The organism is Trinickia sp. HAY1-2D, from assembly GCF_056754935.1.
The window spans coordinates 685082-742502 of the sequence record NZ_JBPGWX010000001.1; the positions used below are offsets into that span (position 1 = coordinate 685082).

Below are 57421 nucleotides of genomic sequence, written 5' to 3' on the forward strand. Positions count from 1 at the left end.
GTAGCCGATCAGCCCGATGATGACGATGCCGACAATGACCACACTGACTTGCAACGCTTGCCCCGCGAACTGCACGAGCCAGCCCAAGCCACTGCTGGCGGCGATCAGTTCGGCCGCGACGAGGCAGGTCCAGGCGACGCCGATCCCGACGCGCATGGCCGTGAAGATCTCCGGCAACGCCGAAGGCAGCACGATTCTTCGGAAGATTTGCGCGTTGGTCGCCCCGAGCGTGCGCGCGACCGCGATGCGCAGCGGCGGCGTGCTTTTGACGCCGGACATGGTGCCGATGATGATGACGGGAATCGTGCCGACGAGGATCAGAATGGCCTTCGGCAACTCGCCGATGCCGAACCAGACGACGAGCAGCGGGATGTAGGCGAGCGGCGGCACGGGCCGCACGAATTGCAGCAACGGATCGATGATGTCGTTCACGATCTTGTTGCGCGACATCAAGAGGCCCACGGGCACGCCGATCGCTACCGCGCCGACGAAACCGATGACGATGCGAAAGCAACTGATCAAAATGTCGCCGACGAGCGACTGCCCGCCGTAACCGTCGCGCACGATGTCGACGAAAGCGCGCCAGACCGCCACCGGCGAAGGCAGGGCGAAGGCGGGAAACACACCCGCCATCGACACTACCTGCCACAGCAGGACCGCTATCGCCAGCACGACGGCCGTCAGTCCATACGATTTCATGCTCGCATGAGCGAGGCGAAGCTTGATGCGCGGCTCGCGCGGCGGCCCGGCGGGCCGTTTGATCGTCTTGCCGTGTTCGGGTAGTGCTCTCGCTCTCACTGCCGTCTCCTTCGGTTCTACATCGGGCGCCCACGGCGCGTGCAGCAATCCGGCACGCAACCTCGCTGCAGCAAGCGCATCGGCGTCTCGATGCGCGTACGACCAAACAGGAGATCGCTCGCCCGTTTAGTCAAGCATTGTCAAACAATAAGCGCGCCGGTAGTGCCAGGCGAAGGGATCCGATGGGTCCAGCGCACGAGCGCGCCGCCTGTCCATGATCGCTCTACTCTGGCCCAAGCGAAACTGGAAATCTGGCGCTACCGGCCCCCCCGCGCGCCCATTAACGTGTCAATAAACCATGCCGCGGCTTGCCTTCCAGCGAGGCGCGGCCCGCTCATTGTTCAGGAGACATGCATGACAGCGACGCCTCTCGCCCCTTGCGCCGTGACGGCCGACACGCTCGCCGCGTTTTCGGACGCCTTTAACCGCCACGACGCCGACGCGCTGATGGGATTCATGACCGAGGACTGCGTCTTCGACGCCGCGGCAGGCCCCGACGTGCACGGGGCCCGCTTCGTCGGCCGCGACGCCGTGCGCGCCGCATTCGAAGCGGTATTCAGTGCTTTCCCCGATGCGCATTGGGGCCACGGCCGGCATTACATAGCCGGCGAGCGCGGCGTGTCCGAATGGGTGTTTACCGGCACGCACAAGGACGGCTGGCGCATCGAAGCCGAAGGGTGCGACTTGTTCGAATTCCGCGATGGGCTGATCGCGGTCAAACGGGCCTTCCGTAAAGAACGCCCGAAGCAGCCCGCATGAGCCGCAGGGCGCGCGTTGCCGCATGCATCGCGGGCCCTTTTGAAACGAATCATTTCATTCCATTCCAAATTCGTCGTCGGCAGACAGAACGGCTTGACCCCACTGGAACGCTGAATAGCATCGAAACCAAGCGTTTTGTTAACCGAGGACCGGAGACACTGATGAGCGACCAATCCACTTCCCAACGCGCGACGGCCAGCGGCCCGCAAGAGATGACTCCTTCCGAAGCGTTCGTCGAAACGCTCGCGGCCAATGGCGTGACCGACATGTTCGGCATCATGGGCTCGGCGTTCATGGACGCGATGGATATCTTCGCGCCGGCCGGCATCCGCCTGATCCCCGTCGTGCACGAGCAGGGCGCAGGCCATATGGCCGACGGCTATGCGCGCGTATCGGGCCGCCACGGCGTCGTGATCGGCCAAAACGGCCCCGGCATCAGCAATTGCGTGACCGCGATCGCGGCCGCCTATTGGGCGCACAGCCCCGTCGTGATCGTCACGCCCGAAGCGGGAACAATGGGCATTGGCCTGGGCGGCTTCCAAGAAGCGAATCAGTTGCCGATGTTTCAGGAATTCACGAAGTACCAGGGCCATGTCACGCATCCGGCGCGCATGGCCGAATTCACCGCGCGCTGCTTCGATCGCGCGCAGGCCGAGATGGGACCGACCCAGCTCAACATCCCACGCGACTACTTCTACGGCAAGGTCAAGGTCGAGATCCCGCAGCCGCGCAAGCTCGATCGCGGCCCCGGCGGCGACGAAAGCTTGAACGAGGCGGCCGATCTGATCGCGCAAGCCAAGTTTCCGGTCATCATCTCAGGCGGCGGCGTGGTCATGGCCGATGCGGTCGAGGCTTGCAAGGCGCTGGCCGAGCGCTTGGGCGCGCCGGTCGTCAACAGCTATCTGCACAACAACTCGTTCCCGGCGAACCATCCGCTCTGGTGCGGTCCGCTCGGTTATCAGGGCTCGAAAGCGGCCATGAAGCTGCTCGCGCGCGCGGATGTGGTGATCGCGCTCGGCTCGCGCCTCGGCCCGTTCGGCACCCTGCCCCAGCACGGCATGGACTATTGGCCGAAAGAGGCGAAGATCATTCAGATCGACGCAGACCACAAGATGCTCGGCCTCGTGAAGAAGATTTCGGTAGGCATTTGCGGCGACGCGAAGGCCTCGGCGCTCGCACTCACGCAAAGGCTGGCCAATCGCGAACTCGCGTGCGATGCCACGCGCAGCGAACGCGCGGATCAAATCGCCGCCGAGAAAGCGGCGTGGGAAAAAGAACTCGACGGCTGGACGCACGAGCTCGACGCCTACAGCCTCGACATGATCGAGGAGCAAAAGCACGAGCGCACGTTCAACGGCGGGCACTATCTGCACCCAAGGCAAGTGCTGCGCGAGCTCGAGAAAGCGATGCCCGAGGACGTCATGGTGTCGACCGACATCGGCAACATCAATTCGGTCGCGAACAGCTACCTGCGCTTCAACAAGCCGCGCAGCTTCTTTGCGGCCATGAGCTGGGGCAATTGCGGCTATGCCTTCCCGACGATCATCGGCGCCAAAGTGGCGGCGCCGCACCGCCCTGCCGTGTCGTACGCGGGAGACGGCGCGTGGGGCATGAGCCTGATGGAGACGATGACCTGCGTGCGCCATGGCATTCCCGTGACGGCCGTGGTTTTCCACAACCGGCAATGGGGCGCGGAGAAGAAGAATCAGGTCGATTTCTATAACCGCCGCTTCGTGGCGGGCGAGCTCGACAATCAAAGCTTCGCCGCCATTGCACGTGCAATGGGGGCGGAAGGCATCGTCGTCGATCAGTTGGAGGATGTCGGGCCGGCGCTCAAACGCGCGATCGACATGCAGATGAACGAAGGCAAGACGACGATCATCGAGATCATGTGCACGCGCGAACTGGGCGATCCCTTCCGTCGCGATGCCTTGTCCAAGCCGGTTCGCCTGCTCGACAAGTACAAGGACTACGTCTGATCCGCCACGACTATGAAAGCCCTCAACCGCATCATCGAAGCGGCGCGCGCGTCACCCATGCGCATCGTGCTGTGCGAGGCCGATGATCCACGCGTGCTGGCCGCCGCGGTGCGCGCCAGCCGCGAAGGCATCGCGCGCGTCATGCTGGTCGGCGATCCCGGCCGCATCCGCGCGGCCGCCGAGCGCGAAGCGCTCGCGCTCGGCGACATCGCACTTATCGATCCGGCCGCTTCTGAATGGCACACGCCGTTCGTCGACACCCTCGTCGCGCTCCGCGGCGGCAAGGGCATGACGCCGGAGCTGGCGCAACGGGAAGTGCTCAAGCCGCTCGTCTTCTCGGCGCTGATGGTGCGGCACGGTTACGCCGACGGCTCGGTGGCGGGCGCGGTCAACACGACGGCCGACGTCGTGCGCACGGCGATTCAATTGATCGGCCTCGAGCCGTCGTTCAAGCTCGTGTCGAGTTTCTTCCTGATGATGCTGTGCGAGCCGTTTCATCGCTACAAGGGCGGGCTCGTGTTCTCCGATTGCGCGCTCGTCGTCGATCCCGACGCCGAGCAACTCGCGCAGATCGCCATGGCCGCCGCCGATAGCGCGCGCAGCTTGCTGATGGAAGAGCCGCGCGTGGCGATGCTGTCGTTCTCAACGAGCGGCAGTGCGCATCACGCACACGTCGACAAGGTGATCGAGGCGACGCAACGCGTGAAATCGGTGCGTCCGGGCCTGGCCATCGACGGCGACGTCCAGCTCGACGCGGCGATCGTCGCCGAAATCGCCGAGCGCAAGATCGAGCACTCGCAGGTGGGCGGTCACGCGAACGTGCTCGTTTTCCCCAATCTCGACGCCGGCAATATCGGCTACAAGCTCGCCGAACGCATCGGCGGCGCCAAGGCGATCGGCCCGCTGCTACAGGGGCTGAATTATCCCGCCAACGATCTGTCGCGCGGGTGCAGCAGCGAGGACATCTATTACGTCATCGCCGTCACCGCCGTGCAAGCGCAAGCCGCGCACACACGCCGCGCCCATCCCTCTCAGGAACCCCACGCCGCGTGAGGGCGTCGCCGCGTCGCCGACGGTGACGTCGGCTGCGGCTCTGGCTACGGCTAGGTCTATGACGGCTAGCGCCTCGCTCCGATCCAGCGAGCCACGCCGACGAGCCGCTTCGTATCGAGCGGCTCGGCTGGGTCCAACGTTGCGCACTGCCGGAAGTAAGCGCTCAAGTCCCGCCCGATGCCCAGCCCGACCACGTCCACGTCACGCAGCGTTTGATGGTGCAAAAGCACCTCCTTCAGATGCGCATCGAGATAGGTCGCGTCGTTGGCCTGCGCAGTCGCTGCATCCATCGGGCTGCCGTCCGAGATGACGACGAGGATCCGCCGCGCGACCGGCAGCGCGGCCAGCCGCGAGCATGCCCACTCGACGGCCTCGCCGTCCACGCCCTCGCGAAAAAGATCGGCCTTGAACAGTGCGGCGATGTCGGTGCGCGCACGCCGCCAACTATCGTTCGCGCGCTTGAACACCATATGGCAAAGCTCGTTCAGGCGTCCCGGATGCGACGGCCGTGCAGACGCGAGCCACTGGAGCCGCGCGCGCCCGCCATTCCATGCGCCCGTCGTGAAACCGAGCACTTCGGTTGGAAGCCCCGCTTGCTCGCTCGCGCGCGCAAGGCTATCGACCAGCACGGCAATCGTTTCGATCTGCGCCTTCATCGACGCCGAGCAGTCGATCAGAAAAGCGATTGCACAATCGCCGTGCGGACGCATCCGTTCTTGCATGAACACGCGCCGCTCGGCGGGCGAGCTGACGATCTGTGCCAAACGACGTCCGTCGATGCGTCCGTCTTCCTCGCCGAACGACCACCCGTCCCTGCGCGGGACGGCGAGCGCTGCCTGCAACTCGCGCGCAATGCGTGCGCTGTTGATGCCGCTTTCAGCAATGCGCTCGTCCAGCTTCGCGCGGTAGTCGCGCAGCAGCGGCCGCCGGGCCAGCGCTGCTGCGCGCACCTCGCGGTCGAACTGCGTCGTGTATGCCCGGTAACCCTGCGCGGACCGATCCAGGCTTCGGCTTGAGCCCGGCGCCGCGCTTTCAGCACCGGCCTCGTGCGATTCGTCGAAGTCCACCCAGAGGGAGAACGCGGTCAACGCATCGTCGGGTTTTCGCTCGTCATCGCCGCTATCGCCGAACCTGGCGCGCGCATGCGCGAGCATCGATGCGATCCGATGCGCCAATTCGCGCGCGTGCCGTGCATAGGCGCGTTGTTCGAAACGATGGCGGCGCAACCCCGCCAGGTCCGTGCCGATCTGTGTGACGATTCCGGCACGCGTACCCTCGATGAGATCCTCCGTTTCGCCGAGCACGGGCCAACCCGTCACGCGCGACCATGCAATTTGCACGACCGTGTAGACGAGGATGCCGAGGTGATCGTCGGCAAGGCCCGCCCTGAAATAGCCGCGCGACCATGACTCGAAGCGATCGCGCAGATTGCGCGCAAGCCCGTGCATGCCCGGCGCAGGCTGGGCCTCGCAGCGAATCTGCTCGAAAATCTCGAACAGCAAACGCTCGATGTAGGGCGTCGGCGATAAGGACCGGTGCAACGCCGCATCCGAATGCACGAGTCGCATCGCCGCGCAATCGGCTGCGCCGCGCAGCAAAGCGAAGTCGTCCTGCGTCGCGTCGCTGCGCAGATGCGGCGCATGCAAAGGCAACGGCCGCACCTGCCGGCACAACCGTCCGCTTCGATAATGCAAAGCGGCATCGCCGGTCAGCGCGCGGGCCACCGCCGCGCACAAGCGTTCGCGGCGCACCGCGGCGCACACGGCATCAGGCGCGGACGTCGTCATGTCGGCTTCAAGGCGCCGCCGCCCGCTTCGGCTTCGTGCCCTGCCTCGCCCAGTTCAACGCCGAAGCAGCGCTGATAGTATTCGCTGACGATCGGACGTTCCGATTCGTCGCATTTATTCAGGAAGGTGAGGCGAAATGCGAGTTCGGTGTCCTTGAAAATCTGGCAGTTCTCCGCCCAGTTGATCACCGTGCGCGGCGACATCAGTGTCGACAGATCGCCCGCGGCGAAACCTCGGCGCGTGAGCGCCGCCATCGCGACCATCTGCTCGACGCCCGCCCGCCCGGCCGGATCGTCCATCTCCGGCACACGAGCCAGCACGATGTCGGCCTCCTGCTCGGGCGGCAGATAGCTCAGCTTCGCGACGACGTTCCAACGGTCCATCTGCGCGTGGTTGAGCATCTGCGTGCCGTGGTAAAGCCCGTTCAGGTTGCCGAGGCCGACGGTATTGGACGTGGCGAAAAGCCGAAAGTACGGATGCGGGCGAATCACGCGATTCTGATCGAGCAGCGTGAGACTGCCATCGCGCTCGAGGATGCGCTGAATCACGAACATGACGTCGGGCCGGCCCGCGTCGTATTCGTCGAAGATCAACGCAACGGGCCGCTGCAGCGCCCACGGCACGATCCCTTCCTGGAACTCGGTGATCTGCCGGTCCTCGCGCACGACGATGGCGTCCTTGCCCACCAGGTCCAACCGGCTGATATGACCATCCAGATTCACACGCACACACGGCCAGTTCAGCCGCGCAGCGACTTGTTCGATATGGGTCGATTTACCGGTGCCGTGCAGGCCCTGCACCATCACGCGCCGATTGCGCATGAAGCCGGCAAGGATCGCAAGCGTGACGTCCGGATTGAACCGGTAGGCCGGATCGACATCGGGCACGTGATCGTCGCGCTCGGCGAACATGGGCGCCATCAAACCCGTGTCGATGCCGAAGCACTCGCGCACCGATACTCTTCCATCGGGCCTGTCCTGCATGAAATCCATCGTCACCGCTTTCTCCTTTGCCTCGCCGCCGAGCCGTTCGCGCCTCGAACCACATCGTATCGTCCGCCCCCGGGCCGCCCATAGCGCCAGTGACGCCGTTTCAGTGGGTACAGCGCCGTGCGGCGCGCAGCGCCCGTCGCTTTTGATCCCGAATCGATACTTTCCGTTTCAGTTTGGTCCGCGCAGCGGGGATAGGTCTTGCGCCGTCCTTCGCCATCCGCGACAGTGAGGCGACCCCTGCGCGGCACGCATTTGCGCCGCCTCGCAGGCGCTGTCAGGAGACCTTTTCATGGAACCGGAAGTCGACTATGTCATCGTCGGCGCGGGATCGGCGGGATGTGTATTGGCCAACCGCCTGAGCGCCGATCCGCGCAACAGCGTCCTGTTGCTCGAAGCCGGGGGCGCCGACACCAATCCGTGGATCCACGTGCCGGTGGGCTATTTCAAGACCATGCACGACCCCGAGCTCGACTGGTGCTACCGCACCGAGCCCGACTCCAATGTCGCCGGCCGCAGCATCGATTGGCCGCGCGGCAAAGTGCTCGGCGGGTCCAGCTCGCTCAACGGCCTGCTCTATGTGCGCGGGCAGCGCGAGGATTACGATCGCTGGGCCGAACTGGGCAACCGCGGCTGGAGCTACGCCGAGGTGCTGCCCTACTTCAAGAAATCCGAAGATCAGGAACGCGGTGCGAACGCCTATCACGGCGTGGGCGGGCCGTTGAAAGTGTCCGATCTCCGATTGCGCCGGCCCATCGCCGATCACTTCATCGCTGCCGCGCAGGAAATCGGCATCCCTTTCAATCCCGACTACAACGGTGCGACGCAAGAAGGCGTCGGTTACTTCCAGCAGACGGCCCACAAAGGGTTTCGATGTAGCACCGCAAAAGGCTTTCTGAAACCGGCGCGCGGGCGCCGCAATTTGCGCGTTCTCACGCATGCCCAGGCCTGCTGCGTGCGCTTTGCGGGCAAGCGCGCGATCGGCGTCGAATACTTGCAAGGCGGCGAGCGCAAGTTCGTGTGCGCACGCGCCGAAGTGATTCTCGCCTCCGGCGCGATCGGTTCGCCGCAGCTTCTGCAGCACTCGGGCGTCGGCCCGGCGAGCGTGCTGCAACGCGCCGGCGTGCCGGTGCTGTTCGATCTGCCCGGTGTCGGCCGGAACCTGCAAGATCATCTGCAAGTTCGGCTCGTGTACCGCACGCGCGAGCGCACGCTCAACGACGAAGTCAATCACCCGCTGCGCAAAGCGTGGATCGGCATGCAGTACGCGCTGTGGCGCACCGGCCCGCTGACGCTTGCCGCGAGCCAGGTCGCCATCTTTACGCGTTCGCGCCCCGACGTCGATCGGCCCGACATCCAATTTCACATGCAGCCGCTCAGCGCCGATAAGCCCGGACAAGGCGCGCATCGGTTCTCCGCCTTTACGGCGTCGGTGTGCCAACTGCGGCCGTTCAGCCGCGGCCATATCGAGATCGTCTCGCCCGATCCGCTGCGCTATCCGCTGATCCACGCCAATTATTTGTCCGACGAACGCGATCACCCGGTCGTCGTCGGCGGGATCAAAGTCGCTCGGCGCATCGCTGCCGCGCCATCGCTCGCGCCGCAAATCCTGTCCGAATTCACCCCGGGTGCGCACTACCGCAGCGATGCCGAATTGCTCGATGCAGCCCGAGAATTCAGTCAGTCCATCTACCATCCCGCGTGCACCTGCAAGATGGGCAACAACGCGCTCGCCGTCGTGGACGAGCGCCTGCGCGTGCGCGGAGTCGCCCGCTTGCGCGTCGTCGATGCGTCGATCATGCCGGAGCTCGTGTCGGGCAACACCAACGCGCCGGTCATCATGATCGCCGAGAAGGCAGCCGACATGATCCTCGAAGACCGCGCGATGCAAGCGGTCTCGCAGCTCGAACCGGCCGCCGCCGGCGTGTGACGGGTCCGCGCCCACTCAGCGCCACCACCGCAGCGGCCGGCGCAGCGAATGGCGTTCGAGCCGCACGGACGGCGCGGCGTCGAGAAAGGCGAATGCGCGGCGCGCTGCCGGCCCCTCCTCACGCTCGCGTTCCTCGTCGGCTTCCACGGTACGCGCCGTGTCGATGAACAAGGCGGCGACCAGACCCAATGCGAGCAAACCGGCCGAGACCATGAACGGCGCGTTGTAGCTGCCGGTGTGTTCGATCAGATACCCGAACGCAACGGGAGAAATCATTCCCGCGATGCCGAACCCCGTGTTCATCATCCCGCCCGCAGTCCCGGCATACTTGCCGGCGATGTCGAGCGGCAGCGTCCACAGCACCGGATTCGTGATTTCCAGAAAGAAGAACGAGCCGGTGAGCAGCCATACCGCCGTCAGCGGATCGGCGACCGAAATCATCGGCAAGAGAAATGCGAGCGAACCGCCCATGCCCACGACGAGCACGGAGCAACGCGCAAGGCGCAGCCGCCCCGTGCTTTTGTAGATGCGATCCGACACCACGCCGCCCAACGTGTCGCCCACCACCCCGGCGAGCAGCGGCAATGCCGTGAAGAGCGCGAGATGCTTCAGATCGAAGCCTCGCGATTCCTTCAGGTACGACGGCAGCCACGTCAAATAGACCCACAACAGCCAGCCATAACAAAAGTCGACGAACGTGACGAGCCACATACGCCGGATCAGCTTGCGCCACGGCGTAGGCGCACGCTTGGCTCGCTCGCAATCGCCGCTTCGGTAGCCGATCTCCGCGGTTTCCTCCTGCGTGATGCGACGATTCTGCTCGGGCGTGTTCGTGAATACGAACAAATAGAGCACGGTCCAAGCGAGGCTCGCGACGCCCAGCAAGATGAACGCATCGCGCCAGCCTCCCGCGACGACGACGGCGAGCACGAGCGGCGGCGTCACGGCCCCGCCCAGCCGAGCGAAGCTGTGCGTGATCCCTTGTGCGAAGCCCCGCTCGCGCACGGGCATCCAGTAGGTGAAGGCACGCGTCGCAGAGGGGAATGCCCCTCCTTCGCCGATCCCGAGCAGGAAGCGAAGCACGACGAGCGTCGCGACACTGCCGGCGAATCCCGTCGCCAGCGTGGCCGCGCCCCAAATCAGCGAGAGCACGGTGAGGACGACTTTCGGGCCAAATTTGTCCGACAAGCATCCGCCGATGATCTGCATTGCCGCGTACGGGTAAGCGAATGCCGAGAAAACGAGGCCGAGTTGCACGGTGGTCAGGCCCATTTCGTGGCGGATCAGCGGCCCTGCGACCGCGATGTTCACGCGGTCGATGTACGAGATGAAGTACATGAGGCACATGACCGCCAAAATGATGTGGCGCGTCTTCACGCGCTGCGCACGTTGTTTCATGTCGATGTCTCCTACCGTGTCTTTCTTGGGAAATTCGGTGTCTTTATCGGGCCGGGCGCGAGCGCTGCCGGCGCCGCTGTCGGGCCGCCCCTGCGCGTTCGCAACCCGCGCTAGGTGCCCGTCAGTCGGGCGGCGGCACGACGAGCTTCAGGCGCTGCACCTTGCCGGACGGGCCGCGCGGCAGTTCGCTGACGAAATGGAATTCCTTCGGCGTCTTGTACCGTCCCAGTTCCCGCAGGCAGTGCGCGCGCAACTCCTCGGCGTCGGGCGCGCCGTTCCAATGCGCCTCGCGGGCGACCACGAACGCGACGATCTCCTGCCCGTAAGCCGGATCGGGCACGCCCACCGCGGCCGCGTCGAACACGCCCGGGTGGCGCAGTAGCGCTTCGTCGATTTCGCGCGGCGCGATGTTCTCGCCGCCTTTGATGATCAGTTCCTTCGCGCGGCCGTTGATGTAGAAATAGCCGTCGTCGTCGCGGTACCCGAGATCGCCCGTACGCAGCCAGCCGTCCGCCGTGAAGGCCTTGGCGGTTTCGTCCGGCCGCTTGTAGTAGCCCTGCATGATTTGCTCGCCGCGCAGCACGATTTCACCGGCCTCGTATGGCGCGCATTCGCGGCCCTCTCGATCGATCACCTTGGCCTGCGCTCCCGAGGGCAGTCCGATGCTGCCGATGCGCCGCAATGCCGGCTCATACGGGTTGCTGAAGACCGGCGCGGCCGTTTCGGTCATCCCCATCGTTTCGATGATGCCGATGCCAAAGCGCGCCTCGAACGCGCGATGATGGTCGGCGGGAAGCGCCGCCGACGCCGTGCGGCAAAACCTGAGCGCCGAGAGGTCGCACCCTTCCGGTTGTTCCCCGCTCAGCAAATACGCGACGATCGTCGGCACGAGGTTGATCCAGGTGCAGCGCGAGCGCGAAACATCCTGCCAGAACGTGCGCGCCGAAAAACGCGGTGTCATCACGACCGAGCCACCGTGGTAAAGCGGCGCGAGCAGCGTCACGACGAGGCCATTGATGTGATAAAGCGGCAACGATGCGAGCACGCGGTCGCCCATGCCGAGCCGGTGCTCGGCGCTGATGTTGCGGGCATTGGCCAGTAGATTGCCGTGGCTCAGCAGCACGCCTTTGGGCGCGCCGGTCGTGCCGGACGTGTACATCAACAACGCGATGTCGTTCGGCTCGACGCAAGCTTGCACGGGATCTTCGTCCACGGGTTCTTCCTCGGCTCCCGCCGCCGCGGTTTCGGCCAGCGCGAGACGGCGCGCCGCCAGCGCCGGCAATTCGAGCGCATCGGGCGCCGTACGGACGAGCGTAATGTTTCGCCTAGGCGCTTGCTCGGAAAGCGCCGAGCAAGCGCCCGCGATCGCCTCGGCCGTCTCGTCGCAGACGAAAATCATCCGGGTATCCGAGTGCTCGACGATGTAGCGCAACTGCGAAGCCTGACACAGCAGGTTCAGAGGATGAACGACGAGCCCGCTATACATCGCCCCGAGCAGCAGCGTAGCCGTCTGCATGCCGTTGCCCATGAACACGGATACGACGTCGCCCCGCCGCAGTCCCGCCGCCCGAAAGCCTGCCTCGAGCGCGCGGCACTGCGCACGCAGCACGGAGAAGGTGATCGCCGTTGCCTCATCGGTACGCGCGTCATCGTTTGCGGAGGCGGTCAACAGAAACGGCTCGTCTGGAGATTGCATCGCGCGCATATCGATCAAGGCGCGCAGCGTCGTAGGCGTTTTCATCGGCCGACGCTCCTGAAGTATTCGCCGAGCAGCGCGTCGACTTCGGGCACGCGCTCCTCGATCGGATACGCCACCCGCGTCACGTTCAGGTAATAGCGGTAATCGAGGTTGCCCGAAAAATTGTTGCGTCCCCAGGTGCCGCATCCCATCGACAGCGAGAAGGGCAGCCCGTTGTTGAAGTTGCCGCCCGTTGCGAGGCAATGCGCTTGATTGACGATCACACGCGCAACGGGCAGGTGCTCGCCCAATTGGACTGCGTGATCGAGGTGCGCGGTATGCAAGCCCACCGAGTGGCCCGCGCCCATATAGGCGTAGAGCTCGCGCACGATGCTGGCCGCCGCCTCGAAATCGCTTGCACGATAGAGCGCAAGCACAGGCGCGAGCTTTTCGCCCGAAAACGGGTGCTCGACCCCGAAGCCGCTTTCCTCGACCATCAAAAACGCCGGCTCGCGCGCTGCGATCTCGTCGAGCCCGGCCGTTTGCGCGATACGCGCCGCCGGCTTTGCGGTGCAGTGTTCCGAGAGCTTGCCGTCGCGCCACATCGCCGCTTGCAGCCGGGCTTTTTGTGCCGCATCGAGCAATACGCCCCCGCATCGTTGCAGCGCACCGAGCATCGCGTCATAGATCGCATCCTCGATAACGACGCTGTTTTCGGAAGAGCAGCTCGTCGCGTTGTCGAACGTCTTGGACAGCGCGATCTTGCGCGCCGCATCGTCGAGAACGGCCGAGCGTTCGACGATCGACGCGACATTGCCCGCGCCAACGCCGAAAGCCGGTGTCCCGCTCGCGTAGGCCATGCGTACGTTCGCTTGCGAGCCCGTGGCGACGACGAGGTCCGCTCGGGCCATCAACTCGGCGCTGGCCGCTTTGCTGACGGGGGCCGGTAGCAGTTGCACGAGCGCCCGGTCGAGCCCGGCTTTGTCAAACTGCTGATGAATGAACTCGACGAGCAGCGCGCACGACGTATACCCCTTGGGCGATGGCGATACGATCACTGCGTTGCCGCATTTGAGCGCGTTGACGATCTTGTTCGCGGGCGTGGCCGCAGGGTTGGTGGATGGCGTCACCGCAGCCACTACGCCGACCGCCCGCGCGATCTCGACGATACCGCGCTCGGCGTCGCGTGCGATCACGCCGCAAGTGGGCTTGCCGTGCAAATCGCGCAGCAGCCCCAGCGTCTTGCGGAAGTTCTTTTGAACTTTGTCCTCGACATTGCCGAGGCCGGTGTCGCGCACCGCGAGCTCGGCGAGGCGGCGATTGCGGCCCGGCTCCATGATCGCCCAGGCCGCCGCGGCCGCAGCCGTATCGAGCGCCGTTTGGCCAGCGTGTTCGAAGACGCGCTGCGCCTCGCGTGCGCGGGCGACGAGCGCACCCACCTCGCTCCTCACGTCGTCCGCAGCCGGCGAGCTTGCCGTTTCGGCCGTTGTAGCCCTCACATTCATACACGCTCCCATTGCGATAAAGATTGGCGGTACAGCCAATCTAAGCGGCGGCGAGAGCGCACGAGTCCCGTTTCCTGACCATTCGTCGACTGCGCCCGCTCGCGGAGGAAAAAACGCGAATTTCGGGACTTCCCCCAGTCCCGAAAACCGCAAGATCCGATACACAATGAAGGCGGCGCGGCGAGCCCGCCTGATGCCTGATGGGGAGAGAGCATGTCGGGATCGAATCAGTCGAATGCGGCGGCGGTGCGAGCGTTTCGTGTGCTCGAAACGTTGGCGGCGGCTGGCCGCCCCTTATCGATGATGGATCTTGCAACCACGCTCGACCTGCCGAAACAGACGATGCACCGCATCCTCGTACAGTTGACCGATGCGTGGCTCGTCACGCGCGGTGCGGGCGACAAACGCTACGAGTGTTCGCCGCGCGTGCGCATGCTGGCCGTAAACGTGCTCATGCATGCCGGCCCGGCTGCCGCGCGCCATGTATTGCTCGAGCAACTCGTGGCGAAGATCGGCGAGACATGCAACTTGACGATGCTGTCGGGCAACGACGTCGTCTATATCGACCGCGTGGAAACGGAGTGGCCGTTGCGCATGCATTTGCAGCCGGGGTCGCACGTGCCGCTGCATTGTTCCGCCAGCGGCAAGCTCTTGATCAGTTTTCTGCCGAAGGATCGGCGCGAACGCGTGATCGACACCCTACCGCTACGGCCCTATTCCGAGCGCACGATCACGAGCCGCGACGTGCTGCGCAAGGAGCTTGCGTTGACGCGCCGGCGCCGGTTGGCGGTCAACGACCAGGAGCACCTTCAGGGGCTCATCGCCATCGCGGTGCCTGTCATGCTCGACCGTCACCGCGCCTGCGCCGCCATCGCGGTGCAGGCGCCGGTCGGGCGGCTCACGCTACAGGATTTGCTAGCCTTCGAACCGGATTTGCGGCACGCCGCCGAAGAAACCGCCAAGACGTTCCGTGATTGACGCGACGGCGATCGAGTCCGTGCCGCGGCGGCGCATTGGGCTCACGCCGCCATTACAAGGCCGACGACTCAGTGCTTGATCGCCTGTATCGCGACTCACCGCTCGCGGAACGCCTCGGCCTTCGCGCGATTGCCGCAGGTCCGCATATCGCACCAACGCCGCCCGGCGCCGCGGCCACGATCGACGAAGAACCAGGTGCAGCGGCCACACTGGCGTACCCGGCCCAAGTCTTCGCTGCGCATCAGGTGCTCGAAAGCGAGCGCAACCGAATCGATCCAGCGCCATGCCGTCTGCACGTCGGGCCGCCATACGAATCGGCCGTCGAAAGTCGTGAACGTGCTGCGACCGATCGCGTCCCGGATCGCCGCGGCAAGCCCGTCCAAGGCTCGCCGATCGCCAACCCCGCTCGTCACATGGACGATCGCCGCGTACGCGTCTTCACGGAAACGATGGAGCGCTGTCAGCTGCTCCGCGCCCTCCCATTCCGGCTGCTGACGGAAACGCGTCAGGTCAGCCGGCGCGAGTAGTCCTGCAGCCGCAGCCCAAGTGTGCACGTCGTGCCATTGCACGAGCTTCTCTTCCATGCGCGTCTTGCCCTTGTCGGCCACCGTATTGAGAAAATCCAACGCAGGGTGACCACCGACCAGGTCGGCGTCGCTCCATCGATGCCCTTGAGGCGAATGTTGATTCGAAGTAACCATTAATTTCGATTTGACGGTTGCGCCTGCACCCGACGACGAGTAACCTATTATACGCATATAACAGGTTACGGAGAGGTGCAACGATGCTCGAACTCACCAACCGCTTCAACTTCGAAGGCCATCGGATCGCGTGGGGCAAGCTGGGCGACGGCCCGCCCCTTGTGCTCGTACATGGCACGCCGTTCTCGTCGCAGGTGTGGCGCCGGATAGCGCCGTGGCTCTCGCTGACGCGCCGCGTTTTCTTCTACGATCTGCTCGGGTACGGCCAATCCGACATGCCGGACGCGGACGTGTCGCTGGGCATGCAGAACAGGCTGTTTGCCGCGATGCTGCGCGAATGGGGCATCGAGCGCCCGCAGGTGCTCGCCCACGATTATGGCGGCGCGACAGTGCTGCGCGCGCATTTCCTCGATGGCATCGACTACGCCGAGCTGACGCTCGTGAACCCTGTCGGGATCACGCCGCAAGGTTCCCCGTTCGTGCAGCACGTGGCGCAGTACCAAGCCGCATTCACCGGGCTGCCGCCCTATGCGCATCGCGCCCTCGTCTCGGCGTATATCAGTAATGCGGTTGCACGCCCGATGAGCGAGGAAGCGTTGGCAATCCATCGGTCGCCGTGGCTGACGGCGACCGGCCAGGCCGCCTTCTATCGGCAGATCGCTCAGATGGACCAGCGCTATGTCGCCGAGGCCGAGGCGCGCTATGCGCCGCCGGATTTCCCGGTCCGTATCGTCTGGGGTGAGAGCGACGCCTGGATTCCGCTCGAACAGGGGCAGGCGCTCGCGGACCGGATCGCGCACGGCATGCTGATCACGGTGCCGGGTGCCGGGCATCTCGTCCAGGAGGATGCGCCCGAAGCGATCGTCTGCGCAGTGCTCGGCGGAGCCGGCCGTTGAACGTCACCTGTTCGCGCTTCATCACGCGCGTTGCTCGTTGCTTGCGCCGCCATTACGTCTCGAAGGGGTTTGGCTCTCGGGCACCGCTACTCGCGAAATCATCCGCGCATGATTCATAATCTCCCTGCGACCGGTCCTATCTCCAGCAGCAGGGGACAAGGACCGAGATCGTCCATGGGGTCTTCGAGCGGGTCCAGAACAGTCTATTGACATGCAACACACGATAACCAACTTCGAGCTTTTAGGCCGACTCGTTTTTGCAGCGCTGCTTGGCAGCGCCATTGGCTTCGAGCGCGAGCGGATGAACTGGGCCGCCGGATTGCGCACACACATGCTCGTGTGTGTGGGCTCGTCGTTGATCATGTTGGTCTCGGCGTTCGGATTCGCGGATGTGTTGGGCGAAAAGAACGTCGTACTCGATCCGTCACGGATCGCCGCCCAGGTCGTATCGGGCATCGGTTTCCTCGGAGCCGGTTCGATTCTTCTGCGCGGGGAGATCGTGCGTGGACTCACGACGGCCGCGAGCCTGTGGTCCGTCGCAGGCGTCGGCCTGGCGGTCGGTGGTGGGATGTACACTGCCGCTATCGGCGCCACCATCATCATCCTGGTCATTCTTGCCGGGGTGAAACCGCTCGAACGTCGTTTTATTTCGGTCAAGCAACAGCGCAGTATCCACATGCTGGTCGAGCGCGGCAGCGTGTCGCTCGATAGTGTTCACGAGGCCCTCGGTACGGGTAGCGTCCGGGTCAAGCAGTTCATCGTCCAGCAGTCCGAAGACGATCCCGAACTCGACGACGTGCAGATCGGACTGTCTCGCACCGCGGACAGCGACTTCGCCGCTATCTGTGCGCGACTGGCGGCAATGTCCGGCGTTCGCGAATGCCGAAACGCCGGATGACGGCCTTCTCGGGTCACTGATCACCGATCACCGCTCAGCGCGGCCACATCCGCACCGCGAGCGCGGCCAGCGACGACACCACCGCAAGCGCGATCACGCCAGCCCAGCCCCATTGCGCCAGAGCCAAGCTACCAATGCCCGCCCCCGCCGCCATGCCGATGAACATTCCGACGAACAGCACCGCATTCAAACGGCTACGCGACGCAGGATCGATGCCGTAGACGATCGTCTGATGTGCGATCAACGTCGCCTGCACACCAAGATCGAAGCCGACCGTCGCGAGCGCAAGCACGACCAGGTGCGTATGAGGCGCCATCGTCAGACCGATTGCCATCGCCGCGAACGAAAGCGTCGCAATAGCAATGCCGATGCGCGTGACCAACTCCGGCCCGCGGCGATCGGCCAAGCGCCCGGCAATGGGCGCGGCCAACGCGCCGGCCGCACCGGCAAGACCGAATGCGCCCGCCACCGAGCTGCCGAGGTGAAACGGCGCGCCGTGCAGCATGACAGCCAGCGTCGACCAGAACGCGCTGAAGCCCACTGAAAGCAGCCCTTGCGCGAACGCGGCGCGACGCAACGCGCGATGATGCCACCACAGATGTGCGAGCGAGCCGATCAAGGCGCGATACGACAGATGCGTCGTCGGCTTGAACGACGGCAGTCCCCGCCAAGCAGCCGCGCCGATCGCTGCGACGCTTGCCGCCGCAGCGAAGAACATTGCCCGCCAGCTCGCATGCTCGGCGACGAAACCGCTCACAACGCGCGACAGCAAAATGCCGAGCAACAATCCCGTCATCACCGTTCCGACCACCTTGCCGCGACTCGTGTCGGGCGCAAGCGTGGCCGCCGCAGGCACGATGTCCTGCACCATCGTCGCCGCCAAGCCGATCGCGAAACTGGCTGCCAGCAAGTATCCGATCGACGGGGAAACCGCCGCGAGCAACAAAGCGCCGACGAGCGCAGTGGCCTTGACGAGAATCACGCGGCGCCGATCGAACCGGTCGCCGAGCGGCGCAAGCAGCAAGATGCCGAGCGCGTAGCCGAGCTGGGTCAGCATCGGCACCATTCCAACAACGCGTGTGGACGCGCCGAGATGAGTCTCGAGTATGCCGAGCATCGGCTGGCTGTAATAAAGCGTGGCAACGCCAAGGCCGGCGGCAGCCGCGAGCAGCAACACCAGGCGAGGACTGAGCGCAGCTGTCGAGCCTTGCGTCCGCGCGGTCTGCGGTAAAGCCGAGGACGCTGCATCGAAGGTCTGTGAAGTGGACATCGTCGGATCCTTATTCGGGTGTCGAATCAATGGACGCGAGTGTGACGTTCCTGTCATCGCCCTGGTAGTACCGCACGGCGCAGATTTGTTATACGCTGAGCGTATGACAACAAAACCTCGCCCTTTCGCCGCCCCAGGCGCCCGCCCGCACAGCTCGGAAGGTTTCACGGACAGTGCGAGCCAGCGTTTCGAGCTCATGGAAACGTTCGTGCGTATAGTCGAGGCCGGCAGCTTGTCGGCTGCCGCGACGCAAATGCGAACGACACAGCCCACGATCAGCCGCCGCTTGCAGGCGCTCGAACGGTCGCTCGGCGTGCGACTGCTGCAGCGCACGACGCATGCGATGCGACTGACGGTCGATGGCGAACGGTGCTTCAAGCGCGCCAAGCAGTTGCTGGCGAGCTGGGCGTCGTTCGAGGCCGACGTACGCGGGGCGCAGGAGGAGCCCGAGGGATTGCTGCGAGTGGCGGTGCCGCACGCATTCGGTCAACACAGATTGGTCGAACCGCTGGCAACGTATTTGAGCGATCACCCGCGCGTATCGGTCGAGTGGTTGCTGCGCGACGATGTGCGGGATTTCATCGCCAACGGCATCGATTGCGCGATCCAGGTGGGCGAGCCCAGCGATCCCGCGGTGGTGGCGGTCCGGCTGTCGAATGTCTCGAGGATCGTGGCGGCTTCGCCGTCTTTGCTCGAATATGGCGCGGTGCCGGAAGAACCGGAACAACTGATGTCTCTACCGTGGCTCGCGTTGCGGACGTATTACCAAACCGAGTTGACGTTGACACATGCAGATACGGGCGAGAAGCGCCGCATCTCGATCAACCCGCGCATGAGCACGGACAACTTGTATGCGCTTCGCAGCGCGGCACTGCTCGGCATCGGTGCATGCGCGAGCTCGGCTTGGCTGCTTGCAGACGATCTCGCCGCGCAGCGCCTCGTCCACCTCGCGCCAAAGTGGCAGGCCGCGGCACTGCCCGTTTACATCATCTATCCGCACGCGCAGTTTTATCCATCTCGGTTGCTGCGGTTCGTCGCACTGATGCGTGAGGCCGTCCCGCTTGCGATAGGCGGCCTGTAGCGGATTCAGGCAATCCGCGCACCGACGGCCGCGACAATTGCGGCCGTCGGTCACGGGCCCGTCGAGGCCGAATCTACGCCCGACGGATCAGTTTCCAAAGAACGAGAAGCACCACCGCGCCGGCCGTCGCCGTTATGATCGATGCGATGAACCCGCCGCCAATGTGAATCCCCAGCACCCCCGCGAGCCAGCCGCCCGCGAACGCGCCAATGATACCGACGACGATATCGCCCAGTAGCCCGAAGCCTCCGCCGCCCACGATCAAGCCTGCCAGCCAGCCTGCGATGGCGCCGATCACGAGCCAAACGATAATTCCATGTGCTGCCATTTACATTCTCCTTTTGTCGTCACGGTGGCACTCCCCGCTATGCCCTCGCTGTGTCGGGCGATGTAGGGTAGCGGCTTGAAACGAAGAAATCTGTCAAAAATTGTTAGAACCGCAGGAACCAGATGAAAGCAAGCGACACCCCCGATACGGCTCGGAACCGCGCCGGCACTCGCAATATCGCATTGGCGGCGAGCCTCGCTTTGATCGCCTTCTCGCTGCGCACGCCGATTACGAGCGTGGGCCCGATCCTGCTGGAAGCGGTTCGCGCAACCGGGCTGACAACCACCGGCGCGAGTTTGCTGACTACCCTTCCCTCGCTCTGCTTCGGGTTGTTCGGGCCGATTGCGCCGATGCTGTCTCGTCGTATGGGCAGCGAACGGGCGTTGCTTCTCCTGCTGACGCTGCTTGCCGCGGGCACGGCATTGCGGGTCATCCCGTCCTGGCAGCTTCTGTATCTCGGTCAGGTGGTGGCCTGTTTCTCGATTGGTTTGATGAACGTGCTGCTGCCCGGCGTCGTCAAGCGCGATTTTCCGCATCACGTCGCGCTCATGACCGGGCTCTACAGTGCCGCGATGTGCGCGGGCGCGGCGACCGCCGCGGCAGTCACGGCGCCAGCGGCAAACGCGATCGGGCAGCTATTCGGCAACACGAGCGGCAATGCGTGGGCATGGGCCTTGGCGATGTGGGCTCTGCCCGCTGTTTTCGCGATACTCATGTGGAGTACTCAACTCCCTCCCGCCGGCACGCGCATCGAAAGGACTTCACGCGTCGTGCGCGGTTTATGGCGAGACCCGCTCGCCTGGCAGGTCACGCTGTTCATGGGCTCGCAATCGTCATTGGCGTACATCGTGTTCGGCTGGCTTCCGACCGTTTTGCGCATGCGAGGCATGAGTGCGGTCGATGCGGGGCTCATGCTTTCGCTCAGCGTGATGGCGCAGGCCGCGGCCTCTTTGCTGCTGCCGTTTCTGATCGCGCGTCTACCTGACCAGCGCTGGGTGAACGTCGGCGCGTTGTTGCTGACCGGGCTGAGCCTCGTGGGTTGTTTCTTCGCGCCGATCTCGACGATGTGGGGCTGGGCAGTGTTGCTCGGCATCGCGCAGGGAAGCGCCTTCACACTTGCCCTCACGGTCATCGGGTTGCGCTCGGGCGATTCGCATGTTGCCGCTCAGCTCTCGAGTATGGCGCAAGGCATCGGCTATCTGATCGCGTCGAGCGGCCCCTTCATCGCGGGCTCGCTCCTGCATGCAACCGGCTCCCTTTACAGTCTGGCATTCCTGTGCGCCGCCGTCTGCGCCGTATCGGCAGGATTCGGTTATGCCGCGGGCCGGCGCGTGCATGTCCGAACCGGAGCATCGCCGCACGCATAGTCTTGAGTCCTCGGTCCGCCGAAACGCCGAGTTCGCGCTCGAACGCCTGAACGCCCGGACGCGCGCGTGCGACATTGCATCCGCCGCAAGCTGTGTCATCGATTCGTCACAGAGCGTCGACCCGGGCACCGGTACATTTTCCCCTTGTCTCAATATTTGACAGCGATAGCGGGAATCTTCCCGGTTTCAGTGTGGATGACGCAACAATACGGAAATCCCTACGGCGCCAATTCTTACTATTTCTCGCAAAGCGCCGTATCGTTTAACGACCGCTGCCCCGATGGCTCCCGGCCTGACCCGAACCCATCGGCGAAACGCCAATGGGGCATTGCGGCCACCGTCCGCGTATTCGATTCAGTCAATCGCGTATCAAACAATCCACTGCCCTACATCTTTTGAGTTGTTGAATACCCTGAACCATTGCATCGCAAAAACGAGAACGAGTCATGATGAGTTGTACTGACGAGCCCCACCTGTTCTGGTTCAGTCCGCGTGCACACGCCGCGCCCGCCAACATTCAAGCGCACGGAGCCGTTGCGCTTTCGTCGCCGTGCGAGCTCGACAACACCGAGCCTGCCGTTGTCTTCCTGGACTGCCGCGAGGCGGATGCGGCAAACGAATTGGCGAAGATGCGGGCCGAAACCGGCCCGAAACCCTACCTCATTCCCGTCATGCGCCAACTTACCGCGGAGCGTGTCGTTTCGCTCGTCGTGCACGGCGCCAACGATGCGGTCACGGAGCGGGACATCGAACAGCCCGAAGGCATCATTCGAGACGCGAAAGGGCATGCAGGCTTGATTGGTCTCGCACTCGGCACGCACGCCGGGCTCGCTCAAATGCAGGCTCATGCGAATGCCATGGGTTCACCGGTCTTCATGAAGGACGCTGAGGGCATCTATATCGGCTGCAACGATCGATTCGAGAATTTTCTCGGCTTCGGACGCGAGGCCGTCCAGGGCAAGACAGTGTATGACGTCGCGCCGTCGGAGCTTGCACTGACCTACCATCGTGCCGATCTTGACCTCGTGTCCTCGGGTGGGCTCCAAAGCTACGCCACCGGCGTGCGGCACGCCAGCGGCAAGATTCGCATGGTCCGCTTTTTCAAAAGTGCGATTCGCGACAGCGCTGGCCGCATCGCCGGTATCGTCGGCGCCATGCACGATATTGCCGATGTGCGCGGCCTGCGCGATACGCATGCCGAGTTTCAATCGGTCGCCAGCGAAATCAACGCCGAACTCGGCGGCGCACACGGGGCCGCGTCGGCAGTCGACCCCGACGCGCCCGTCGTCGAGCGCATCGCGCAACGCAACGCCGCTGCGCTCGCGCAGCTTTACAGGACTTATCACCGCCGTTTGACGCGTTTTCTCAATCGCATGAGCTGGAACGAGCAGTTGATCGAAGAGGTGATCAATGACACGTTCCTGGTTGTCTGGAACAAGGCCGCGCAATTCCGCTACGACTGTGCCGCATCGACCTGGATCATGAGCATTGCGTACCGTTGCGCGCTGAGCGCTTTGCGCCGCGAGCGTCACACTCGGCTGCTCGTACCGCTCGACGATTCGTACGCACTCATGCACTACTGGCACGACTATGAATCGAGCGATCTCATTTCCAAAGCACTCAACCTGCTGCCGGACGAACAGCGCCTGGTCATGTCGCTCGCCTACGTGCTCGGCCACTCCATGACGGAAATCGCCGACATCATCGATAGGCCGCCAGCCACCGTCAAGGCAATCCTGCACCGCGCCCGAAACAGTTTGCGGCGTGCGATGTCCACCCTCGGTCACTAACCGGGCGGCGATGTCCTGCTCCTCTTTTGGTACGATCGCGGCTTTCGTTCTCGTTTTGCCTCGTACCGATAGATGATCGAGCCCGTCCAGCAATTGCTTCTCTCGGCGAGAAAACTGGCGCTTGCCGGATGCGCACGCCTGCGGCGCCCCACGCGGCGGGGCATCGCACTCGCGCTCGCGGCGGTCCCCGTGCTGTTTGTGCTCTACGTCCTGGCGCTGATCCCTCTGACTCCCGGTATCGGCGACATCCGCAAGGCACGCGTCGATCGCCCCGCGCAGATTCTTTCGTCGGACGGAAAGCTGCTGGCCGAATTCAAGCCGTCGAACCGCGAATGGGTCAAGCTGGCCGATATCTCGCCGCGCGTCATCGATGCGCTGATCTCCACCGAGGACCATCGCTTCTACCAGCATCACGGTATCGACTGGCGGCGCACGATCGGTGCGGCGCTCCATACGTTCTCGGGCGACCGCCAAGGCGGCTCCACGATCACGCAACAGCTCGCCCGCAACCTCTATCCCGATGAAATCGGACGTGCGCCAACGCTCACACGCAAGCTCAAGGAAGCGATTACCGCGCTGAAGATCGAGGCGGTCTACCGCAAGGACGAGATTCTCGAGACCTACCTCAATACGGTGCCGTTCCTCTATAACGCGTACGGAATAGAAATGGCCGCGCGCACGTATTTCGACACGTCGGCCGCGGAACTCGACGCGCGCCAGGCCGCGACGCTCGTCGGGATGCTCAAAGGCAATGCCTATTACAACCCGCGGCTCAACCCCGCGCGAGCGCTGCAGCGACGCAACACGGTGCTTGCCCAGATGGTCAAATACGGGCGGCTCACGCCGGCCCAGTACGCGTCGCTGCAAGCGCGTCCGCTGGGCATCGATTTCGAGCGGCAGACCGAGCCGCCCGGACCCGCGCCTCATTTCGCGCAGCAGTTGCGCAAATGGCTGATCGCTTGGGCCGATCGCAACGACTACAACATCTATGCCGATGGCCTCGTCGTGCATACGACCATCGACGCGAGACTGCAGACGATGGCAACGCAGGCCGTCGCATCGCAGACGAGTCAGTTGCAGAGCATAGCGAACCGCGCCTGGTCGGGAAGAGAAGGTTGCTCCGCGGCCAATCCGACTTTCGTCGCGTTCATGCGCGAGACCGATCTTTACCGCGCCGCCCGCGCGGCGGGTCAAAGCGAGTCCGATACGGTGAAGCAACTGGCGCGCGATCCATCCTTCATGCGCGCACTCTGCACTGCGAAGACCGACATCCAGGCGGGTTTTCTCGCGATCGACCCGCGCACGGGCGAGATCCGCGCGTGGGTGGGCAGCCGCGACTTCGCGCGCGAGCCGTTCGATCACGTTCAACAAGCGCGGCGGCAACCTGGCTCGACATTCAAGCCGTTCGTCTATGGCGCCGCCTTTGCGGCCGGCGCGAAAGCCGACGACAAGCTCGTCGACCAACCCGTCGCAATCGCACTCAAGGGCGGGGAAATCTGGCGCCCCTCCGACGAAACACCTGCGAATGGCGACGCGTTCACGCTGCGGCGCGCGCTCGCCCTTTCGCGCAACCGGATCACCGCGCAGGTGATCGAACGCGTCGGCCCGGCCAAGGTCGCCCGGTTGGCCCGCGCGATGGGTGTGCGCGAGAGTCCGCTCGAAGAGGTGCCCTCGCTCGCACTCGGCACCAGTCCCGTGACGCTGAAAGAAATGGTCGCGGCCTATGGCACCATCGCCGACGACGGCGTGTACCGCGCACCGCAAATGGTCACGCAAATCGACGATGCGAACGGTAACGTGCTCGCCGAATTCGCTCCGGCACAAGCCGAGCGGGCGCTTGCCCCGGATGTCGATCGTACGCTCGTCGATGCAATGCGAGATGTCGTGAACTACGGCACCGGTTCATCGATTCGCAGCCGCTTCGGCATTCGCGCCGACGTTGCCGGCAAGACGGGCACGACGCAAGACGGCGCGGATGGATGGTTCATTCTCATGCATCCGGAATTGGTGGCAGGCGCGTGGGTAGGGTTCGACGACGGGCGCGTCACGCTGCGCAGCGATTATTGGGCGCAAGGCGCGCATACGGCATTACCGATCGTCGGGGAGTTCTTTCAGCGGGCGTTGCGTGCACGAATCGTCGATGCGCGCGTGCGATTCGATACGGTAGCGGAGCCTTCCGCGTTCGAACAATTCCGCTCGCGCTTGAGCGAACGGCTGCAAGGATGGCGCGAGGCGCTCTTCGGCGGCGCGCCGCGGCAACGAGCCGCGACCGGCGCGGTTCGGACTCCAGAGGCTCCGCGGCCGCCGTCCGCCAGTGCGAGCGAAGAGGCGAGCGCTGCAACGAACGTCAACGAATCCGCCGGCGCCGCGGTGCAGGATACTATCGAGACGCCGGCACAGCCGGCTGCGGCTGCGGCTGCGTCGGTGCCTGCGCCGGTGCCGGCGAGTATGTCGCAAGCAGCGTCCGCGCCGCCCCTCCCTGCTGTGCCCGATGCGGGCGGCGCGGCCTCGGAACCGGCGCAAACGGCGCCATCCGCACCGCCGGATATGGAGCGTGAAAGCGGCCCCCAACAGCAGTGACCAGCGTTGCCCGATTTCGGCGTAGCAGTGAGTACACGGACCCATGCTCCGGTCGATGGGCCGGGAAGCTCGATACGCTCTTGTTCCTTTGCTTTATGCAGCGCTATTGCCAGCTCTTCACGCGAGATTGACGACATGCAACCGACCCTTACCGCCATACTGCCCTGCAACGATCTTGACCGCACCGAGGCGTTTTTCGCACGGCTGGGCTTCAAGCGCGAGGCAGGCAGTCTCGGCGACTATCGAATGCTCGCCGACGGTTTCGGTGGGCAAGTCCATCTCAATCCGGCTGTCGAAGGGTGGCTCCTGCCGGGGCGCAATCCGTTCGGGCTTTACCTCTACCGCGAGGATGTAGACGAACTCTCCGCCGTGTTCGGTGCCGAAATCCTCGGAAGCGGCGACCCGAGCGACAAACCGTGGGGAATGTACGAGTTCGCGCTGAACGCACCCGATGACGTGTTGGTCAGAGTGGGATGGCCGACACGCCTGCGCCGCTCTTCGCGAGGCTAGCCAGCACACGTGCCGCAGCCCTCTCTCCAGAGCAAAGACTCGAGTTCGTCGTCGAACCGGAAAAGTAGTCTCCGGCCAGTTGCACCGGCGAGCCCCAATCGACCGATTGAACGAAGCGCCGCAGCGCCGACAGGTGCCCGGGAGCATTCACCGCGATCGATGGGCTCCACCGTTGTACATGCGTCCATTGCACGTCTGTCAGCAGATGCGGCAGTGCGCCGGCGAGCGTATCGAGCGCGGCTTTCCCGATCGCATCGTCGTCGAGATCGGCCCGCGGGTCGCTCCACGTCTGCCGCCAGTACGTCGTGACCAAGCCGCGGCCGGCGGGCGCTCGACCCGGTGCCTTGTTGTGTTCGAGGACGATCGCTCCGAGGTCTGGTTGTTCGACGCGGGGTACGAGCAGAAAACACGCCGGCTCAGCGGGCGGGACCGATAGCGCGAACGAGACATTGACGCATCTGCCATAGCGCACGCTCTCGAGAAACGCGCGCTGATCCGGCGTCCAGTTTCGATAAAGCTGCGCTGCCTGACGCGCAGGCAATGCGATGACGCACGGGGCGGCCTCAGTGCTGTGCTGCTCCCCGTGCGCATCGCGCCACGTGACTGTGACCCCCGCTCTCGTGCGCTCCACCTCGAGCGCGGTCGCTTCCAGCCGCACATCTTCGATCTGGCGCGCCAGCCCTCTCGGCAGGAAGGCGACGCCGGATGGAGAATTGAAGAGCCCCCGGGTCGCGAGCACGCGGCGAATGAAAAACAGAAAGCTGGCGGCCGAATTGTCCTCCGCCGTATTGAGCGTCATACTCGCGCAGGTCGGTTCGACGAGGTAGTCGCGAATCTCGCGATTGAGGCGCCGCACTGCATACTCGGGAGCGCTTTCACGGTCGGCGGCATGTGCGCGCGAAAGATCGAACCAGTCGAGCTTGTCTCCGAGCCGGATGCAATCCCATAGCGCGCGCAACAGCGTCACCTTGCTGCGCGCGGAAAGCGGAATTCCGAGCATATCCTTGAGATTGCCCGCCTGAAAGCGGTGCACGTTGCCGTCGCGCACGAGACCGAAAAGGCTCGACGTGGGCTCGATCTGGTCGGCAAGACCCGCTTCGTCGATCAACGCCAACATGTGCCGGTAGCTCGTCGGCAAAAGACTCGCACCAATGTCGATGCGGTAGCCGTCCCGAAGATGCGTCGACATGCGGCCACCGACTTCGCCCATGCGCTCCAGCACCGTCACGCGAAGGCCCGCCTTGTTCAACCGGTAGGCCGCGGCGAGGCCAGCTACGCCGGCGCCCACGACGATGACACGCTCGCCCGTGGTCACCACGCTACTCGCTCGCGCTCAGCAGATCTTCGAGGTAGGGCACCCCTAATGTCGCATCGGCATCGTATCGTATCGTTTGCAAGCCCCAATCCAGGTGACCTCGCATCCAGTGATGCAATCCCTGTATATACCGGTCGACGGCATCGCGCGAATGACCGCCAAGATCCGTTGCGGATATTCTTTCGCGCGACGCATCGAAATCGTCGATACGCGATGCAATCCGCTCGACCACCTTCTGCAATGCCGTTGGTTCATCGCATCCTGTCTGGTGCTCTAGAACGATGACGAGATTGTGCACATCGCCGTGCGCCCGCTCCTTGGCAACGGTGAGCAAATCGTCGCTCCAGCAGACGACGTCGGCACATGCGGTCCGAGCTTCGAGCAGCAGCGGATGGCTGCGAAGGGCGTCCGGCAGCGGCGCATCAGCCACATATTCGAGCAGATCGAGCGACGGCCAGATCGCGCCCGCGTGACGACGGTTCGGCACGAATTCGTGGATCGGCGGTATACGGCCACGCCCTCGATTTGCCGCTTCCCACTCGCAGCCGGAAAGGTAGCCCAAATAATGTCGCGCGAAAACAGCGCGCCAATGCTCCGTCATATGCCCGGCCATCCGGTACCAGATGTCTCGTAGGGCGCTAACGAGGGGCAGGCACGACGACGGTTCTCTGGCCGGACTCACCGACCGCGCGCCGCCTTCGAGGCGCACCGGTGTCCTTCCCGTCATTTCACCGGCCATCGCGATGAAGGGCCGCAGGCGGTCTCTGACGAGTTGCAGCTCTCTTCCTGTTTCGCCCTCATCCAGTTGATCGTCGATCAGAAAGAGCCAGCCAATCCAGGCGGTTGCCGTCTGAAGCCGATCCTGATCGATGGCAGTGGAATAAACGCGGCCTGCCAGGGCACCGGCAGCAGTCTTGCGGAACCGGTCCCGGGCAACTTTCGAGCGCGTGAGCCCGAATGCGACGGCCCATTCCCGAACCCACGCTTCGGCTAGCCCGGTCCATACACTGACCGGCGATCGATCTGTGCCCAGCGCTTCGAGGAGCGTTCGAGCCGCCTGCATTTCGTCACGCACACTTGCCACCGTCCGGGAATTCACGCGTGCTCAGTATGCTTCGGGGGTTAGGACTGCGAACGAATCAAAGCCGTAGGTGAATCTCCGTGGCGAGCCGCAAGCTACGATTGCGCGCGCGTGCAATTCCCGACCATGAAGATACAGTGCAAATCGACTGGACAGGAGCGATTTCATGGCGCAGACATCGTCATACAGCCTCGATCGGCGCCTCGCGGGCTTCAGCACCTATGAAACGACGCCCGACGAAGCATTGTCATTATTTCGTGAAGCGCGGGCGTCCGGGCGCTCCGTGTTCTGGAGCGACACGCAAGGGGGCCACTATGTGTTTCTCGACCACGCCGACGTCAAGGCAGCGCACATCGATTGGGAAACCTACCGTTCCGGCCCACAGGTGCTGCGCCCGCTGGCAGAGCGGCCAAGATTTCCGCCGATCGAATACGATCCGCCCGAGCATGCGTCGTGGCGCAAATTATTTGCGGAAGTATTGAACCCCGATACGGCAACGCTTCACGAAGCAGCGGTACGGGAGGACGTGGAGGAACTACTCGACGACGTCGCTCGGCGCGGGGCATTCGATCTGCAAGCGGATTTCGCGGAGCAGGTTCCGTTGCTCGCGCTGTGTCATCTGATCGGCTTCGACAAGACCAAGCGCAGCGAAGTCCGACGCTATACGGTCGAACTGCATGCTGCTTCTGGAGACCCTCATAGAGCAGCCGCGGCCTTCCAGGCGTTTGCCGAGTTTGGCCTCGAAGAGGTTCATGCGCGGCTCCAGGAACCGCGCGATGACTTCCTGACCAAGCTGGCGCACGCGCGGCTGGGCGACCGGCCGCTGACCGCCATGGAAGTGGGCGCGACGATGAACAGTCTTCTGAACGCGGGCCACGGCACAACGGTCAGTGGGCTGACAAGCCTTTTATGGGAAGTGCTGCGCTCCCCTGCCATACGAAGCCGGTTGATCGAAGATCCCTTCCTCATCCCATTCGCGGTTGAGGAATCGATGCGGCTGCATACACCTTTTTTCGGCATCTATCGGATGACTACCCGAGATGTGACGGTAGGTGGCGTCGATATCCCGGCCGGCAGCTCGGTACAACTGATGTGGGCGGCCGCCAATCGCGATCCGAAGGTGTTCCGGGACCCCGATACATTCGATCTCGATCGCGACCTCGGCAGCAACCGATTGCTGACCTTCGGTTTCGGGATACACGCCTGCATGGGTCAGCCGATGGCTCGCATGGAGATGAACGTGGCGCTAGGTACGCTGTTGCGGAGGCTGCCGGACATCGAGCTCATAGCACCCGATGCGGTCAAGCACGAATTTGCCGGTTCGGAGACCGCCCTGATCAAATCGCTGCCCGCTCGGATCGTTCAATGACTCGAGCCATGTCTTCGAAGACGTTTTCAGACTTCCCTCCCGCGGGCTTCAAAGGTGTCGTCTTGCGTCCGGGCGACCCGGGATATGCCGAGGCCCGGGCGCTCCCCAACGCTCGATATGCGACGCGTCAGCCTGCGCTGATCGCGCGCTGCCGCGATATCGAGGACATCGTGATGGCGGTCGAGTACTGCGCCGGGCGCAGCGAACCGATCGCCATTCGCAGCGGCGGGCATGCGATCGACGGGCACGCGATGCCGCACGATGCATTTGTCATCGATATGTCGTTGATGAAGCACATCGAGGTCGATCCACAGACCGGCGTCACGACGATCGAAGCGGGAGTCCTGCTCGGCGAGATGGACGCGGCGACGCAACAACACGGGTACGTCGTGCCCTCTGGTACCGTTTCGACCACCGGCGCGGCTGGCCTGACACTGGGCGGAGGTATCGGCTACCTGACGCGGCGATTCGGCATGACAGTCGACAATCTTCTCTCGGTCGATGTCGTGACCGTCGACGGCCGCAGGCTGAGCGCGTCGGCGAAAGAAAACGCGGAACTGTTCTGGGGACTGCGCGGCGCCGGGCACAATCTCGCCATCGCGACGTCGTTCACCTATCAGGCGCACAAGGTGGGACCCGACATCGTGAGCGGGCTGATCGTTTATCCCATCGAGGCCGCGGTGCCTATCCTCGGCCGAATCGACGAAGTCATGCTCGCCGCCCCGCGTGAGCTAACGCTGTACCCCGTGATTCTGCCGGCGCCACCGCTACCCGGGCTGCCCCCGCATATGATCGGGGTACCGATCTTCGTGCTGATCGTGGTCTACACAGGCGAATCGGCGAAGTATGAAGAAGCGCTCGCAGGAGTGCGGCCGTTGGCACGCCCGCTTGCCGACATGGTTCGCCCATCCTCGTGGCTGGAAGCGAATTCGCTCCTCGATGTGTTGGCACCACCGGGCCGCCGCCAGCATAGCCGCGGCGGATACCTGGCGGCGATCACCCCCGAGATCGCCCAGACTGCCGTCGATCTCGTATCGCGCGCGCCGGCACCGACCGGGCCCGGCCCGAGCGTCGCGATTGCTTTTCCTTGTCTGGGTGGCGCGAACTTCGACGTTGGCGAGGATGCGATGGCGTACTCGCGCGAAGGTGCCTATTGGCTCTGGGAAGTGCTAGGGCAATGGGACACGCCCGATGAAGACGCGGAGTACGAAGGTTGGGTGGACGGGGTGATGAACGCACTGAACCCGTATTCGCTGCGAACCGGGTACGTCAATTTGTCGACCGACCGTGGTGCCGAATGGTTACGCAACCTCTACGGCTCCCCCGAGAAATGGCAACGCCTGTGCGCGCTCAAGGCCGAATTCGATCCACGCAACCTGCTGTCGTACAACAAGAACATCGCCCGGGCCCAAGCGGCTGCCGCATCGCTGCGCGCAGCCGGCGTTGCCTGGTCCCGGGAAAGGTAGCGACGATACGGGCCGCGCGCGGCGGCCCATTTTCGATCAGCCGACCTGACGCAGCGCGTCACCAACCGTCGAAAAGATCTGGTCGATCTGCCGCTCCTCGACGATCAACGGCGGCGAGAAAGCCAGGATATCGCCTGTATAACGGACGAGCACGCCCGCCTCGAAGCACTTCAGGAAGACCTCGTAAGCGCGCGCCCCTGGCGCATCCGCCCGCGATTCGAGTTCGATTCCGGCGACCAGGCCGAGGTTGCGGATGTCCTTGACGTGCGGCGAGTTGCGCAATTCGTGAACCGCATCCTCGAACGCGCCCGACAATTCCTTCGCGCGCTCGAAGAGCCGCTCACGCTTGTAAATGTCCAGCGTGGCGATCGCGGCGGCCGCCGCCGACGGATGGGCCGAGTAGGTGTAGCCGTGGAAAAACTCGATCGCATTGGCGGCCCCGGCATTGATCACCGCGTCGTGAACGGCACGGCTCGCCGCAACGGCCCCCATCGGGATCGCCGCGTTGTTGATCGCCTTGGCCATCGTCAGCAGGTCCGGTGTCACCCCGAAGTATTCGCTCGCGGTTGGCGCGCCAAGACGGCCGAAGCCCGTGATGACCTCGTCGAAGATGAGCAGGATGCCGTACTTGGTACAAATGTCGCGCAGCCGTTGCAGGTAGCCTTTGGGCGGCACCAGCACGCCGGTCGATCCGGCGAGCGGCTCCACGATGACAGCCGCAATCGTCGAGGCATCGTGCAGCGTAACGAGCCGCTCCAGTTCGTCGGCGAGATGCGCACCCCAGGTCGGCTGGCCGCGGGTGAAGGCGCATTCGGCGATATTGAGCGTGTGCGGCAAATGATCGACATGCGGCATCAGATTGCCGGAGAACGCCTTGCGGTTGGGCGCGATACCTCCAACCGAAATGCCGCCGAAGCCGACGCCGTGATAACCGCGTTCGCGCCCGATGAAGCGGGTGCGCTGACCTTCGCCACGCGCCCGGTGATAGGCGAGCGCGATTTTCAGGGCCGTATCGACCGATTCGGAACCCGAATTGGTGAAGAAGATCCGGTCCATGCCGGCCGGCATGAATTCGGCCACTTTCGATGCCGCTTCGAAGGCCAGCGGGTGCCCCATCTGGAACGTCGGCGCGTAGTCCATCGTCGCCAATTGCCGGGAGACCGCTTCGGTGATTTCGTCGCGACCGTGCCCTGCATTCACGCACCACAGCCCCGCCGTTGCGTCGAGCACGGAGCGATCGTCGACCGTCGTGTAGTACATGCCCTTGGCGGCCTTGAACAGACGCGGCGCGGTCTTGAATTGGCGATTTGCCGTAAAGGGCATCCAGAAATTGGAAAGATTCGGGTTTTCCATTGCGCTCATTCTATGTCTCCATCGATGTGCGACCGACTTTAGCGACTGTGCAGGCTACAATCACTGGACAGCAAAAAACGAATACTCAGACCGTACTGGTTTTTTCTTCCCGACTGTATTGAAATGTTCAAGCTGAATTTATCCCGGTCTCGGAAAGACGAGGGTACGCTGGTCGAGCAGATCGTTTCGTCGGTCAGGCAGGAACTCAAGAACGCCACCTACCCCGCGGGCACTGCGCTGCCGTCGGTACGCGCGCTCGCCAAGTCGTACAACCTCAGCACCTATACGGTATCCGAAGCGTATCAGCGGCTCGTCTCGCTCGGGTTGATCGTGGCGCGCGCAGGCGCGGGCTACCGCGTCGCAACCCCAGTGGGCCAGACGCCCGCCGCGCCGGCATGGCACGCGCCGAGCCTGAACGGAGCCTGGTTGCTCTCGGATGTTTTCGCCGACCAATCGATACCGATCAAGGCCGGAAGCGGCTGGATACCGAACGATTGGGTCAACGAGAGCGGTCTGCAGCATGCGCTGCGTGTGGTGAGCCGCACGCCGGGCGCGCGCATCGGCGGTTACGGGCATCCCTATGGGCTGGGCGCCCTTCGCGAATACATCAGCGGATCGTTGCGCCGCTATTCGCTGTCCGTCGGCACTGCGGACGTCCTGCTGACACAAGGCGTCACGCAGGGGCTGGACCTGATCGTACGGACGTTGCTGCAGCCGGGCGATACCGTCGTCGTCGAGGATCCTTGCTACTGCAATTTGCTGCAGATCCTGAAGGTCGCGTTCATCAATGTGGTCAGCGTGACTCGCACGGCGGAAGGCATCGATACGGAAGAACTCGAAACCGTTATCCGCGAACATCGCCCCAAAGGCATATTCGTCAACACGGCACTGCAAAACCCATCGGGGACCTCGCTCAGCGCGGCGTCCGCGTTCCGCTTGCTGCAGATCGCCGATCGCGAAGGTTTATGGGTCGTCGAAGACGACATCTCGCGTGAACTCGCGCCGCCCGGCGCGCCGTGTCTCGCCGCGATGGAAGGATTGCGGCGCGTGATCTATCTGTCGGGATTTTCGAAGACGATTACGCCGGCCGCGCGCGTCGGCTACATCGCCGCGAACCGCGAGCTCATTTCAAAGCTCGCACTGACCAAGATGGTCGTGGGGCTGACGTCTTCCGAAGTCACGGAAAGAATGGTGGCTAATGTGCTGATCGAAGGACACTACGATCGTCACACGGCTCATATACGCGAGCGGCTGTTCAATGCGCATGCGAGCGTGGCCGAATCGATGCTGAGCTCAGGGCTCGAAATCTTTCATACGCCCAACGCCGGGCTTTTCCTGTGGGCGAAGCTGCCCATCCGGCCCGAAGAGAGTTTGGCCGTTGCGACCGAAGCGCTGACCAAGGGAATCTGGCTCGCACCGGGATCGTATTTCCGCCCGGCCGAGGCCGAATCGGCCTGGTTCAGATTCAATGCGGCGACATCGGACGTGCCCGAGCTTTGGGAATTCATACGCGGGCTCGCGGCATAGATACGAGCGCTTCGCATGACGCTGCCAGCTTCCCGCGCGAACGGGCGTGTCGAGCCTTCGTTGGGCGCCGCCGCGCTTCGCATCGCTCGCGCGAGTGGCCGGTTCTCGCCGATAGGATCGGGACTTCCCACTACGGTTATGGACCGCCAGTTGACGTCTTGGTTACCTTGGAACAGGGCTTCCCGGCCGGAACGGACGCCGCCGCACGATAATAACGAGACGACGTCGAGCGATTCCGGGACGCCGACGTCCGCGCCCGCGTCTCATCCCCTCCTCGACCGCTTGCGGCAACTGCCACGGCGCGGCCATTCAGGTTCACCCTCCGTTGCCGACGCCGCCGATGGTCAAGCCGGCGCAGGGTTGAGGAAGGACGCCGAGCAGGGTCTCTACGTCTCGCGCCAAGTCGAACATGGCAGTGCGCAACGCTTGCTCGACTTGGCCGACGAGACGCTGCGTGGGCAGGGCATATCCACCAGCGATATGGTCTTGGTACCGCCGGACAAGATGCACGTGACAGTCGTACGCAGCCCGAATCCACTACGGGCTGGCGAGACGCTCGATCCGCTCACCGAGCCGGTGACGATCGATCTGCGGACCGGCTGTCATCTGGTGCGACTGGGCGATGGCATCGCATTGCGCTTCAACGCGCCCGCCCTCGAGCAGAGATGGGAAGCCGCGAGAGGCAAAGGCGCTGGCTGGGCATACGGCGGCGGTTATATCGCGCACGTCACCGTTAGCTATGACGCGAAGGGCGCCGAATTCGAGCCGATCGCCATACATCCCGACCTGGATCTGACGCTGCTGGGCGAGCGTGCCGAAACCTACGACCCCAACTGGGTCAAGCGGCAGGGTCTGTAGAGACTCGCGCTCCCCCATTTGCCGCGCTGCGGGTAAGCTACGTCCACTTGGCGTTCGGCAAATCGAATGAATACGAGCAGACCATGAAGCGCGACTACGCAGTCCAGCGGGGCACCCTCGACGGGGTCGAGGCATTCGTACGTGTCGCCGAACGCCGCAGTTTTCGAGGCGCAGCGGCCGATCTTGGCGTCACCCCATCGGCCGTGAGCCAAGCCGTCCGGGCACTCGAAGCGCGCGTGGGCATCGCGCTTTTCACGCGCACGACGCGCAGCGTGGGCCTGACCGAAGCTGGTGAGCGCTTTCTCGAACGCGCCCTGCCCGCGTTCCAGGAAATCCTTGCCGCAAGCAATGCCGCCCGCGAACTCGGCGCAAAACCGTCGGGCCTGCTTCGTATCGCGGTACCGCGCGCGGCCGTACCGCTCGTATTGCAGCCGCTTCTGGCCTCGTTCAGCGCCGCCTACCCCGATATCGCCGTCGAGATTGCCGCCAGCGAAAAGCTCGTCGATCTGGCAAAGGAAGGTTTCGATGCGGGGATACGGATGGGCGAGCTGATCGCGAGCGATATGGTTGCCATCCGGCTCACGCCGCCGTTTCGATTCATCGTGGTGGGAAGTCCCGCCTATTTCGCACGGCGGGGTCGCCCCCGCACACCGGCCGAGCTCGCCGCGCATTCGTGCATTCGGCTGCGGCGGTCCAACGGTGCGCTTGCCACGTGGCGGCTGAAAGAAGGGAGCGAAATGGTCGATCTGAGCGTGTCGGGCTCGTTGATCGTTCACGATTTCCCGACGATGCTGGAGGCCGCGCTAAGCGGTGCGGCGTTGGCGCAGGTGCCGGAGCCCGTCGCCGCGGAGCACTTGAGCTCGGGGCGGCTCGAAGAAGCGCTGGCCAGACACGCGCCGCTCACATCGGGCTTGTTCCTCTATTTCCCTGACAGGAAACAGGTACTGCCGAAGCTGCGTGCGTTTATCGAGCATGCGCGGTCGTTCACGCAGGATCGGCAGACCGAGGCGTCCGAAACAGCGAAACCGGCGAAAACGCCGAAAGCGGGAGCACGGCGCGTGCGCTCGCGCGACTAAGACGTTGGCTCGCGGCATGCGAGTCGCGCCCCTCCGGCTCGCCCGCGCCAAAAGAGCTCCCCCGCTATTCGGATGCGCCCCATGAAACGAGTACCGCGTGAATGTCGCGCGCATATTGATCGCGCAGGCGCGGCGTTTCCGAGTGATAAGCGCCGATGGCTCGCCACGTATTGCCGTGACGCAGCATTTTCTGCTTGAGCATCCACGCGGCCACATAGACATTCACGCAGCCATTGCGCAGCGCCCCGGGCGGAACGCCATTGCGGCGCAACTCATTGAAGTGAATCGAGTTGATCTGCGCCTCTCCGATATCGACGCTGCCGTCCGTGTTGCGGTGCACGGCCTCCGGATTGCCTTTCGATTCGAACCAAACGATCGCTCGCAGGATCAGCGGATTGACGCCCTGATAAGCGCCGGCCTGCTCATAGCAGTCCGCCTCGGCGTGGACAGCGCCATTCAATGCGACCGTGCAGGCAAGCGCGAGCGCAAGGCGCATCCATACCGGGTTACGGCAACGGCGGCGAGCCGGTAAAAGGTTCTTCATTGCACTAGGCTCCCCTGGCGCTGGCGGCGGCGAATCATCGCGTCATGGCAACGGATACGGCGTCGGCCGCCGAACGCGCATCGTTCGCGGTCCCGCGCAACACAGCATCAAGCTTGCTGGACATCGACGCGAGGTAGGCGCGCGACTCCGGGCTGACCACCGTGCGCACGACTATCTCGGCGGGCTTGGTGGAATGAGCGCGTGCACGCAACGCCTTTTTGGAACGATGAGTGCCGCGCGGGGCTGGAGCGTCGTCCTTCAGATCCTCGACATCTTGCGCGGCCGATGTCGGCAAGGACGCGAGCGGCGGCAAGGGCGGCAGCAGTTTGTCGGGATCGGCAGGCGCGACGAATTTCATCGCCGGTGCGCCTGCCGTCGTAGCGACGGGCGTAGCGTCCGTGCTCCCCGGGGCCGCGAATGTGCATTGCGAGGCGTGCAGGAGTGCAAGAGCAATCGTGAATCGCAACATGAATCGTCTCCTGTCACTCGGTCGGCTTGACCCTGACGCTATAGGGTTGGCAACTTCCCGTCGCCACGTTATCGATGCGAACGACCCCGGCGCGCTGAGGCGGGATGCCTCGTCGTACTGCCTGATCGAGGTAGCCGAAATCCTGCGCCAGCGCGGCGACGACGATCGTCGTCGGCTGCGGCTGCTTTGCGGCCACGGCGCCCACCTTGGCAAGCACCTCGCTCAATTGCGGATCGCGCGCCCCGAGCGCATCCGGGGGAATGACGAGGTCGACGACGCTCGCCGAAGCAGGCTGCGTTTTGGCGTCGGCATTGCCGGCATCGGGGCGCATTGCCTGCAACTGGGCGCAACCGGCAAAAGCGGTCACGACGAAAACGCTGGCGAGCAGTCTCAACATTCTTCTCCACGCTAAGGAATGCCTTATCGGCAGCGCGGAGAAATGATTTAGCCCTCTAGCGTAGAAAGCCCCAACCCACTGGGCTCCCCGGTAGCGAGCAGGATCGCGGAATTCCACGAACGCTGAATAGCGTCCTCACCTTTCATCGGCGCAGAGGGGTTTCGTCATTTTCATATGACAAAAGCCCAATAGCGAAGGGACCGCTTCAATTGCATCGTGAAAGAAATCCGAATCGGCGTTTAAAACTCGAAAGCGGGCGATGTCTTTGTCAATATCGCCTGTGCCTTCGGCGCAGTCCATAGCTCGCTTACCTCACGAGCCAGGACATCGAGCACCGTGCCAATGTCCGTCATCGCCGTAGCATGAAGCGCTTCGATAACGATCAATACGTGCTTGGTGTCCGAACGAACCGCTGAAGCCGCGCTTTGCCGATGTGTCCAGCGTCGAGCGTGCGCGCACGCCGCCTCATCCGCAAAAATCACCTCGCCGGGCTCGGGCGACTCGACTTCGCCGGCAAAGGACAGATAGTGTTCGTCGCCCGCCGCAAGACGTCGAATACAGCGATCGGAACCGCGAATGCGAGCGAGATCGCGTTGCATAGATCGACCAGCGGATGAAGCCGCGGCAAAGCGCCGTCCTTTCGGAAACGCCGAAGCAACAATTCGGCGGCGCAGCGGTATTGCGTGGGCTTGCATCCCATCTTGGCAAAAGCCCGCCGCCAGGCTTGGATCTCCGGCCATTCGCCTTCTGCCACCTGACTCAGCCGCGACCGGGCCATCCCTTGAAACCTTGCGATGCGTCCATCGACGTCGACGCCGTCGGTGATTTCCGGCGCCAACAGCACGCCGGGAACCAGAGCGGGATGATCCTCCCAGATCTCTCTAGCATGTCGAAAATACATCGAATCGCCTCCTCTGCCGATACGGAAAGTCCGTATCGTGACGAAGGGGGCGTTGGCCGTCTTGAACGAAATTGCAGCAGCTGGCGAGTCCCGCTATTGCCCGCCGCAGTAAGCCTCGATCCGATATCCATCCGGATCGATGACAAAAGCGGCATAGTAATCCGGCGCGTAGAGATCGCGTATGCCGGGCTTGCCGTTGTCGCGCCCGCCCGCCTCCAGCGCCTGTTTATAAAATGCGTCGACACTCTCACGGTCCGGTGCGGTAAAGCAAAAATGCAGCCCGGTGCGCATATCGGGATCGACGGGGTGATCGGTGGGGGATATCCAGAACCTCGGGGAATCCGCGCCATACCCGAGCAAGTCGGCGGCCTCGCGCAAACGGCGATACCCGAGCGCACCGAGCGCCGCGTCGTAGAACAATTTGGCCTTCGCGATATTCCGTACGCCGATAGAAACGTGGTCCAGCATTTGACGCCTCCTGAGATCGTTGGAACAGCAAAGCGATTGTCCATCAGCTGCCCGTCGAAGGCTTTACAAAAATTGCGCCGCGCATCGTTCGTTTGCCGCCGCCATGCCGGCCCCAGGGAATCAGACGGCGCCGCGCAGCAGCGACAATGGTATCTCCGTGCACGGAAGCCGAGGGGCAAAGCTGTGGCGCGTCGTTTTATACGGAAAAAGAAGCTTGTCCTGCAAGATCCGCTTGCAGATATGACGGACGCAAAACGGTTCACCTGTCTGCCAGTGCGTAACCGAGACCCTCGGGTCTCGATAGTCGAGCAGCACGCATGGCAGATAGCGAAGCTCGAGCACAGCCGCGGCGCGTAGCCGGTGATTGCCGTCCATCACGATCCCCGACTCCTTCTCGATCGGAATCGGCGTCGTCCAGTCGCCGGCATTGCGAATCGCCACCGCGAGACGGCAGACGTCGCCCTCGTCGACGATCTCCGACGCCCGCAGAAACGAGACTGGCTTGAGCGCTACGCAGTATGCGGGTTCAGTGCGTATTTCGATGGTCATTCGCCCTCCGTGGTGGAATCGCCGGACCGCCGGACCGCCGGATCGCCGGATCGCCGGATCGCCGGACCGCCGGACCGCCGGATCGCCGGATCGAACGAAAGTCGCTGAGGCGCAGGCCGTGCGTGTTCGATGCGTCACGCCACTGCCAGATCGTGCATGGCACCATCGACGATGACGTGTCGCGCCCCCATCGAGCAGCGCTCCACGCGCGCCTCGATCCGGTACACGTCACGCAGCATCTGGCCTGTGATGACCTCTTCGCAGGGGCCGCTGGCGCGCGCGGTGCCGTCAGCGATCACGAGCACCTGATCGGCGAAGCGCAATGCCTGATTCAAATCGTGCAGCGCGATCAACACGATCATGCCCCGCGCCATCGCAATGTTCCGGATGAAGCCGAGCACCTGAAACTGTCTGCGCATATCGAGCGCGCTCGTCGGTTCGTCCATCAGCATGATTTCGGGCTCGCGCGCGAGCGTCTGGGCAATCGAAACGAGCTGACGCTGTCCGCCGCTCAACTCGTCCAGATGGCGAAACGCAAGCTCGCCGATGCCGATCGATGCCATGACGGTGTCGATCAACGCGAGATCGTCTTCATGCACGGTCCATGTCGGCTGGCGTTGTTTGCGCGCCAGCAGCACGGATTCGTAGACAGTCAGCCGAGCGGTGGCAACCGAGTCCTGCGGCATGTAGCAGATGCCGTCCATGCCGCGACGCGACCCCTCTATCCGCACCTCGCCGGGCCCGTCGACGAGCCCCGCGATGCGTTTGAACAGCGTCGATTTGCCGGCTGCATTAGGCCCCACGACCGCGATCACTTCGGAGCCCTTGAACACGGGCGTGCTGACATCGGAAAGAATCCGGCGGGCGCCGTACGCGGCGCCGACACCCTCGAGCGATAGCTTCACCATGTGTTCCTCTTGCGGCTCAGAATCAGCGAAATGAAAAACGGCACGCCGACGAGGGACGTGACCACCCCAATCGGAAAGATCGCGCCCGGCACGATGGTCTTGCTGACCACCGAGCTCGCCGAGAGCATCAACGCACCTGTCAGCACCGAGGCCGGCAGGAAAAAGCGTTGATCCTCGCCGACGAGCATGCGGGCGATATGCGGCCCGACGAGGCCGACGAAACCGATGACGCCGACGAAAGCGACCGGAAACGCCGCCAGCACGCTGACCATGATGAGCGTCTGCAAGCGCAGCCGCGGGACGTCGATCCCGAAGCTTGCCGCCTTGTCGTCGCCGAGCCGCAGCGCCGTCAATTGCCATACGCGTCGCGCGAAGATCGGCAACATGACGAGGATCGCCGCGCTGACGATGCCGAGTTTCGCCCACGTGGCCTTGGTGAGGCTGCCCATCGTCCAGAACACGACGGCGGCCACGGCCTGCTCGGTCGCCAGATACTGCACGAGCGCAAGCAGGGCATTGAAGGTGAACACGAGTGCAATGCCGAGCAGCACGATGGTTTCGGCCGTGACGCCGCGCCGCGTGCTGAGCAAATGAATCAGCATCGCCGAAACGAGTGCCATGGCGAACGCATTGAGCGGCACGATGTAGTCGACAGCCACGGGCAGCAGCTTGATGCCGAACGCCAGCCCCAGCGCGGCACCGAAACTGGCTGCCGCGGAGATGCCCAACGTGAATGGACTGGCAAGCGGATTGTTGAGGATGGTCTGCATCTGCGCACCGGCCAGCGACAAGGCAGCGCCGACGGCCACCGCCATCAAGGCCACCGGCATGCGAATCTCCCACAGCACGACGCGCAGTTGATCCGGTACCGAGGCGGGACTCAGCACGGCGCGCAACACGTCGGCGGGGCGATAGCTTGCCGGTCCGAGCGCGAGATCGCAGAGCACGCTGGCGATCAGCGCGATCGCGACGATGCCGAGCAGCAGCCTCTTGCGGCGCACGAGCCCGCGATAGGCGCTACGTTCGACCGTAGTGGGCAGGGACACCGAACTCATTGATGAAGCTCCTTCGCGGGCAGGCTGACGAAATAACCGGGTTTGTAATCGACCGGCAAAAAACGCTTATGCAATTCGCGGAATGTGGCATCGGGATCGAGGTCGGCAAAAAGCTCGGGATGAAACCATTTCGCCAGTTGCTGAATCGCCACAAAATCGTATGGGCTGTTGTAGAACTGATGCCAGATGGCATGAAACGCACGATTTCGGTTGGCGGCGATGCCCGCATAAGCCGGTCGCGCCGTGAAATACTCGAGCTTGCGCGCGGCTTCGGTCATGTCCGCGCCCGGGCCCAGACCGATCCAGTGTCCATGCGGCACGAAGGCCTCCCAATTCGCGGTCGTCACGATCACCTGATCCGGGTTCGCGGCGACGACCTGCTCGGGGTTCAACTGACCGAACGTCGTGCGCACGATGCCGTCGGCGACGTTATGCCCGCCCGCCATTTCGACGAACTTGCCGAAGTTCTCGTTCCCGAAAGTGAGGCAACAGTCCTCCGTATAGCCGCCGATGCGTTCGATGAACACGTTCGGTCTCGCCGGACGGCGGGCGGCGATGACGTCCGTCACCCGCCGAATCTGTTCGTTGCGAAACGCGATGAATGCTTCCGCGCGCGCCTCCTTGCCGAAAAGCTTGCCGATGAGGCGCATCGTCGGCTCGGTGTTTTCGATCGGATGGTGGCGAAAATCGACATACACCACGGGAATACCCAGCGCGCTCAATTTCTCCGTGTATCGCGCATCGTCGGTCGCGCGCTTCGCCTCGATATTCATCAGAATCACATCGGGCTCGAGCGAAACGGCTTGCTCGATGTCGAAGGTGCCGTCCTCGAATCCGCCGAACGTCGGAATATCTGCGATCTTTGGGAATTTGGTCCGGTAGGCGGACCAGGTATCCGGATCCGATTGAATCAAGTCCTTGCGCCAGCCGACGATCCGCTTGATCGGATCGTCGGTATCGAGTGCAGCGACGAGATAGAGCTGACGCCCCTCGCCCAGGATCACCCGGCGCACCGGCACATGAACCTGCACCCGGCGCCCCAGCAAATCCGTGACTGTCGTCAGCGCGGGCGTACCGGAGGCCGGTACAGCCGAAGCCTCCGCGGACTGCACAGCCGGCTTCGATAACCACCATACCGAGAGCACGACGCAGAGCGCGGCAATTGTGACTGCGGCTATCGCGGTGCCGCGCCGTTGGCGTTTTTCTGTCATTGCGGGAAATAGCGATGAATAAACATGAACCCCGTTACTGTCGGACCGAAACCCGCGCACGTGCGACAGGATGCCGATCGCGCGAGAGCACGAGGATGACAGCCACGGCGAATGCGTAGGCCGCCGCCACGAAAAAATAGGTGTATCGCAGGCCCAGGCCGCCGCTCAACCAGCCACCCAGCGCAATGCCTGTGATCGACGCGAACTGAGTCACGCTTTGCGCGATGCCGAGCACATACCCTTGATGAACCGTTCCGGCGGCGCGCGAGATCAACGACATCAGCACGGGCGTCGTCGCGCCGAGCAGCACACCCCACGCAAAATGGATCGCCACGAAAACGGCGATATGCCGCGTGAGCGCCGCGCTCAGCGTGAGGGCCATGCATGCGATGGCGACGCACGTCATGGCGCGCAGCGCCTCGCTGCGCAGCCGGTTCTCGAAGTAACGGGCCCACAGGGCGGCGGAAACGACGAATCCGAAGGACAGCATGCCGTAGCACAGGCCGACGACCCAGTTGTCGGCCTTGAATGTCGAGCTCACGTAAAGCGAGAACGGTGTCTGCGTGATCGTCCGACTCACGAGCAGAATGCCCACGATGCCGAGCAGGCCCGGTATTGGAGATGCTCGCCAAAGAAATGCCGCGCCCGCCCCCGCCCCGCCCGCCTGCGTCGGTGCGGGGGAATCTATCCGCGCGGGCTGCTGTGCGCGCACATCCGGCAGGACGACCGCGCCGGCGATGGCGCAACACAAGCAAAGCAGGCCGGCGACGAAATTGATCCAGAAAAACGTCGCGTTATCGAGAATCAGCCCGCCGACGACAGCCCCCGTCAGCGATCCGAGATTCGTCGACACCTGCAGATACGCAAAGAGGCGTGCGCGCCGCGACGGCGCAACGATACCCACCCCATAAGTCTGGGCCGGCGCAATATAGCCGGCGCACGCGCCTTGCACGAAACGCAGCGCGAGGATCGCCCAGACATCGCTCGCCCATGCCAGCGCGAGCTGCGTCAATGCGAGGCCCAGCAACGCCCGGATCATCATGAGTTTGTGCCCGGTGCGGTCGCCGATGCGGCCCCACAACGCACTGGTCAACATGATGCCGAGCATCGGCCCGACATAGACCGCAACACCCGCAAAGCCGAACTCGAGATTCGATGTACTGAGTGCCTTGAGACGAAGCGGCCAGAACGGGCCGCTCATCTCCATCGCACCCATGGAGACGAGTTGGATCGCGAACAGCACATGAATCAGCCGCGTGGCGCGCGGCGGTGCAAGCGAGGCGCCGGCGTGTGTCATCGGTCGGTCCCGCGAAGCGCCGTCACCGCATGTCGCAATGGATTGGGCAGATGATGCTGAAGCCGGTAGTCGGCGTATCTCAGCAGATGCATGCGCAAGACGGAGCGCGTCGGCCACGGATGTTCGAGAAACGCAGCGCGCTCTGTCTCCCACAACGTCGGATCGACTCGCGAGGCGAAGGCGTCGAACGACCGGGCCGTTTCCTCACGGAGGATCCCCCACAAGCGCGTGGGAGCCAGCCCATACTCGCGCGTGAGCAACAGCGCCATTTCGTGCAGATGGCAGACGAAGCACGCGTCGAGCACGAACGCACGCACGGGTTCGATATCGCCCTCGAAAACCGTGGGCAGGATGCCGGGATGCACATAAGGCTCGAGCGTGTGCCCGCGGGCGGCCAGCAGCGGCGCGTAGGTGCGTCCGTCGCCGAAATCGCGAATCAGCAGGCGCTTCGGGGTGCCGTCAGCCTCGAACAGCACCGAGGTGTTCTGCTGATGCGCCTCGAGCGCGATACCGTACAGCAGATAGATGCCGATCACCGGATGCGTGACGACATGCGCGTACTGCCTGAACCACGCTTCGACCGTTTCGGCCGTTTTCGCCGTGGCGCGTCGAGCGTCGCGCGTTTCGATCAACTCGGCCGCGAGCGGCCGGCCATCGATCGGCGATGCGCTCAGCAAGGACGCCACCGTGACCGGCAGCAGTCCGTCCGAACGCTCGAACGCGTCCTTGCTCGCGCGGAACGCGACCGACAAATGCCGTCCGGGCCTGTCCTCCTGCCGCACAGCATGCTTATAGTGAAATGCGATTTCTTCGGGAAAAATCTCGAGCGTTTGGTCGAAGCCCTGCTCGTCCGCCAGGATGCGCTGGATCAGCGTGCTGATGCGCGGTCCCATATGGATCGATTTCGCTTGCAGGCTGCGTTGCTCGCTCGTCAGCCAAAGTGCGACAGGCAGCTTGATGAACGGTACGGCACCCGGCAACCGCGGCATCATGGTGCGAAACGACATCGTCGGCCACGTCTCGATATCCGGGCCGTCGAGCATGAGTATGCCCTCCTCGATCTCGGCTGCGTATTCCTCGTGCACGAAATGTTCGAGATGCCACGCGTGAATCGGCAGCGGCAGCCAAGCACGCTCGTCGAGCCCTTTCTCGTTCAAGCCGTCCTTCCAGCGCGCCCAGACCTCGGGGAAATTCTCGGAGAACCAATCGTGATAGCTCTCGACATGCGGCATCCGCTCGATATGAGCCATGTCGCCGCGCAGGGCCGCGATGCGCACTGCCACCGTCGCATTGAATTCGGGAGAAAGCGCCGCGACTTGCCGCGCATCGAGATCCGGTTTGCTCTTCCACGTGGGATAGAACGGGTGGCCCTCGAGTGCGCCCCATTGGTCAAGCAATATCGCGGCGTCGCGCACGCTCAGCTGCTTGCGAAGATAGTCGGCAAAGCCCGCGGCTGCGCTCGCATCGATGTCGGCGCGCAGATCGGCATTCCAACCGTCCCGGTGAATGCGCGCGAGTGCGTCGTTCTCGATGCTGTTGGCGATGTCGCGCGCGAGCCCGGCTACCCCTTCCTCGCTCGGCGCGAAGTCGAAGTACGGCAGTAGCAGATCGATCAACCGTGCCGCGCTGAGAATCTCCTCGCGCGTGCCTTCGACACCGATCAACGTCACGGTGCCGTGATTGACGAACGTATCGGCCAATGCGGACTCGAGATTGCTGAAGAACAGCAGCGCGCGCGTATCCCAGAGCGGCAGCCATGCACTGGGGCCAACCGGCGCGAAGACGAGTTTGTCCGTGGCGATGATTTTCTCGGCGAAAAGGCAGCGCACCACGCGCCGCAGCGCATTGCGCCGCGCCAGGTTCAGCGCCGTCTCATGGCGCTCGGCACAACGGACATCGTCGGATTGCAATGGCAAAAGCGTGTTGTTCATGAAGTGTCCTGCGTCAGGCGGGCCAGGTTTCGGGAAAGTAGTCGAGCGCGGAGCTACGTAGTCCACCCATGTAGGACACGCTCCAGCGAAAGACCTCTTCGATATGAGGCAGGCGAACGTCAAGGCGGCGGCCCATTTCCACCAGCAGCGCAAGCCCATAGGCCACGTCTTCGTGAAAGGCGCGATGCGTCCTGTCGATGACGTACCCTGGGCGATCGGAGGCACGGATCAGCGGAGCCTGGATGCCGTCGTATGCCCGATTCGTGCGCAACACCGACAGCATCGTGTCGCGATCGCGAATCTGCTGTTCGTAGGCCTCGACGATCTCCTGCTTCAATGGTTTGACGGAAGAAAGGTCCACGCCCAGGCGGCGTTCGATGGTCTTGCACAGCAACTGACTCTCTTCGTCGCTGCGTTCGAGGAAATAGGCTCCGAGTTCTGGGCAATCGGTCCACCAGCAGATCGGGGCGGCAAACGTCTTGCCATGCCACTGCCCGTATGGGCCGATCAGCCCATAGATCACGGAGCTGTGCATGATCGGATTGCCCGGCGTCAGCGTGATCTCGAGATAATCGTCGAGCAACTCGACAGGCGCCGCATAGAGGCGCCGCAAGTGCGCCAGCAGTACGCGGCGCGACGCATCGCTCTCGCGCGCATGCGTCGCGACATGGAGCACGCTTTTCGCGCCCCCCATGCGGACCGATTCGCCGGGCTGCAAATCGGACGCGATATGCGCGACATCCTTCATTCCCCAAATGACGACGTTGGGGCGCTCGCCGAACGCGCGCTCGGCGAGCCAATCGAAGCCGCAAAAGCCGGGGATCGCGCCGACATATACGGGCTTGTCCGTTGGCAGATGCGGCGCGATGGCCCGCACGAGTGCCGGCCGTACATGCGCCGGTACCGTTACGACGACGATATCGGCACCCGGGAGCACCGTGGCGGGGTCACACGCGATGGCATCCAGGCGACCGAAGCATCGGCTGCCATCCGGCAGCACTGCGACGATGCCGTTCTCGTGCTCGCGAGCGCGCGCGATCGCATACTCGTTGTTCGTCAACAGCGCCACGCGCACACCGGGGATCTGCTTGAACAGCACCGCCGCGAGATGCCCGGTTCGGCCGCCGCCGCATACCACCACGTTCAGAGTGGACATGGGATTCGCTTCGCTCGCCGTCATGCGGCCTGCACCGCGTGCAAACGCGGAATGTCGCGCGGCAGCTCGGCTGGATGTTCCTGTCCAAGCCAGCCATCGAGCTGGTCCCAAACCGCGGCGTCGAGCAGATTGCGCTCCCTGAGCCACGTCTCGTCGAAGACCGTGTTCAAATATTTCTCGCCGCCGTCGGCCACCGCGGCCAGCACGTTGCCGCAGATCGTTCCCCTATGGATCAGTTCGAGCGCTTTGTAGATCACACCGCCCGTCGAGCCACCGACGAGCAACCCCGTGCGTCGCGCCATATAGCGGGCGGTCTCGAACGCTTGCGCATCGCCCACTTGCACGCCCATGTCGATGCAGCTGTAATCGAGTACGAGTCCGACCGTATCGCCGGCCGGTGTGCCGGTGCCCGATTGATAGTACGGGTGCCCCGGCTGGCCGAAGACGATCGATCCGTCGGGCTCGACAGCGATGGTCGTCGTGCGCGGGTTGTGGACTTTGAGCCCGCGCGCGATGCCGGTCATCGAACCGCCCGTCCCGACACAGCCCACATAGGCATCCACCCCACCCACCTCGGCGATGACTTCCCTCACGAACTCCGAATATCCGCCCGCGTTGGCCGCGTTATCGGATTGATTCATGAAGACGGCGCCGGGAATCTGGCTCGCTACCTTCGCGGCCATACGCTGGCGCTCGACCACCGCGACTTCGTCTTCGCGGTACGTGCCTTCGACATAACGAATCTCGGCGCCCAAAGCGCGCATGACGGCAATCTTGTCGGGCGCCGCATGATGATCGACGATGGCGATGAAGCGCAGACCGAACTCGACGGCGGCAATCGCCAAGCCAATGCCCGTATTGCCGGAGGAGGACTCCACGACGACGCCACCCGGGCTCAGCCGTCCCGATTTGAGCGCGGCGACGATCATATTGCGCGCCATGCGGTCCTTGATGCTGCCGCCGGGATTGTTCTTCTCGATCTTGAGCAACAGCCTTGCCTGCCGGGCTGGAACAGAAATACTCAGGACAGGTGTGTTTCCGATCAGGTCGGTGACTTTATTCAAAATCATTCCGATTCTCCATTCGATCGTCAGGTGAAATGTCCATGCCGCCCGTGGCGTCAAATGCCACGGCAATCCGGCGCGGCATGGGATGGCGGTGAAATTCGTTTTCGAGCAGGTCCATCTGGTAGCCGGCTGTGTTGGCATAGACCAGCAGATCCCCGGCTTGGGGTCTTCTCGAAAAATGAACGAGGCGATTCGTCAAGACGTCTTCATCGAGACAGCTGTGTCCGGCGATCCAGGCGCGCACCGGTACCGCGGTCCGCGTTTCATCGTTGGTGGGATGCACCGATACGACGATCGGGTCCACCAGGAACTCCGAGCCGAACCACGTTTCGCACGCGCTGAAGCTGCTGCCTTCGACGAAGACGACGGCCTCGCCCGCCGCCTGCGCCTTGACACGGGTAATGCGAAAAATCGATACGGCCGTCTGGTCGGCCAGGCTTCTTCCCGGCTCGATCGTCAGCGTCAGGCCTTGCGCATTCAGATACCGTGCGATGGACATACCGTCCGTGCAGGGCGAGCCGAGCAACCGGTCCAGCCACTCGCAGGCACCGATCGGGCCGCCATAGGGATAAAACGATGCGGGAATCTTGCCGTTGCGGTAGTGGTTCGGGTTCTGCGCGCGAACGAACGCTTCGTATTCCGCACTATCGACGTATCTGATCGGCATTCCGCCGCCGATATCGACGATCTTCGGAACGAGGCCCATCGCGCGAGCCGCATCGACGAAATGAACGAGTTGGCGCATGGCGCTGGCCCGCGTCTCGTAACGATATCCGCCGAGATGAAAATGAAAACCCTCGAAAGAAAATGAATTGCTCCGCAGAGCCAACCGCTTCATGCAGGCGAGCAAATCCGCCGCATTCATACCGAAGCGGCTCGCCGGTGCCTCTTCAGGGCGATAGCGCAGCAGTACGCGTGCGGGCCGGTCGGGTTCGATCTCGCGGACGATCGTTTCGAGGTCCGCCAGCTCCTCGCTCGAGTCGACCGATATCAACGCTGCATTGGCGACCAGTGCCATGTGAAAGACTCGTGTCTTCGCCGGGCCCGTCGCACACAACCGGGCCGGGTCGATCCCGGCGCGCAGCGCATCGCGCATTTCGTAGAGACTCGATACGTCCACCCCGATGCCTGCGTCGACCGCCGCACGCACGAGCGCGGGCGACTTGTTGACCTTCGCGCCGTAAAGAATCTCGAAGCGCAGATCGTGCCGGCGCAGCACCGCGCGAAACGCGTCGATGTTGCGAGCCAGCGTGCCCGGTACCACGACGTTGAGCGGAGAGCCGTACTGCCGCGTCATGTCGACCAACGCTTGCGGCGCGCCGTGCACGAGACGTTCGAGCGCCGGCGCCAGAATGGGACGCAGCGAGGCAGGTTCGAACACCTGGACGCCTTGCGTTCGGTCTTGCCGATGCGAGCGATGAGTTTGCATCCGTATCCCCATCGCCGTGATCAGAAATCCACGGTGGCGGAGGCGAACAGCGTTCGCGGTGCGCCAAGCGAGATCGTGCCGAAAGAGGCGACGCCGGACCAATACTTCCGGTTGAAGGCATTCAACAGGCCGGCACGAAAGGTGGTGGTTTTACCGTGAATGGCAGTCGTATATCGCGTGCCGAAATCGACCGTCGTCCAGCCCGGTACCGACTGCGTGTTCGCCTGATTCACATACTCGCGCCCCGTGAAATTCACGCCTCCTGTGAGCGTCAGGCCCGCGACCCACGGCAGATCCCATTCGGCGCCCACATTCGCCATCCAGGTCGGTACACCCACGGGCCGATTGCCCGTCGTCGCGGCGCTGGCGGTCTTGGTCAGCTTCGCGTCGAGCAGCGTCGCGCCGCCGAGCACGCGAACGCCCTTGATCGGCTCGCCTGCTACGGTGAACTCGAGCCCTTGATTGCGCTGCTCGCTATCGACGGTAAACACCGTCCCTGACAATTGACCGCTGGGCTTCGTGATTCGAAATGCCGCGAGCGTCGCCATCACGTTCTTGAAGTCGACTTTCACGCCGACCTCGTGCTGCTTCGTCTTGTACGGCGCGAACACTTGGCCCGCGTTCGAAGCGGCAGCCGGCGCAATGTCGCCCTTGCTGAGCCCTTCGATATAGTTTGCATAGAGCGAAACGTTCTGCACGGGTTTGAAGACGATCCCCACCAACGGCGTCACCGCACTCTTGTCGTAGGATGTCGTCTTGGCGCCAGTGGCTGCGCTGAAGTTGTCCGACTCGACTTGTTGATGGCGCACGCCGGCCGTGAACTGGACCCGATCGTTCAAGACGCTCAGCGTATCCGCGAGCGCCACGCCCGTCAGTTGCGACGACGACACCTTCGGCGCACTCGACGGCGAAGCGATGGCCTGAGCCGGGCTCGCAACGGGCGAATAAATGTTCGAGAAAATCGCGGTGCCGGAATTGCTCGTCTGCGCGAGACGATCCTGATAGAGACTCGCCTGCAGCGTCAGCGCATGCTTGACCGGACCCGTATCGAAGTGGGCGCGCAAGCCCGTGTCGGCGCTCCAGCGGTTGACCTGGAATTTCCAGTTCTGCGGCGTCGAGCGCGTATCGCCCGCGGCATCGATGATCGTCGGCGTCTGGTCGGACAGCCGCGCAACATCGGTCTTGGCGCCGCCTGCATCGGCGAATACCGTCACGTTGCTGTTCACGTCGTATTCGGCATGCAGCAGCGTCGACTGATCGTAGGATTTGAACCAGCTCCACGATTGCGTGACGTTGCGCCTTCCGTCAGCGGCAGATGGCACCGCGATGCCCGAGGTCACGAGGAAAGGCCGTGTGGGTGCATCGATCCATTGATATTGCTCGATGACATCGAGCGTCGCCCGGAATCGCTCGCCCTGGTAATCGAGCGACAAGGCGCCGACGTCCGCGCGCGAACGCTGGTTATCGAGCGGTGTGCCGCCTTGGCGATGCAGCCCGTTGAAACGAATGCCGAACTGCCGTTCGCTGCCGAACCGCCGGCTCATATCGATATGGCCACCCACCTGGGAATCCGACGTGTAGTCTGCGGTGAAGCGCGTGAGGTCTTTCGCGAGCGGCCGCTTCGGCACGATGTTGACGACGCCCCCGACGCCGCCGTTCGGCGACATGCCGTAAAGCAGCGCCCCCGGCCCCTTGAGCACATCGACACGCTCGACGTATTCGGTGAAGACGTGATAGTTCGGCACCACGCCATATACGCCGTCGAACGCGAAATCGCTCAGATTGCCTTCATTGACTGGAAAGCCGCGGATATAAAACGAATCGGTCACACCGCCCGTTTGCCCAGTGAAACGAATCGATGGGTCCTTGTTCAGCGCATCGCCGAGCGTGGGCGCCTGTTGATCGTCCATGCGCTGCGACGTGTAGTTGCTCACGCTGAACGGGGTGTCCATTGCGCTCTTGTTGCCGAGCAATCCCAGCCGCCCGCCCTCGGCGATCTGCCCGCCCACGTAGGGTTTGACGGGTTCGTCCGCCACTGCGTCGGTCTTGACCACGACCGCGGGGAGCGTGTTGCGCGAATCGCTCGGGCTCGTCGCCGAGTCCGGGGATGCCTGCGCGCAGGCGACAGTACTTAGGCCCGTCGCCAACAAACCGGCAAAAGCCATGCGTACCGCGATCAATAAAGGTTTGAGAGCGACGGAAGACGGAGCGGCAATCGGATAAATAGACCGAACGGCAGCACTGCAAGGCCGAAATGACATGATTGTTCGACGGTGTTGTTGTTGAGTGTTGACGAAACGTGCTCTGGCTCGAGCTCGCTTATCGTTAACATTAACGCAAATGAGAATGACTCGCAATATCATTTACTCATTTTCGTGCAGTGTGTCGGGTGCGGAGCACTACACGCGGCACTTCTCCCAGGGCGAGCTTTTCGCGCCGGCTCTGGGGAGCCAACAATGCCGCGGGAAGATGGCGATGCGAGGTTGCCGAGCACTCATGCGCCGCTAGCAGCCTACCGGCGCGTTCACCGGAGTTGCAGTCGCTACTCCGGGATCGCGATTGCAATCGCAACGTCCCAAGACCACCCGCGCGGCCGCGACACGGGCATCCCTATGTTCGAGAAGTCGAAGTTGGCGCAAGCGGCGACGCCATTTCAGATCATGACCGCTTGTCCGTATCGCGTCGGACGTAGTGTTCCCCCGGACGCGCTCGCACGCGCGGACGCTGCTCCGCGGGAGGCGTGCTCGCGTAAGCGCGCCGCCGATTACGTCGCTACGGATCCAATTGCCTGCGATGCGATGAGTCTCGGCAGGGGTTCGCATTTGCACTGGCAAAGGTCGTTTTCAAGCGCGACCTGCTTGCCTGTGACCGTCATCGTGCGTGGAACGCCATCGCTGATGATGACGCCTTGGGTCCGGCAGGCTGGACACTGCACGCGGCCGCCGAGGTAAGCCAACGGCTGTCCCTGGAACGACGAATTCTCGATGCCGTCTTCGACGACGCCATTGCAGGTGGTTTGGTCACCCTTGCGGATAAATCTTCGGTTCATGATGCGAGTCCTTCCGCCTCGGTTGCCGTAGGACTGCATGCGCGCTCGACCGCTTCGGGCCACGCGGGCTCGCGGCATGTCAACTGCGAGAGGTAATACGCGACCGCCTGAATGAACGTCGGTATCGCGGCCACAACCATCACGAGCCACATAACTGGATTCGAGGAATTCATTAACTCGGACGCGCCATCGAACTGCAACTTCAGAGCATTGCGAAACGAGACTTCCGTCGTAAGGAATTCGGCGACTGGCGGCACGGACGACGGACCTTCTTCCATAAACCGTCGATAGTATTCGAAGTCTTGGTACAGTTCCCCCATCACCTGGTGGCCGGCCGGGCTGCTCTCATCAAACGCCAAGTCTACGTACTTTCCAATTGAGAACGTGTCTACGACCAGTCCCTTGTCGTTTAGGACCAGACAACGAACGACACGGGGAGCGGTACCTCCCAGGCCGGCTTTGGGTTTGCGCTCAACGTATAAGAAGGCACTGTCCCATGGAACGGATAGAACCCCGCCGGGCCCGTTGTGGCGAAATGCGTATATTGTGCGATCAGCCCTATTGAATCGTATCGGCTTGCGAGTGTAGTTGAAACAGTCAACAAGAAGTAAGCGCACTGTCAAAGCGAAGAGGCACAGCAGAAAAGCCGTAAGCAAACTGAATCCCCAGTAAAGAATCCAAGCCTGCCCCTTCTCGCGAACCAGCGAGGGCATATCGACTAAAAGCCAAACGAACACAGCTGACAGGCACAAGGCTGCGATACCGCCAGTCAAAAAGGCGAGGAGCCCCCAACCTCTTTCGCGGTGTAATCCGTCGCACACTTCCAAAAATGAGTTGGTAGCATTAAAGGCGCTTCCAGAGCTTCTCGGCTCTTCCGTCAATGGTTTGCTTATGTCTAGCCGCGACGAAGCTTCTATTTCCGTCACGGGGCGGTTCAAGCGATACCATGCGAGTCCATCAAATGCCATGTCTTTTCCAGTCAAGAGAAGATTGCCAAGAACGCCTTCCGGTCTTCCTCCAGGGGTTCAAATCTTTCGTCGCGCGGCTTGACACCAAAATAGCATTGTTCGAGCCAATCGTAAGCCTCACGCTTGACGTAGCTAATTAGCACGCCGATGATGGCCGCCAAGACCAGTAGCGGAAGCGTCAAGACGGAACCAACAAATGCTGCAACAGTCAGGGCGACGCCTACGGCGGCTGAAGTGCCGTACAGCAATGCCAATACGGCATTACCGTGTTTGGTCTCGTCGATAAGGTGGTATGCGTCAATGGTAGCTGACACGAGGCCAACTATCGCTCCCCCATACCTTCCAACAGTTCGGAGGAAGCGACCGAACTTGGCCAGGCGCCCCGATAGCTCGACGTGTCCTTTCTCCAACTGCTCGAGCGCAGACCCCCCATACTGGGCAACACTCGCCACCAGCCCAGCGACTGCATTGTCGAACTTGACGCCATTCTCCGTCTCGTTGAACCGGTTGGACTTCTTCAGTTCTGCTCGGGCGAGGTGCAGGTTGATAGCATTAAAAATCGCCCCAATGCCGGCAAATCCCGGCTCACCTTTGGCCATGAGCCTGAACTTGGGCATATAGACATTTTCAACGACATTGGGCGTCAGCGTCGACGCGACCATCTGCTGCGACAGACTCCGCGTGCCCTTGACGCTGGATAGGGCCGCTGCCTCCTCCGCATTGCTTTGGACGGGCACAAACTGCTTGACCTTCACTTCCAAGTCCTTGTCGCCGGCAGGCGCCGCTTTATCGCGTAGCTTCGTTTGCAAATCCTGAACATCGATTTTCTGCCGTCCCGGCATCATTTCCTGCATCTGCCTAGCGATATAGTAGACCCACTGATTGGGCGAACCCCACAACGCTTTGAACTCGAACAGCTTTTTCGTCCGCATACACATCGCCGCGTAGAGCACTTTCGCAGCCGTCGCATCCACACTCGAACTAACAGCTTGGACAATCGGCCCGCCGGCCTCGTGCAGCAGACGTGCAAACGAGCTTGCGATTATCCCTTTGAGGCTGCGGTCAGCCTTCTCGGCGACCTCTTCGATCTTGCTATAAGCCTCGATGAGCTTCGCCACGGACTCCCGCATTTCGATATAGGGATAGCTCGAAGCCTCCTTGACCTTCTCGCCCAAGACCGGGTGATTCAGCACAAACGCGCGCAGCAGCGGATTGCGCTTATCGGAGACGTCACCCTTCGCCCACGTGACGAGCACGTCGACCGTCTCCTTGCGGTCCGCCGCGCCCTCGATGCAGTTCGTGAGCATATTCGTATAGCTGACACCGCTCCGGCAATTCCCCTCTTCGTAGTCGAATTGAAAAACGTCCAGCAGCGCAGCACTGGTTAGCCAAGCTTTGTGGTCCTGCGAAAGCGGCACTAACGTACTCGTCTGCTCTTGCTCCAACTTCGCAGCCATATTCTTTTTGAAATCGTGGATGGCTTGCGGCCGATAGTGAAACGTGTACGGTTTCCAGGCTTCGGGGCCGGCACTGACGAGACCTGCTTCCTTCATCTTCTCGATGCTCTTGAGCTGCTTTTCGAGCAGCTTCCCGCCGTCGAAAATCGCCGTCGTGCCCAACCCCTCATAGGCATTGGACTCGAGCAGACGCGAGCCGTTTTCGACGTCCTCCTTGGCCGACGCAACAACGGCTTCGTGCAACGCATCGATGGCGCTCGCGGTCCAGATCCCGTGCCCGTATGGCTCGAGCGCAGCGCCGAATGCGAGCCGCTGTTCGAAGTTCAACTCTTGCGTGATCCCGACGGGGTCCCACAGCGCGAAAACAAGCCCCTTGTCTGGGGTGATGGAGTCCATCGCCTTCTTCAACGCGGATCCTTGTCCGGCGCGGTTGTGATACGGGAAGAGCGCGGTCGTCAGTGCCTCCGAAGGGTTCGCCTTGTACTCGCTCAACAGGTCGGCAACGTGTGTCACGCTTTCCGCGTGATGCTGCTGCGTGCTGCCGTTGAACCACCCCGCTGCGTCGAACTTTTGCATTCGCTTGTCGCGGCAGCCCATGAAGTTCGATGCATACGCGTCGCGGACCTTTTTCGTCCACCGCTCGTCGCTGAAGGCGATATAGACGACGCCTGCCTTTTCGGCATCCTCGATAGTGATGCACTGCGCCAGTTGCGCATGTCCGGCCTGATGACAGTTGAACGGCTGTTCGAGGCTCCGGTCGATATTCATATCGAGAGGGTATTCGTACAGATTCCCTTCGACAGTCACCGCATATGCTTGCCAACGCCCGGTCTTCGGATAGAACACGTACACATAGCCGTAGCGCAGCGTGCGCAACGCGTACTTGGCCTTTTTCAGCGCGATGTTCGTCACCCCGTCGCCGAACCTTCCGCCCATGAGTCTCATCGCGCCGGCGGCGCTGTGCGCCTTCGTATCGGCGAACGCCGAGTAACGGACCGGCAAGATGGGCAAGCCCTTCTTTTTGCACATGTTGCAGCTGCCGGGCTCGCGCGTGGACGCCTGCATTGCCGCTGTCGTCAACTGACCGATATTCGAGAAATCGAAGTCGTAAGCCATATTCTTGTTTCGTTAAAACGTGTGGCGATGCCGCGGTCATTGGTACTGGATGCTTTCGCGCGCGATGGCTTCCCAATCGCCCTGCGTCCAGCGTGCGACGGTCTCCGCATACGGCGCTTTGTCAGGCGCCTGCAACACGGTCCGGACACGGGGATGGCGGTCGAAATACGGAGAGACGATCGCGCCGTGCAGGGCGAACGCGAGCAAGTCAGCGCCAGAAAGGCCATACATCTCGCCCTTCGCCAGTTGCGCATCGAGCAGCGAAGGCATGCCGGGCTTGAGAGGCGCACCGCTGCCAAGCAGTATTTGAAGCGCCCGCTCGATGACCTCGATGCGCGTAACTTGCTCGTATTGCGCCTTCGTAATTGCAAACTCCTCGTTCGGGGCTTTTGCGCCCTCGAGTCTCACCCATTCCGCCGCGCTGTCGAGATAGGACCAACGCGTCACGGGCCCCATCAGCGCGCCGAGTTGTTCGGGTTTCAGTATCCATCGCAAATGCGCAAACACGCGCGGATCGTAGAACCGGAAAATTGAGGTTCCTTCCGTAGGCTTTGGCAGCAGCAGGCGGTTCGCCAAATGCCGCCGCAATCGAGTGGAAGCTTTATCGCATTCGAGAATGGCGCAGATGACCGGCGGCGTTCCTGCGGCTCGGTCGCGTTCCGCTTGCTCACGCAGTGCCGGCAACTGCTCGTCAGGATGCTCAGCGCAATACAACATGGGCGCCGTGCCCTCCAGCTCCGGTCGTGTCTCGGGAACGAACTCACCGACGTCGTAGACAGGCGGCGCGCCCGGCAGTTCGAGCTTGCCGTTGAGGGGCTCAACGATGACATAGTGAATCATGCCGTGACCTATACGAGCGCAGCGCCGGACTGTGCCGCTGCGCCCATCTGCTGGGCGCAGGATTTGGCGGCTGTGAGCTGCGCGGAGGCATTCTCACTTGCCGGTCCGTCGACCACGAACTGTGCGCCCTTGACCTCGACCGTTCCCGGCGCATGCAGATAGATGTTGCCGTCGGCCAGTCGGATCGTCGCGCCGCCCGCTTTGAGCGTGATCTCTTTTTGCGCAGTGACCTCCACAGCACTAGCCGTCGAAATAACCTTCACGGTCTTGTCAGCCGTGATTTCGATGT

49 protein-coding genes and 1 pseudogene (2 of these 50 cut by a window edge) are annotated in these 57421 nt (G+C 63.1%); 17 read left to right on the top strand and 33 right to left on the bottom strand.

All coding sequences use genetic code 11. The features are described 5' to 3' along the window. Positions 1-798, bottom strand: the 5' portion of a protein-coding gene (locus tag ACR9ZC_RS03035) for an ABC transporter permease (RefSeq protein ID WP_481579066.1). 63 nt of this gene lie to the left of the window's left edge; 798 of the gene's 861 nt are visible here — the first part of the coding sequence; it begins with the start codon at positions 796-798; its stop codon lies off the left edge, out of view. A gap of 354 nt (positions 799-1152) precedes the next feature. On the opposite strand from ACR9ZC_RS03035, the gene ACR9ZC_RS03040 reads away from it, so the two are divergent. From ACR9ZC_RS03040 to pta, 3 genes are all read left to right on the top strand, one after another. Beyond that, on the top strand, positions 1153-1557 hold the full coding sequence (locus tag ACR9ZC_RS03040; protein WP_481579067.1) for a nuclear transport factor 2 family protein: 405 nt from the start codon (positions 1153-1155) through the stop codon (positions 1555-1557). 161 nt (positions 1558-1718) lie between these two features. Next, positions 1719-3536 (top strand): sulfoacetaldehyde acetyltransferase, encoded by a 1818-nt coding sequence (gene xsc / locus ACR9ZC_RS03045; RefSeq protein WP_481579068.1) that lies wholly within the window; start codon positions 1719-1721, stop codon positions 3534-3536. A 12-nt stretch (positions 3537-3548) separates the two neighbouring features. Continuing rightward, positions 3549-4589: a phosphate acetyltransferase gene (gene pta / locus ACR9ZC_RS03050; protein ID WP_481579069.1), complete on the top strand. Its 1041-nt coding sequence runs from the start codon at positions 3549-3551 to the stop codon at positions 4587-4589. A 65-nt stretch (positions 4590-4654) separates the two neighbouring features. Here pta and ACR9ZC_RS03055 read toward each other — a convergent pair whose 3' ends face one another. Next, the gene (locus ACR9ZC_RS03055) at positions 4655-6376 is read right to left on the bottom strand and encodes a cobaltochelatase CobT-related protein (RefSeq protein ID WP_481579070.1); all 1722 of its coding nucleotides are present in this window, start codon (positions 6374-6376) and stop codon (positions 4655-4657) included. Further along, entirely contained in the window at positions 6373-7368 is a 996-nt protein-coding gene (locus ACR9ZC_RS03060; RefSeq protein ID WP_481579704.1) for an AAA family ATPase, read from the bottom strand. Before ACR9ZC_RS03060 ends, ACR9ZC_RS03055 begins: the two co-directional genes overlap by 4 nt. 289 nt (positions 7369-7657) lie before the next feature. Here ACR9ZC_RS03060 and ACR9ZC_RS03065 point away from each other — a divergent pair, with 289 nt between their 5' ends. Further along, a complete protein-coding gene (locus ACR9ZC_RS03065) occupies positions 7658-9295 on the top strand; it encodes a GMC family oxidoreductase (RefSeq protein WP_481579071.1) in 1638 nt (545 codons plus the stop codon). A 15-nt stretch (positions 9296-9310) separates the two neighbouring features. Here the strand turns inward: ACR9ZC_RS03065 and ACR9ZC_RS03070 are convergent, their stop codons facing one another. The 3 genes from ACR9ZC_RS03070 to sauS form a co-directional block, all read right to left on the bottom strand. Continuing rightward, complete coding sequence (locus ACR9ZC_RS03070; protein WP_481579072.1) at positions 9311-10693, bottom strand: MFS transporter; 1383 nt, start codon at positions 10691-10693, stop codon at positions 9311-9313. 121 nt (positions 10694-10814) lie between these two features. After that, positions 10815-12434, bottom strand: coding sequence for an AMP-binding protein (locus tag ACR9ZC_RS03075; protein WP_481579073.1), 1620 nt, complete (start codon positions 12432-12434; stop codon positions 10815-10817). Further along, positions 12431-13876, bottom strand: coding sequence for an acylating sulfoacetaldehyde dehydrogenase (sauS, locus tag ACR9ZC_RS03080; protein ID WP_481579074.1), 1446 nt, complete (start codon positions 13874-13876; stop codon positions 12431-12433). The genes ACR9ZC_RS03075 and sauS overlap by 4 nt, the downstream gene beginning before the upstream one ends. Before the next feature lie 213 nt (positions 13877-14089). Here sauS and ACR9ZC_RS03085 point away from each other — a divergent pair, with 213 nt between their 5' ends. Then, positions 14090-14854 (top strand): IclR family transcriptional regulator, encoded by a 765-nt coding sequence (locus ACR9ZC_RS03085; protein ID WP_331567808.1) that lies wholly within the window; start codon positions 14090-14092, stop codon positions 14852-14854. Positions 14855-14949: 95 nt separating this feature from the next. On the opposite strand, the gene ACR9ZC_RS03090 is transcribed toward ACR9ZC_RS03085, so the two are convergent. Beyond that, positions 14950-15555, bottom strand: coding sequence for a CGNR zinc finger domain-containing protein (locus ACR9ZC_RS03090; protein ID WP_481579075.1), 606 nt, complete (start codon positions 15553-15555; stop codon positions 14950-14952). An 83-nt stretch (positions 15556-15638) separates the two neighbouring features. On the opposite strand from ACR9ZC_RS03090, the gene ACR9ZC_RS03095 reads away from it, so the two are divergent. Then, positions 15639-16451 carry an alpha/beta fold hydrolase gene (locus tag ACR9ZC_RS03095; RefSeq protein WP_481579076.1) on the top strand — a complete coding sequence of 271 codons (813 nt, stop codon included), beginning with the start codon at positions 15639-15641 and terminating at the stop codon, positions 16449-16451. A 211-nt stretch (positions 16452-16662) separates the two neighbouring features. Then, complete coding sequence (locus ACR9ZC_RS03100; RefSeq protein ID WP_440563188.1) at positions 16663-17349, top strand: MgtC/SapB family protein; 687 nt, start codon at positions 16663-16665, stop codon at positions 17347-17349. 34 nt (positions 17350-17383) lie between these two features. On the opposite strand, the gene ACR9ZC_RS03105 is transcribed toward ACR9ZC_RS03100, so the two are convergent. Further along, entirely contained in the window at positions 17384-18619 is a 1236-nt protein-coding gene (locus ACR9ZC_RS03105) for an MFS transporter (RefSeq protein ID WP_481579077.1), read from the bottom strand. 103 nt (positions 18620-18722) lie between these two features. Here ACR9ZC_RS03105 and ACR9ZC_RS03110 point away from each other — a divergent pair, with 103 nt between their 5' ends. Further along, the gene (locus ACR9ZC_RS03110; protein WP_481579078.1) at positions 18723-19700 is read left to right on the top strand and encodes a LysR family transcriptional regulator; all 978 of its coding nucleotides are present in this window, start codon (positions 18723-18725) and stop codon (positions 19698-19700) included. Between the two features lie 73 nt (positions 19701-19773). On the opposite strand, the gene ACR9ZC_RS03115 is transcribed toward ACR9ZC_RS03110, so the two are convergent. Then, positions 19774-20028 carry a GlsB/YeaQ/YmgE family stress response membrane protein gene (locus ACR9ZC_RS03115; RefSeq protein ID WP_173255638.1) on the bottom strand — a complete coding sequence of 85 codons (255 nt, stop codon included), beginning with the start codon at positions 20026-20028 and terminating at the stop codon, positions 19774-19776. Between the two features lie 122 nt (positions 20029-20150). Here ACR9ZC_RS03115 and ACR9ZC_RS03120 point away from each other — a divergent pair, with 122 nt between their 5' ends. The 4 genes from ACR9ZC_RS03120 (at position 20151) to ACR9ZC_RS03135 (ending at position 26275) form a co-directional block, all read left to right on the top strand. Then, a complete protein-coding gene (locus tag ACR9ZC_RS03120; RefSeq protein WP_481579079.1) occupies positions 20151-21395 on the top strand; it encodes an MFS transporter in 1245 nt (414 codons plus the stop codon). Positions 21396-21841: 446 nt separating this feature from the next. Continuing rightward, complete coding sequence (locus ACR9ZC_RS03125; RefSeq protein ID WP_481579080.1) at positions 21842-23185, top strand: RNA polymerase sigma factor; 1344 nt, start codon at positions 21842-21844, stop codon at positions 23183-23185. A 72-nt stretch (positions 23186-23257) separates the two neighbouring features. Beyond that, positions 23258-25765, top strand: coding sequence for a penicillin-binding protein 1A (locus ACR9ZC_RS03130; protein WP_481579081.1), 2508 nt, complete (start codon positions 23258-23260; stop codon positions 25763-25765). A gap of 135 nt (positions 25766-25900) precedes the next feature. Continuing rightward, a complete protein-coding gene (locus ACR9ZC_RS03135) occupies positions 25901-26275 on the top strand; it encodes a VOC family protein (protein ID WP_481579082.1) in 375 nt (124 codons plus the stop codon). Here ACR9ZC_RS03135 and ACR9ZC_RS03140 read toward each other — a convergent pair. Together ACR9ZC_RS03140 and ACR9ZC_RS03145 are read right to left on the bottom strand one after the other, a co-directional pair. Then, on the bottom strand, positions 26229-27593 hold the full coding sequence (locus ACR9ZC_RS03140; RefSeq protein ID WP_481579083.1) for a protoporphyrinogen/coproporphyrinogen oxidase: 1365 nt from the start codon (positions 27591-27593) through the stop codon (positions 26229-26231). The two genes, ACR9ZC_RS03135 and ACR9ZC_RS03140, sit on opposite strands and share 47 nt — an antisense overlap. Position 27594: 1 nt before the next feature. Further along, positions 27595-28689: a terpene synthase family protein gene (locus ACR9ZC_RS03145; protein ID WP_481579084.1), complete on the bottom strand. Its 1095-nt coding sequence runs from the start codon at positions 28687-28689 to the stop codon at positions 27595-27597. Positions 28690-28837: 148 nt separating this feature from the next. Between ACR9ZC_RS03145 and ACR9ZC_RS03150 the strand changes: the two genes are divergently transcribed. Then, complete coding sequence (locus tag ACR9ZC_RS03150) at positions 28838-30040, top strand: cytochrome P450 (protein ID WP_481579085.1); 1203 nt, start codon at positions 28838-28840, stop codon at positions 30038-30040. 8 nt (positions 30041-30048) lie between these two features. Further along, positions 30049-31506, top strand: a complete 1458-nt coding sequence (locus tag ACR9ZC_RS03155) for an FAD-binding oxidoreductase (RefSeq protein ID WP_481579086.1) — start codon at positions 30049-30051, stop codon at positions 31504-31506. A 36-nt stretch (positions 31507-31542) separates the two neighbouring features. On the opposite strand, the gene aptA is transcribed toward ACR9ZC_RS03155, so the two are convergent. Then, complete coding sequence (gene aptA, locus ACR9ZC_RS03160) at positions 31543-32868, bottom strand: omega-aminotransferase AptA (protein ID WP_481579087.1); 1326 nt, start codon at positions 32866-32868, stop codon at positions 31543-31545. Positions 32869-32982: 114 nt separating this feature from the next. Here aptA and ACR9ZC_RS03165 point away from each other — a divergent pair, with 114 nt between their 5' ends. From ACR9ZC_RS03165 to ACR9ZC_RS03175, 3 genes are all read left to right on the top strand, one after another. Beyond that, entirely contained in the window at positions 32983-34386 is a 1404-nt protein-coding gene (locus tag ACR9ZC_RS03165; RefSeq protein ID WP_481579088.1) for an aminotransferase-like domain-containing protein, read from the top strand. A 360-nt stretch (positions 34387-34746) separates the two neighbouring features. Next, positions 34747-35244, top strand: coding sequence for a hypothetical protein (locus ACR9ZC_RS03170; RefSeq protein ID WP_481579089.1), 498 nt, complete (start codon positions 34747-34749; stop codon positions 35242-35244). An 83-nt stretch (positions 35245-35327) separates the two neighbouring features. After that, the gene (locus tag ACR9ZC_RS03175) at positions 35328-36320 is read left to right on the top strand and encodes a LysR family transcriptional regulator (RefSeq protein ID WP_481579090.1); all 993 of its coding nucleotides are present in this window, start codon (positions 35328-35330) and stop codon (positions 36318-36320) included. A 64-nt stretch (positions 36321-36384) separates the two neighbouring features. On the opposite strand, the gene ACR9ZC_RS03180 is transcribed toward ACR9ZC_RS03175, so the two are convergent. From ACR9ZC_RS03180 to ACR9ZC_RS03280, 21 genes and pseudogenes are all read right to left on the bottom strand, one after another. Next, a complete protein-coding gene (locus tag ACR9ZC_RS03180) occupies positions 36385-36864 on the bottom strand; it encodes a lytic transglycosylase domain-containing protein (protein ID WP_481579091.1) in 480 nt (159 codons plus the stop codon). A gap of 34 nt (positions 36865-36898) precedes the next feature. Next, on the bottom strand, positions 36899-37333 hold the full coding sequence (locus ACR9ZC_RS03185) for a hypothetical protein (RefSeq protein ID WP_481579092.1): 435 nt from the start codon (positions 37331-37333) through the stop codon (positions 36899-36901). A 13-nt stretch (positions 37334-37346) separates the two neighbouring features. After that, the gene (locus tag ACR9ZC_RS03190; RefSeq protein WP_481579093.1) at positions 37347-37730 is read right to left on the bottom strand and encodes a hypothetical protein; all 384 of its coding nucleotides are present in this window, start codon (positions 37728-37730) and stop codon (positions 37347-37349) included. Between the two features lie 239 nt (positions 37731-37969). After that, entirely contained in the window at positions 37970-38329 is a 360-nt protein-coding gene (locus ACR9ZC_RS03195) for a phenylalanine--tRNA ligase beta subunit-related protein (protein ID WP_481579747.1), read from the bottom strand. Between the two features lie 5 nt (positions 38330-38334). Further along, a pseudogene (locus ACR9ZC_RS03200) lies at positions 38335-38631 on the bottom strand (hypothetical protein); the annotation flags it as partial. A 93-nt stretch (positions 38632-38724) separates the two neighbouring features. Continuing rightward, positions 38725-39099: a VOC family protein gene (locus ACR9ZC_RS03205; RefSeq protein WP_481579094.1), complete on the bottom strand. Its 375-nt coding sequence runs from the start codon at positions 39097-39099 to the stop codon at positions 38725-38727. Between the two features lie 120 nt (positions 39100-39219). Continuing rightward, positions 39220-39648, bottom strand: coding sequence for a transcriptional regulator (locus tag ACR9ZC_RS03210; protein ID WP_481579095.1), 429 nt, complete (start codon positions 39646-39648; stop codon positions 39220-39222). 134 nt (positions 39649-39782) lie between these two features. Next, positions 39783-40556 (bottom strand): ABC transporter ATP-binding protein, encoded by a 774-nt coding sequence (locus tag ACR9ZC_RS03215; protein WP_481579096.1) that lies wholly within the window; start codon positions 40554-40556, stop codon positions 39783-39785. Then, the gene (locus ACR9ZC_RS03220; protein ID WP_173255654.1) at positions 40550-41611 is read right to left on the bottom strand and encodes a FecCD family ABC transporter permease; all 1062 of its coding nucleotides are present in this window, start codon (positions 41609-41611) and stop codon (positions 40550-40552) included. The genes ACR9ZC_RS03215 and ACR9ZC_RS03220 overlap by 7 nt, the downstream gene beginning before the upstream one ends. Continuing rightward, the gene (locus tag ACR9ZC_RS03225) at positions 41608-42822 is read right to left on the bottom strand and encodes an ABC transporter substrate-binding protein (RefSeq protein ID WP_481579097.1); all 1215 of its coding nucleotides are present in this window, start codon (positions 42820-42822) and stop codon (positions 41608-41610) included. Before ACR9ZC_RS03225 ends, ACR9ZC_RS03220 begins: the two co-directional genes overlap by 4 nt. A 34-nt stretch (positions 42823-42856) precedes the next feature. After that, on the bottom strand, positions 42857-44119 hold the full coding sequence (locus ACR9ZC_RS03230; RefSeq protein WP_481579098.1) for an MFS transporter: 1263 nt from the start codon (positions 44117-44119) through the stop codon (positions 42857-42859). Further along, entirely contained in the window at positions 44116-46050 is a 1935-nt protein-coding gene (locus ACR9ZC_RS03235) for an IucA/IucC family protein (protein WP_481579099.1), read from the bottom strand. The genes ACR9ZC_RS03230 and ACR9ZC_RS03235 overlap by 4 nt, the downstream gene beginning before the upstream one ends. A gap of 13 nt (positions 46051-46063) precedes the next feature. Then, a complete protein-coding gene (locus ACR9ZC_RS03240; RefSeq protein WP_481579100.1) occupies positions 46064-47206 on the bottom strand; it encodes an NAD/NADP octopine/nopaline dehydrogenase family protein in 1143 nt (380 codons plus the stop codon). Between the two features lie 20 nt (positions 47207-47226). Beyond that, positions 47227-48276 carry a PLP-dependent cysteine synthase family protein gene (locus ACR9ZC_RS03245; protein ID WP_481579101.1) on the bottom strand — a complete coding sequence of 350 codons (1050 nt, stop codon included), beginning with the start codon at positions 48274-48276 and terminating at the stop codon, positions 47227-47229. Then, positions 48263-49702 (bottom strand): Y4yA family PLP-dependent enzyme, encoded by a 1440-nt coding sequence (locus ACR9ZC_RS03250; protein WP_481579102.1) that lies wholly within the window; start codon positions 49700-49702, stop codon positions 48263-48265. The genes ACR9ZC_RS03245 and ACR9ZC_RS03250 overlap by 14 nt, the downstream gene beginning before the upstream one ends. A gap of 20 nt (positions 49703-49722) precedes the next feature. Beyond that, positions 49723-51867, bottom strand: a complete 2145-nt coding sequence (locus tag ACR9ZC_RS03255; RefSeq protein ID WP_481579103.1) for a TonB-dependent receptor — start codon at positions 51865-51867, stop codon at positions 49723-49725. A 599-nt stretch (positions 51868-52466) separates the two neighbouring features. Next, positions 52467-52751, bottom strand: a complete 285-nt coding sequence (locus ACR9ZC_RS03260) for a PAAR domain-containing protein (protein ID WP_481579104.1) — start codon at positions 52749-52751, stop codon at positions 52467-52469. Beyond that, positions 52748-53719: a DUF6708 domain-containing protein gene (locus ACR9ZC_RS03265; protein ID WP_481579105.1), complete on the bottom strand. Its 972-nt coding sequence runs from the start codon at positions 53717-53719 to the stop codon at positions 52748-52750. The genes ACR9ZC_RS03260 and ACR9ZC_RS03265 overlap by 4 nt, the downstream gene beginning before the upstream one ends. Before the next feature lie 11 nt (positions 53720-53730). Further along, positions 53731-56241, bottom strand: coding sequence for a T6SS effector BTH_I2691 family protein (locus tag ACR9ZC_RS03270; protein WP_481579106.1), 2511 nt, complete (start codon positions 56239-56241; stop codon positions 53731-53733). Between the two features lie 87 nt (positions 56242-56328). Beyond that, positions 56329-57132: a DUF4123 domain-containing protein gene (locus ACR9ZC_RS03275; protein WP_481579107.1), complete on the bottom strand. Its 804-nt coding sequence runs from the start codon at positions 57130-57132 to the stop codon at positions 56329-56331. An 8-nt stretch (positions 57133-57140) separates the two neighbouring features. Beyond that, positions 57141-57421, bottom strand: partial view of a type VI secretion system Vgr family protein gene (locus tag ACR9ZC_RS03280; protein WP_481579108.1) — the 3' portion only. 2272 nt of this gene lie beyond the right edge of the window; the window shows 281 of its 2553 coding nt (coding positions 2273-2553); its start codon lies off the right edge, out of view; its stop codon occupies positions 57141-57143.

Excerpts from the sequence above, each read along its gene's own strand:
- ACR9ZC_RS03060 (WP_481579704.1), bottom strand. The coding sequence starts at position 7,368 with ATGGATTTCATGCAGGACAGGCCCGATGGAAGAGTATCGGTGCGCGAG.
- ACR9ZC_RS03230 (WP_481579098.1), bottom strand. The coding sequence starts at position 44,119 with ATGACACACGCCGGCGCCTCGCTTGCACCGCCGCGCGCCACGCGGCTG.
- ACR9ZC_RS03120 (WP_481579079.1), top strand. The coding sequence starts at position 20,151 with ATGAAAGCAAGCGACACCCCCGATACGGCTCGGAACCGCGCCGGCACT.
- ACR9ZC_RS03135 (WP_481579082.1), top strand. The coding sequence starts at position 25,901 with ATGCAACCGACCCTTACCGCCATACTGCCCTGCAACGATCTTGACCGC.
- ACR9ZC_RS03085 (WP_331567808.1), top strand. The coding sequence starts at position 14,090 with ATGTCGGGATCGAATCAGTCGAATGCGGCGGCGGTGCGAGCGTTTCGT.
- ACR9ZC_RS03220 (WP_173255654.1), bottom strand. The coding sequence starts at position 41,611 with ATGAGTTCGGTGTCCCTGCCCACTACGGTCGAACGTAGCGCCTATCGC.
- ACR9ZC_RS03090 (WP_481579075.1), bottom strand. The coding sequence starts at position 15,555 with ATGGTTACTTCGAATCAACATTCGCCTCAAGGGCATCGATGGAGCGAC.
- ACR9ZC_RS03275 (WP_481579107.1), bottom strand. The coding sequence starts at position 57,132 with ATGATTCACTATGTCATCGTTGAGCCCCTCAACGGCAAGCTCGAACTG.
- pta (WP_481579069.1), top strand. The coding sequence starts at position 3,549 with ATGAAAGCCCTCAACCGCATCATCGAAGCGGCGCGCGCGTCACCCATG.
- ACR9ZC_RS03270 (WP_481579106.1), bottom strand. The coding sequence starts at position 56,241 with ATGCAGGCGTCCACGCGCGAGCCCGGCAGCTGCAACATGTGCAAAAAG.
- ACR9ZC_RS03115 (WP_173255638.1), bottom strand. The coding sequence starts at position 20,028 with ATGGCAGCACATGGAATTATCGTTTGGCTCGTGATCGGCGCCATCGCA.
- ACR9ZC_RS03245 (WP_481579101.1), bottom strand. The coding sequence starts at position 48,276 with ATGATTTTGAATAAAGTCACCGACCTGATCGGAAACACACCTGTCCTG.
- ACR9ZC_RS03075 (WP_481579073.1), bottom strand. The coding sequence starts at position 12,434 with ATGAAAACGCCTACGACGCTGCGCGCCTTGATCGATATGCGCGCGATG.
- ACR9ZC_RS03095 (WP_481579076.1), top strand. The coding sequence starts at position 15,639 with ATGCTCGAACTCACCAACCGCTTCAACTTCGAAGGCCATCGGATCGCG.
- aptA (WP_481579087.1), bottom strand. The coding sequence starts at position 32,868 with ATGAGCGCAATGGAAAACCCGAATCTTTCCAATTTCTGGATGCCCTTT.
- ACR9ZC_RS03190 (WP_481579093.1), bottom strand. The coding sequence starts at position 37,730 with ATGTTGAGACTGCTCGCCAGCGTTTTCGTCGTGACCGCTTTTGCCGGT.
- ACR9ZC_RS03165 (WP_481579088.1), top strand. The coding sequence starts at position 32,983 with ATGTTCAAGCTGAATTTATCCCGGTCTCGGAAAGACGAGGGTACGCTG.
- ACR9ZC_RS03065 (WP_481579071.1), top strand. The coding sequence starts at position 7,658 with ATGGAACCGGAAGTCGACTATGTCATCGTCGGCGCGGGATCGGCGGGA.
- ACR9ZC_RS03240 (WP_481579100.1), bottom strand. The coding sequence starts at position 47,206 with ATGTCCACTCTGAACGTGGTGGTATGCGGCGGCGGCCGAACCGGGCAT.
- ACR9ZC_RS03255 (WP_481579103.1), bottom strand. The coding sequence starts at position 51,867 with ATGGCTTTTGCCGGTTTGTTGGCGACGGGCCTAAGTACTGTCGCCTGC.
- ACR9ZC_RS03110 (WP_481579078.1), top strand. The coding sequence starts at position 18,723 with ATGACAACAAAACCTCGCCCTTTCGCCGCCCCAGGCGCCCGCCCGCAC.
- xsc (WP_481579068.1), top strand. The coding sequence starts at position 1,719 with ATGAGCGACCAATCCACTTCCCAACGCGCGACGGCCAGCGGCCCGCAA.
- sauS (WP_481579074.1), bottom strand. The coding sequence starts at position 13,876 with ATGAATGTGAGGGCTACAACGGCCGAAACGGCAAGCTCGCCGGCTGCG.
- ACR9ZC_RS03100 (WP_440563188.1), top strand. The coding sequence starts at position 16,663 with ATGCAACACACGATAACCAACTTCGAGCTTTTAGGCCGACTCGTTTTT.
- ACR9ZC_RS03180 (WP_481579091.1), bottom strand. The coding sequence starts at position 36,864 with ATGAAGAACCTTTTACCGGCTCGCCGCCGTTGCCGTAACCCGGTATGG.
- ACR9ZC_RS03070 (WP_481579072.1), bottom strand. The coding sequence starts at position 10,693 with ATGAAACAACGTGCGCAGCGCGTGAAGACGCGCCACATCATTTTGGCG.
- ACR9ZC_RS03150 (WP_481579085.1), top strand. The coding sequence starts at position 28,838 with ATGGCGCAGACATCGTCATACAGCCTCGATCGGCGCCTCGCGGGCTTC.
- ACR9ZC_RS03105 (WP_481579077.1), bottom strand. The coding sequence starts at position 18,619 with ATGTCCACTTCACAGACCTTCGATGCAGCGTCCTCGGCTTTACCGCAG.
- ACR9ZC_RS03055 (WP_481579070.1), bottom strand. The coding sequence starts at position 6,376 with ATGACGACGTCCGCGCCTGATGCCGTGTGCGCCGCGGTGCGCCGCGAA.
- ACR9ZC_RS03155 (WP_481579086.1), top strand. The coding sequence starts at position 30,049 with ATGTCTTCGAAGACGTTTTCAGACTTCCCTCCCGCGGGCTTCAAAGGT.
- ACR9ZC_RS03210 (WP_481579095.1), bottom strand. The coding sequence starts at position 39,648 with ATGACCATCGAAATACGCACTGAACCCGCATACTGCGTAGCGCTCAAG.
- ACR9ZC_RS03125 (WP_481579080.1), top strand. The coding sequence starts at position 21,842 with ATGATGAGTTGTACTGACGAGCCCCACCTGTTCTGGTTCAGTCCGCGT.
- ACR9ZC_RS03265 (WP_481579105.1), bottom strand. The coding sequence starts at position 53,719 with ATGGCATTTGATGGACTCGCATGGTATCGCTTGAACCGCCCCGTGACG.
- ACR9ZC_RS03130 (WP_481579081.1), top strand. The coding sequence starts at position 23,258 with ATGATCGAGCCCGTCCAGCAATTGCTTCTCTCGGCGAGAAAACTGGCG.
- ACR9ZC_RS03195 (WP_481579747.1), bottom strand. The coding sequence starts at position 38,329 with ATGCAACGCGATCTCGCTCGCATTCGCGGTTCCGATCGCTGTATTCGA.
- ACR9ZC_RS03260 (WP_481579104.1), bottom strand. The coding sequence starts at position 52,751 with ATGAACCGAAGATTTATCCGCAAGGGTGACCAAACCACCTGCAATGGC.
- ACR9ZC_RS03215 (WP_481579096.1), bottom strand. The coding sequence starts at position 40,556 with ATGGTGAAGCTATCGCTCGAGGGTGTCGGCGCCGCGTACGGCGCCCGC.
- ACR9ZC_RS03175 (WP_481579090.1), top strand. The coding sequence starts at position 35,328 with ATGAAGCGCGACTACGCAGTCCAGCGGGGCACCCTCGACGGGGTCGAG.
- ACR9ZC_RS03235 (WP_481579099.1), bottom strand. The coding sequence starts at position 46,050 with ATGAACAACACGCTTTTGCCATTGCAATCCGACGATGTCCGTTGTGCC.
- ACR9ZC_RS03205 (WP_481579094.1), bottom strand. The coding sequence starts at position 39,099 with ATGCTGGACCACGTTTCTATCGGCGTACGGAATATCGCGAAGGCCAAA.
- ACR9ZC_RS03185 (WP_481579092.1), bottom strand. The coding sequence starts at position 37,333 with ATGTTGCGATTCACGATTGCTCTTGCACTCCTGCACGCCTCGCAATGC.
- ACR9ZC_RS03225 (WP_481579097.1), bottom strand. The coding sequence starts at position 42,822 with ATGACAGAAAAACGCCAACGGCGCGGCACCGCGATAGCCGCAGTCACA.
- ACR9ZC_RS03040 (WP_481579067.1), top strand. The coding sequence starts at position 1,153 with ATGACAGCGACGCCTCTCGCCCCTTGCGCCGTGACGGCCGACACGCTC.
- ACR9ZC_RS03250 (WP_481579102.1), bottom strand. The coding sequence starts at position 49,702 with ATGCAAACTCATCGCTCGCATCGGCAAGACCGAACGCAAGGCGTCCAG.